Raw genomic sequence first — 57671 nt, forward strand, 5'->3', positions numbered from 1 at the left:
AGAATCACGTTCTATTTTTAAAAAAGAAGGAGATGTTTTATATTCTGGAAGTTATGTTTTAAGCGGAAATGCTTACTCCAAAGTTTTTTGTGTAGGACACGAAATGTATATTTCTAAATTAACACAAGAAGCGAAAAAATATAAAAAAATTAAAACACCTTTGATTCAAAATTTATCTTTATTAATTTGGTTTATTTTTTGTTTATTGATTCCAACATCTTTGATTTTATATTTTTTTCCTGCAAAAATTGATATTAAACAAGATTCTTTTGTTTTAGGATTATGTGGTTTTGTTTTAGGTACTCTTCCTGCCGGATTGTTTCTTTTAACTAGTACTACTTTATTTGTAAGTTTTATTAAATTAGCTAAAAAAAAAGCTTATATGAAAGAACTTTTTGGGATAGAAATGTTAGCTATAATAGATGTCCTTTGTTTAGACAAAACAGGAACTATTACAGATGGCACTATGAAAGTAAAAAATATTTTAAAATACAAAGATTATAATTTATTTCCCGAAGATTTGTTTTTTGATATTATTAATGTTTTCCCTCAAAATAATCCGACTCAAAAAGCTTTATATCAAGAATTTTGTTCTTTGTCAAGAAAAAATCAAAAAAAAGACATTTATAAAATTTCAAAAACTCAACCTTTTTCTAGTATTAATAAATATAGCGCGGTAGAGATAGATAAAATAGGGACTTTTGTGTTAGGAGCTCCTGAATTTATTTTAAAAAAACAATTTAGTGAAATTAAAAATGATTTCCAAAAAGAAACTAAATTAGGATATCGAGTTTTGCTTTTGGCTCAAACTGATACTTCATTAGATAATATTAATGATAATACTAATTATAAAATTATATCTTTGATTTCTTTAGAAGATCAAATTAAAGAAGATGCTTTTGATATTATTAATTATTTTATTCAAAATGGTATTAGTGTCAAAATTATTTCAGGAGATAATTCCGAGACAATATCTTATATCGCTAAGAGACTGAATATTATTAAATCCTCAAAACAATCAATTAATTTAATGAATTTAGAATCAAATGAATTAGATGATGCTTCTTTGAAATATAATGTATTCGGAAGATCTACTCCGAAACAAAAACAAATAATTATTCAAAATTTAAAAAAACAAAATCATAAAGTAGCGATGATAGGCGACGGTGTTAATGATATTTTAGCCTTTAAAGAAGCGGATGTATCGATTGCTATGGCTTCAGGGAATGAAGCTTCCAAAAATACTGCTAATTTAATTTTGCTTGATTCTCAATTTCATTCTTTACCTCAAGTAGTTACTGAAGGAAGAAGAGTTATTAATAATTTACAAAAAATTTCTATTTTGTTTTTAACTAAAACAATTGTATCTTTTTTGTTAGCGTTTGTCGTTATATTGTGTAACTTTTATTATTGGTCTACTAACTCTACAACAATAATTCCATTTCCTTTAAAACCATTACAATTTAATTTAGTTGATACTTTTTTTATTGGCATTCCGTCTTTCTTTTTAGCTTTAGAAATGAATAATAAAAAAGTAAATAAATCTTTTTTTAGGATTATTTTTCACAAAGCTTTTCCTTATTCTTTATTAATAGCTTTGTTTTATTTTTCGTTAATATGTTTCACTTCCTTGAAACTAGATCAAATTTCGTTTTTATTAAGTATATTTATTGCTTGCGTCTTTTTTAATTTGTTAATATATAATTGCATCCCTTTTAATAAATGGAAAAAAATATTAATTTTTATAGTTTTTTCTGGTTTTATTTTGAGCTTTTTATTTCTTAAATTTCGTTTACAATGTTTATAATTAATTTTATTTTTTTATCTAAAGAAAGATTTATGAAAAATGATAGTTTACGGAAAAAATGTAATTAAAGAAGTTATTAAAAATAAAAGGTTAATTCATGAATTATATGTAAATTATAAAATTAAAGATAAATCTTTTTTAGATTTTTTAAATCAAAATAATATTGAATATAAATTTGTAGATAAACATCAATTAAATGAAAAAGCAAATAGTTTCGAACATCAAGGTGTTGTAGCAAAAGTTGCAAATTATGAATATCAGAATTTATTTTCTTTTTTAGATTCTGACTCTTTTAAGTCTAATCAATTTAAAAGATTTTTGATTTTAGATGAAATTCACGATCCACATAATTTTGGTGCTATTTTAAGAACTATTGAAACGTTACAATTTGATGGCGTTATTATATCTCAAAAAAATCAGGTTCTTTTGAGTGGCGCTGTAGCTAAAGCATCTAGTGGAGCTTTAGAATATGTTAATATTTTTTTAGTAGATAATTTATTTAAAACTATTATTTATTTGCAAAGTAAAGATATTGTTGTTATCGGTACTGATTCAAAAACTGATTTAAATTTAAATAAAGTAAATACAAATTGTTCTCTTGCTATTGTTTTAGGAAACGAAGGGAAAGGAATACGACCTTTATTAAAACAAAAATGTAATTTTTTAATGAAGATACCTATGAAAGGACGCATTAATTCTCTTAATGTAAGTATAGCTGCCGCTTTGATAATGTATGCATTACAAAATAAAAATTAATTTGGTAATTTTATAAATAATTTATATGTTAAAATAGTTAAAGTGATTATATTTATTTTATTATCATTTTTTTAAGGAAGATTGATTAATTTAGAGGTAATGAAAAAAAATATTTTAATTTGTAATTGTTGTTTAAGTCGTAATTATCATGTTACTGTAGCTAATCGTAGTAATCGTTTGATTTTAAAAAAATATTGTCCCCAATGCAAAAAACATGTTTTGCATGAAGAATCAAAGTAATTGATTAAGAAAAGGAAATTTTTATTATGGTATCAAAAAAAAATAAAACAGAAGAATTAATTGTTAATCCTTTATACGATATTCTTAAAAAAGAATATGGTTTTAAGAATGTTTTTTTTCTCATTTGTTCTGTTATTTCTATGGGTTTGTTAAAAACTTTATTTAAAATAAACGAGTGTGGCGAAAAAATATTTTACTCTTTTTTCACTTTATCTTTTTTTGTGTTTTTAATTAGTATTTATCCTTTTATTAAAAAAAGTATAAAAGATATTAATTTGATTGTTTGGCCTTTGTTTCATGAAATTATATTTAAAATAATAAATGTTGTTTGTTTTAGTTTGGTTTTGATAGGTATGTTTCGGTTTTTTAATTGGTTATATTCATGTATTGATCCCGTCGAAACATTAAAATCTCTAAAATAATAGAATAGATGTTTAAAAATGAAAAAAAAAGAACAAATAAATGATAAAGAAGATATTTTAGAAACTGAAACAAAATCAAAAAATGAAGAAGCTAAATGGTATATTGTCCAAACTTATTCAGGTTATGAGAATTCTGTGAGAGAAGATTTATTAAAACTGGCTAATAGTGGATTGCCCATTTCTAAATTTATTTTTGAGGTTATTTGCCCTAAAGAAAAATATTTTAAAATAAAATCTGACGGAACTAAACAAGAAAAAGAAAGAAAGATGTTTTCTGGTTATGTTTTTGTTAAAATGATTATAACTGAACACACATGGTTTGTAGTTCGTAATCTACCACAAGTAACTAATTTTTTAGGTTCTATAAAGGGTAATAATGCTAAACCGGTCCCTTTGAATGATTCCGAAATAAAACCTATTTTAATTAAGATAGGGCTTATAAAAAAACCGAGTTATGAACATTTAATTAATAAAAAAGTAGAAATTACTGGTGGTTCTTTTGTGGGGAAAATAGGTACAGTATCTTTTATAGATAGTAGCAAAAATATAATGGTAGTAGAAGTTGATTTGTTCGGGAGAAACACTCCTATCGAAATTTCTCTTTCTTCTTTCAAAGAAATTACGTAATAATATAATTATGTGAAGTTATACTATTGTTTTTTGTTATAAATTATGTTATAATTTTGGGAACTTGTTTTTCTTTATAAAATTTTTATATATAGCTTTATTTTTATAAAATTTATAAATTTTATAAATTAACGATTTTAATAAACTAATATTAATAAATGAGGTTTTATTACTATAATGGCAAAAACAGTTGTTAAAACTATTAAGTTACAAATTAATGCGGGGAAAGCTAATCCTGCTCCGCCAGTAGGTCCAGTTTTAGGACAGGCGCAAGTCAATATACCTTTATTTTGTTCTAAGTTTAACGAAGTTACTAAGGATAAGATAGGTTTTAAAATTCCTGTTGTTATTTATGTTTATGATGACAGAACTTTTGATTTCATTACTAAAACTCCGCCTGCTAGTGATCTTTTAAAAAAAGCTGCTAATATTGAAAAAGGATCATCTAATTCTAAAAAAAATAAAGTAGCTACTTTAACGAATAAACAAATAGAAGAAATTGCTAAAAACAAATCTTCTAACTTAAATTCTTATGATTTAGAACAGTCTTGCAAAATAATAAAAGGTACTGCGTCTAGTATGGGTATTGATATAGTTGAGTGATTTTTAATATTTTTTAGAAAGAATTTATGTTTTATAATAAAGTGTTTTGATTATGAAAAGAAGTAAAAAATATTTAAATATTAGTAAGTTGATAGATTGTAGTAAATTATATTCTATCGATGAGGCTATAAAATTAATAAAAAAAACTAAAGTTACTAAATTCGATTCTACTGTAGAATGCAATTTATCTTTACAGTTGGATTCTAAAAAAGCAGATCAAAATTTACGTGGAGCTTTGGTTTTACCTCACGGAAGTGGTAAAAAACTAAAAATCGCTGTATTAGCAAAAGGCGCTAAAGTTAAAGAAGCTGAAGAAGCAGGCGCTGATTATGTTGGTGATCAAGATTTAGTTGAACGTATTTCTAAAAATTGGTTAGGCTTCGATGTTTTGATAGCTACACCAGATATGATGCCTTCGATTTCTAAATTAGGAATTATTTTAGGACCTCGTCGTTTAATGCCTAATTTAAAATTAGGAACTGTAACAGATAATGTTTTTAAAATAGTTCAAGAAATTAAAAAAGGTAGAATAGAATATAGATTAGATAAAAATGGCAATTTACATACCATTTTAGGAAAAATTTCTTTTAAAGAAGAAGATTTATTAGATAATTTTAAATTTTTATATGAACATTTAATATCTATTAAACCTAAGACAGCGAAAAGTAATTTTATCAAATCAATAACTATTTCCACAACAATGGCGCCGGGTATTAAAGTTGATTTCGCTTCTGTTTAAAAATATAAATTTAAAAATATAAAGAATTTATTTTTAAATTTAGTATTTTTAAAAATTAAGAATAAAAAATAATAAGGATTATTATTGTTATGACAAATCTGGCTATTATTGAACAAAAAAGAACTGATGTAGATTTATTAATTCAAAATATTAAAAAATCGGACATAATTATTTTGTTTGAGTATCAAGGAATAAAAGTAAGTGATTTAACTGAATTACGTGTTGAATTACAAAAACAGAATAGTATGATTAGAGTATATTCTAATAATATATTAAAAAGAGCTTTTAAATCAGCTGATTATAATGAATTATCGGATTTATCTAAATATTCTAAAGCTTTATTGTTGAGTTCGGGTGATTCTATGGAACCCATCAAAATTTTATTCAATTTTGTTCAAAAAAATAAATTTTTAAAAATTGTTAAAGGTATTATTGATAATAAAATATATTCTTGTAATGTTATTAATGATATAGCAGTTTTACCTTCTAAAGAGCATGTATTAGCTATGTTATCATCAGGAATGATGTTCGCTTTAAGAGAATTAACAATTAGTTTAAATATGTTATTAAATAAATAATTTGTTTAATTTTTTAAAATTTAAATATGATAAAGGAGTTTGGCGCAATGGCTAAATTAACTAAAGAAGTTTTTATAGAAGCTTTAAAAAGCATGACTTTATTAGAAATTAAAGAATTAGTAGATGGTATAAAAGAAGAGTTCGGAGTTGATCCTTCTAATTTAGTATCTTCTAATTCAAATGTTTCGGATTCCCAAGGAGAAAAAGTAGAAAAAACTAAAGCTACAGTTATTCTTAAAACTTTCGGAGATGCTGGCAAGAAAATTGCGATTATTAAAGAAATTCGTGAAATAACTGGTTTAGGAATACTTGACGCTAAAAAATTAGCGGAAACACCTAATGCTGTTATTAAAAAAGATCTTGAAAAAGCAGAAGCTGAAGAAATAAAGAATAAATTAGAAAAATTAGGCGCTACGGTTGAATTGGAATAATTTTTTTAAACTGAGCTATTTTTTTAATTGAAAACCTAAGATATAATTTTTCTTAGGTTTTTATTTTCTTATATTTGATTTATTTTTTAGATTTTTGTTTTTAAAAAAAAGAATAGTTTATTATATGGGTTGGAGCTTAAAAAAATGAAGAGATATTGTAATATCAAATACGGTACTAAAGCAGAACGTCGTAATTATTCTAAAATGAATTATGATTTTGAATTACCTAATTTAATAAAAACACAAATGGATTCTTTTGATTTATTTTTAAAAAAAGGAATTCAAGAGGCTTTAAATGATATTTCTCCTATACAAAGTTATAACGGTAATTTAAAATTGTATTTTGATGATTTTTATTTAAATGAACCTAAATTAGACATTAAAGAAGCTAAAAAAAGAGATTTTAGTTATTTTTCTGAATTATTTGTTAATGTGAGATTAGAAAACGTTTCTACTGGAGAAATTAAAAAAAGTCGAGTTTTAATGACAGAATTACCTTTAATGACTCCTTCGGGAACTTTTATAATTAACGGAACAGAAAGAGTAATTATATCTCAAATTATACGTTCATCAGGTACCTATTTTACTGAAAAATTTGATTCTAAATTAAATAAAGTTCGTTATGAAGCCCAAATTATTCCTACAAGGGGGGCTTGGATTGAATACGAACAAAGCAATAAAGACATTCTTTATGCTAAATTAGATCATTCAAAAAAAATTCCTTTAATTAAATTTATTAATGTTTTAGGTTTTAATAGCAAAGAAGAAATAATATCTGTTTTTGGGGAAAACCCTCTTTTAGAATTAAGTTTTAATAAAAATGATGAGTTAAACACAAATGATGCTATTATAGAATTATATTCTAAATTAAATCAAGGCGAAAAAGTTTCTGTTAAATCTGCTCGTGAATTTATTAGCAAAAGATTATTTGATCGTAAAAAATATGATTTATCTTTTGTAGGTAGATATAAACTTAATAAAAAATTAGATGTTTTGAATAGAATTGAAAAAACTTTTTTAGCATATGATTTGAAAGATATTGATACTGGAGAAGTTTTGCTTCCTAAAGGGACTTTATTAACAAAAGATATTATTGAGGAATTAAAAACTAAAAGACATCATTTTAGAAAACAATTAATTAATTCTAAGATGAATTTAGAAAATGAAGTCGATGAAGAAGAAAATATTTTTACTTATAAAAAAGACGATTCTAAGGACGACATTTATATAAAAGACAATATTTTTCATATTTTGACAGGAGAGATTTTAGTTGAAGAAGATACTTTATTAAATGATGAAGTAAAAGAAATTTTACAACAAAATAGAGATAATTTAGAAGAATCTGTTATAGATTTTTTTCTAGAAAATAATAATTTTTATGAAAATGAAAAAGAAACTCAAAGCAAAAATATTTTAAATGAAGTTTTAGTTATTTATTTTTTAGATGATAACGATAATAAACGTTTTATTAAAGTAATAGGTAATAATCAAGATGAAAAAGGAAAAAATATTTTTTTATCTGATATTATCGCTAGTATTAGTTATTATTTGAATTTATATCAAAATATAGGTAAAAAAGACGATATTGACTACTTAGGTAATAGAAGATTAAGATTAGTAGGAGAATTATTACAAAATCAATTTCGTATTGGTTTGTCTAGATCTGAAAAAAATATTAAGGATAGGATGTCAACTAGTAAATTCGAAACAACAACAACTAGCGGATTAGTTAATTTTTCTTCTTTAGCGATAGTTATTAAAAGGTTTTTCGGAAGTTCACGTTTATCTCATTTCATGGACCAAATTAATCCTTTAGCTGAATTAACTCAAAAAAGAAAAATTTCTGCTTTAGAAACCGGTGGCATTGATCGTGATCGCGCAGGTGTCGAAGTAAGAGATGTGCATAATTCTTATTATGGAAGATTATGTCCTATAGAAACACCAGAGGGCCCTTCTATTGGCTTGATTTCTTCTTTATCTACTTATGCTCAAGTAGATCAATATGGTTTTATTAAAACTCCTTTTTTTAAAGTGATTCATACCGATGGTTCACATAGAGTATCTAAAGATTTTAAATATTTAACTTCTATTCAGGAAGAAGAACAAATTATTGCTTCAGCAGATACTATTTTAAATGAAGACAATACTTTTCAAAAAAATAAAATTATCGCTAGAAAAAATGGAGAAACAGGTCTTTATGATGTTTCAAAAGTTAATTATATAGATGTTTCGCCTAAACAAATAGTTTCTGTAGCAACTTCTACTATTCCTTTTTTAGAACATAATGATGCTTCTAGAGCTTTAATGGGAACAAATATGCAACGCCAAGCTTTACCTTTATTGATTACAGATTCTCCTATTGTAGGTACAGGAATCGAGCATAGAGTAGTAAAAGATTCTGGTTGTTTGGTTTTATCTGAAAAAGACGGGTTTGTTTCTTATGTTGATTCTCAAAAAATTATCATTAAGTCTGATGATGAAACAGAAAAAGTTTATAAATTAACTTCTTTTGCTAAATCAAATCAAAATACTTTGATTTTGCATAAACCTATTGTTAAAAAAAATGAATTTGTTAATAAAGGTGATATTATAGCTGATGGTCCGGCCACTGATAAAGGTGAATTAGCTTTAGGAAAAAATATAACCGTAGCTTTTATGACTTGGGATGGTTATAATTATGAAGATGCTATTATTATGTCAGAAGATTTAGTTCGTAATGACGTTTATACTTCTGTTCATATTACTAAATACGAAATTTATGCAAGAGAATTAAAAAAAGGCGCGGGTAAAGAAGAGATTACTCGTGAAGTTCCTAATGTAAGTGCTGAAGCTATTAAAAATTTAGATCACAGAGGAATTATTATTCCAGGGTCAGAAGTTAAAGAAGGCGATATTTTAGTGGGGAAAATAATTCCGCAAGGAACTTTTGAACCTTTACCTCATGAAAAATTAATTCACACTATTATAGGAGAAAAAGCACGTGATTATAAAGATGCTTCTTTGAGAGTTCCTTTTGGAAAAGCAGGAGTTGTTCAAAGTGTCGAATATTTATCTGTTTCTGATGGCGATGTTTTATCCACACCAGGTGTAAATCAAAGTGTTAGAGTTTATATTGCTCAAAAAAGAAAAATTAAAGAAGGCGATAAAATAGCAGGGCGACACGGTAATAAAGGTGTAATTTCTCGTATTTTACCCAAAGAAGATTTGCCTTATATGGCTGATGGTACAACTATTGATATTATGTTGAATCCTTTAGGTGTTCCTAGTAGGATGAATATCGGACAAATTTTAGAAATGCATTTAGGTTTAGCTGCTAAAAAATTAGGTATTAAAGTAGCTACTCCAGTTTTTGATGGCGCCGATAATGAAGATTTGAAAGATATTATGAAAGAAGCTAATTTATCTTTAGATGGCAAAATGACTTTATATGATGGTAGAACTGGCGAACCCTATGATAACCCTATTTCTGTAGGTACATTATATATGATTAAATTATCACATATGGTAGATGATAAGTTACATGCTAGAAATGTAGGTCCTTATACTTTAATAACAAATCAAGCTACTCGTGGTCAAGGAAGTAGCGGTCCAGGCGGACAAAGAATTGGGGAAATGGAAGTATGGAGTTTATATGGTTACGGTGCAGCTTATACTTTAAGAGAGTTTTTAACTGTCAAAAGTGATGATATAATAGGACGTAATAAAACTTATAATGCTATAGTTAATGGGTTGCCTTTACCTAAACCTTCTATTCCTGAAAGTTTTAGAGTATTTTCTAAAGAATTACAATCTTTAGGTTTACATGTGGAACTTATCGAAGCTAATACTCATGAGAATAAAGTTAATCATTCTTTAGTTAATCAAAACAAGGAGTAAAATCTATCAACTAATTATGGAAATAAATGATAAAATTGAAAATTGTAATGTTTCTGAATCAACCGTAGAATCATTAAAATTAATCGGAATTAATTTTTTGGAAGATTTTAATTCTTATACTTTATCAGATTTACAATCTTTATTAAATGAAGATTGTTTTTTTGACATTATTCCTGTTTTAAAAAAAAATTTTTTACCTGAAAATTTAGAAAATTTAAATTTAATAAATGATATTATTGTGATTTTATATAATAATAAAATTAAGACATGTCGTGATCTTTTGACAGCTGATCTTAATTTTATATATCGTTTATTTGAAAAAGAAAACCCTTCTTATTTCGAAGATATTAAAAAATTGTTTTCTTTATATAAATATAATTTTGAAACAAAAATTAATGTTGAAAATAAAAAATCTGATGAACCAGTTTCTTTTAAAAAAAAATATGGAAGTCGTGAATATGATTATTTTAAAATCCGTTTAGCTTCTCCTGATGAAATTAGAAAATGGTCTTATGGTGAAATCGTTAATTATGAAACTATTAATTATCGTACTGCTAAACCGGAACTGGGAGGACTTTTTTGTCCAAAAATTTTCGGCCCTTATAAAGATTTTCAATGCGCTTGTTTAAAAAAAAAATTATCAAAAACTTTTAACATTTGTCCTAAATGTGGTGTCGAAATAACAGAACAAAAAGTACGTCGTGAAAGAATGGGACATATAGAGTTAGCTGCTTGTGTTGTACACACCTGGTATTTAAATAGTTCTCCGAGTAGATTAGCTATTATTTTAGGAATGAAAGCTAAAGAATTATTAGAGATAGTTTACTATGTTTCTTATATTGTTATGTCTCCTGGGAATACAAATTTAGAAAAAGGACAGCTTATATCAGAAGTTCAATACGGCCATTATTTAGAAAACGGCAGCAACTTTGTCGCTTTAACAGGAGCAACAGCTGTTAAAGAAATGTTGAAGGAACTAGATTTAAACGCTAAAATAGAAGAATTAAAGATTCTTTTAAAACATATTTCGAAACAAAAAAGAGATAATATTATTAAGAGATTAGAGATTCTTATATCTTTACAACAATCCGATAATAAACCTGAATGGATGGTTTTAGATGTTTTACCAATTCTTCCTGCCGATTTAAGACCTATTGTTCCTTTAGATGCAGGACGTTTTGCGACTACTGATATAAATGATTTATATAGAAGGATTTTAAATCGTAATAATCGTTTAAAAAAACAAATTAAACAAAGAGCTCCTAGATTAATTATTAAAAATGAAAAAAGAATGTTACAAGAAGCTGTAGATGTTTTATTTGATAATGTTAAAGTTAATAAAAAAAATAATTCTAATATGGAAAAAAATAAAACATTAAAATCTTTATCAGAAATGTTAAGGGGGAAACAAGGACGTTTTCGCCAAAATCTTTTAGGAAAAAGGGTTGATTATTCAGGAAGATCAGTTATTATTGTTGGTCCAGAATTAAAAATTCATCAATGTGGACTGCCAAGAACAATGGCTGTTATTTTATTCAAACCTTTTATTCTGAATAAATTGCAAGAAGTTAAAGGAATTGATAGAAGAAGTGCAACAGCTTTATACGAAAAAATGAATGAATATGTTTTTGAAGTTTTAGAAGAAGTTGTTAAAGAACATCCTGTTTTATTAAATAGAGCGCCTACTTTGCATCGTTTAGGGATTCAAGCTTTCGAACCGAAATTAATTGATGGTAAAGCTATTAAATTGCATCCTTTAGTAACACCAGCTTTTAATGCTGATTTTGATGGCGATCAAATGGCTGTTTATTTGCCTCTTTCTTTAGAAGCACAAGCGGAAGCTCGCTTGTTGATGTTAGTTTCTAATAATATTTTAGATCCTAAAAATGGTAATCCAGTTTTATCTCCTTCACAAGATATGGTTTTAGGTAATTATTATTTAACCATTGAAGAAAAAAAAGATCGTGTTATAAATGGTTTTGAATCAGAAAAAAGAACAAAAGAACACAAACATAAACATCGTAACGAAGGCAAAATTTTCTTTGATTTAAAAGAAGCAGAATTAGCGTTTTATAATAAAGAAATTCATTTGCATACAAAAATTTTAGTTCAAACAAAAAATATTAATTCTTATTTTACTTCTGAGCAAAAAGAAAAATATTTAATAACTACTTTAGGAAAATTAATTTTTAATAGTATTTTACCTTCTGATTTTAATTATATTCAAGAACCAACTCTTTTTAATTTGGAAGTTAAAACTCCAGAATGTTATTTTATTTCCAAAGGTATAAATCCTAAAAATATTTTAGCTGAATCATTATATATCGAACCTTTCAAAAAAAGATTTGTATCTCTGATTATAGATTGTGTTTTCAAAAAAAGCAATATTACCGAAACATCTAAAATGTTAGATAATATTAAAGATTTAGGATTTAAATATTCTACTATTTCCGGAATTACCATTTCTCATAATGATATTAATGTTTATTCTCAAAAAGAAAAATTATTAGATGTAACTGAAAATAAAATAACAGAAATAGAAAAATTTTATGATAATGGTTTTTTAACAATTTCAGAAAAGAAAAATTTAGTTATTCAAGAATGGAAAGTCGTCCGTGATAAAATACAAGAAGGATTAATGAAAGAATTTGATAAAGACAATAATTTATTCATGATAAGCGATAGTGGTGCTCGTGGAAATACTTCAAATTTTTCTCAATTATCGGGAATGAGAGGATTAATGAATAGTCCTAAAGGAGAAATTTTAGAAATTCCTGTTAAAACTTCTTTTAAAGAAGGATTGACAGTTTCTGAATTTTTCATTTCTACACATGGCGCTCGTAAAGTTTCTACCGATACCGCTTTAAAAACAGCAGAATCAGGATATTTAACACGTAGATTAGTGGACGTAGCTCAAGATAATATCATCACTATAGAAGATTGTGGTAGCGATAAAGGTTTATTTATTAAATCGATCAAAAGAAATGATAAAGAAATTATTTCTTTAGGACAACGTATTTTTAGTCGTTTTGCTGCTGAAGATATTTTAGATGTTAAAACAGGCCGTACTATAATTAAAAAGAATGAAATGATTGATAAAGAAATTGTCGCTAAAATTAACTCTTTAGGTATAGAACAAGTTAAAATTAGAAGTGTTTTAACATGTAATGCAGAATATGGTATTTGTGCTAAATGTTACGGTTTAAATTTAGCTAATAATAAAAATGTTGAAATAGGAGAAGCTGTTGGAGTAATAGCAGCTCAGTCTATTGGCGAACCTGGTACGCAATTAACAATGAGAACTTTTCATACAGGCGGAGTTTTAGCGGTTTCTGATATCACTCAAGGTTTACCAAGGATTCAAGAATTATTTGAAGTCAGAAAACCTAAAGGAAAAGCTGTTATCAATGAATATGATGGCGTTGTAAAAGACATTAAAAATATAAATTCTTATTCACCGCAAATTATTATTATGCCTGATTACGATAAAGACATAACATATGTTTATGATGTTTTTTCTAATTCAGAAATTTTAATCCAAAAAGGCATGCGTGTTTATGCTGGTCAAAAGTTAACAACAGGATCTATTGATTTAAAAGAATTATTAAGAATTACTAGCGTAGAAGAAACGCAAAAATATATTTTAGAAGAAGTTCAAAAAGTATATCAATCTCAAAGTGTTACCATTAGTGATAAACATATAGAAATTATTATATATCAAATGTTTAAACAAATTTTAGTTATTTATGAAGGAGATACTGATTTTTTACCAGGAACCGAAGTTTCTATTAAACAATTTAAAAAAGTTAACTTACAAATGTTGAGACAAAATAAATCTTTAGCTGTAGGTCGACCTGTTTTATTAGGAATTACAAGATCTTCTTTAAAAAGCGGTTCTTTCCTTTCAGCCGCTTCTTTTCAAGAAACAACTAAGATTTTAATTGACGCCGCTATTAAAGGTCAATCAGATTATTTATATGGTTTAAAAGAAAATGTTATTGTAGGAGGATTAATTCCTGCAGGCACAGGAATTTTAGATCATCATAATTTTAATTATCCTTGTGAAAAGATAAAAAATGATACGGAGTTATAATTATATTGTTTTTTGTTTTAAAAAAAGTTATAATTATAATATGACAAATTTCGTTTATAATTATTAAAAACTTAATATTAATAAAAATATATTATTTTGAAAAGGAGATTTTATATTAAGATGCCTACTATTGCTCAGTTAATTAAAAAAAGAAGGATTGATAAAACTTATAAAAGTAAATCACCATCTTTAAGATATAGTTTTAATAGTTTAAAGAAAAAAATTAAAAAATATAATTCTCCTCAAAAATCAGGCGTTTGTATTAAAGTTTCGACTATGACACCAAAAAAACCTAATTCTGCTTCAAGAAAATTTGCTAGACTTAGATTAAGTAATGGCACTGAGGTCAATGCTTATATTCCAGGAATAGATCATTCTTTGCAAGAACATAGTGTTGTTTTAGTTCGCGGCGGAAGAGTTAAAGATTTACCTGGAGTACGTTATCATATAGTTAGAGGAGCTTTAGATGCCACTGGCGTCGCTAATAGAAAACAAGGGCGTTCTAAATATGGTTCTAAAAGAGTTGTTAATAAAAAGTAAAAAAAATATAATTAATAAAAATTTTAAAAAGGTAAGGTTTTTTTAAATGTCACGTAAAAAACGTATTTATAGAAAAAATTTATCACCGGATCCTGTTTATAATTCTAAGTTAGTAACTAAAATTATAAATACTATTATGAAAGACGGTAAAAAAGAAGTCGCTAAATCTATTTTATACGGCGCTTTTGATAGAGTCAAAGAAATAACTAAAAGAGATCCGATAGATGTTTTTAATGAAGCTTTGGGTAATATTATGCCTATTTTAGAAGTGCGTACACGTACTATAGGAAGTCAAAATTATCAAGTTCCTTCAGAAGTTCGTCCTGAAAGACGTCAATCTTTAGGTTTAAGATGGTTGATTCAATATTCTCAAAAAAGAAATGAAAAAACTATGAAAGAGAAATTAGCAAAAGAAATTATTGATGCTTCTTCAAAAACAGGAATAACAGTTAAAAAACGAGAAGATACTCATCGTATGGCCGAAGCTAATAAAGCTTTTGCGCATCATCGTTGGTAAGATATACGACAATATTAAGGAGTAATTTTTATGGGACGCCAATTCAAAATTGATAAAATACGTAATATAGGCATTATGGCGCATATTGATGCCGGAAAAACAACTACAACAGAAAGAATTTTATTTCATACTGGTAAAATACATAAAATAGGCGAAACTCATGAAGGCGCTTCACAAATGGATTGGATGGAACAAGAGCAAGAAAGAGGAATTACAATTACTTCCGCAGCTACAACTATTTTTTGGAAAGATAATAAAATTCAAATTATTGATACTCCTGGCCATGTAGATTTTACAGTTGAAGTTTCACGTTCTTTAAGAGTTTTAGATGGAGCAGTAGTTGTTATAGATGCTCAAGCAGGAGTCGAACCACAAACAGAAACTGTTTGGCGACAAGCAACAGAATACAAAGTCCCTAGAATTGTTTTTGTCAATAAGATGGACAAGGTAGGAGCAGATTTTGAATACGCTATTGGTACTTTAAAACAAAGATTAGGTGTCAAAGTAGCCGCTATTCAATGGCCTATCGGAAAAGAAAGTAATTTTATTGGTATTATTGATTTATTGGAAATGACTGCTTTTAAATATAATAATAATTCTTTTTCAGAAGATGGCGAATTTATAGATATACCTCAAGATTTATTAGAAATAGCTACTCAAAAAAGACAAGAATTAATAGAATTATTATCTGAATTTGATGATGATTTAATGGAACTTTTTTTTCAAAATAAAGAAATTAGCGCCGATGTTTTAAAGAAAGTTATTAGAAAAGCTACTTTAACTGTTAATTTTTTTCCTGTTTTATGTGGTTCTGCTTTTAAAAATAAAGGAGTTTTGAAAATCTTAGATGCTATGATTGATTATCTTCCTTCTCCTATCGATGTCCCAGCCATAATAGGTTTAGATGTTAATGATAATGAAGTAATTCGTAAAGCTTCTGATGACGAACCCTTTACTGCTTTAGCTTTTAAAATTATGACTGATCCATTTGTAGGACGTTTGACTTTTTTAAGAATTTATTCTGGTGTTTTAAAAACTGGAATTTATGTTAAAAATGCATCAAAAAATTTTAAAGAGCGTATAGGACGTTTATTACAAATGCATGCCAACAAAAGAGAAGAAATTCAGGAAGCTACGGCTGGAGATATCGTAGCTGTTATAGGTTTAAAAAATACTACTACTGGAAATACTTTAACTTCAGAAAATGATTTTGTTATTTTAGAATCTATGAATTTTCCTGAACCAGTTATAGAAATTGCTTTAGAACCTAAAACTAAAAATGATCAAGATAAAATTTCTATTGCTTTAAGTAAATTAGCGGAAGAAGATCCTACTTTTAAGGTTTATATTAACCATGAAACAGGGCAAACTATTATTGCTGGAATGGGCGAGTTACATCTTGATATTATTATGGATCGTTTAAAACGAGAATTCAAAATACAAGCTAATGTAGCTAAACCACAAGTAGCTTATAGAGAAACTTTAACTCAAGTTACAGAGACAGAAGGAAAATTTATACGTCAATCTGGAGGACGAGGTCAATACGGTCATGTTTGTATTCGTTTTGAGCCTAACGAAGGTAAGGGATTTGAATTTGTAAATAAAATTGTTGGTGGTTCTGTTCCTCGTGAATATATTCCTGCTGTAAAAAAAGGGTTAGAAGAATCTTTAAGTAATGGTATTATTGCTGGATTTCCTTTTATAGATGTAAAAGCGATTTTATTTGATGGTTCTTATCATGATGTCGATTCATCAGAAATTGCTTTTAAAATTGCAGCTTCTATCGCTTTAAAAGAAACAAAAAAAAATGGTGGTTTAGTTCTTTTAGAACCTATTATGGATGTAGAAGTGATAACTCCTGATAATTATGTAGGGAATGTTATTGGCGATTTAACATCTAGAAGAGGAAAATTAGAAAATCAAGAAAATCGCGGAAATGCAGTTGTTATTAGAGCTTTCGTCCCTTTATCTGAAATGTTTGGATATGTGACTAATTTACGTTCTAATACACAAGGCAGAGCGAGTTTTGTTATGCAGTTCGCTAGATATGCTAAAACGCCAAATAATATTACTGAAAATATTATTAAAGAGCGTAATTAATATATAATATTTATGTAAAAGATAAAAAAATAAAAAAAAAGGAGGCCTTTTAAAATGGCTGAAATATTTTCAAGAGACAAGGTGCATGTAAACGTAGGAACTATTGGTCATGTAGATCATGGTAAAACTACTTTAACTTCTGCAATAACTAATTATTTATCAGGTCAAGGATTAGCGCAAAAACACAATTACGAACAAATAGATAAATCACCTGAAGAAAAAGAACGTGGTATTACAATTAACGCTTCGCACATAGAATATCAAACGGATAAAAGACATTATGCTCACATAGATTGTCCTGGGCATGCAGATTATATTAAGAACATGATCACAGGAGCTGCGCAAATGGATGCAGGTATTTTAGTAGTTTCTGCTGTAGATGGAGTAATGCCTCAAACAAAAGAGCATATTTTACTTGCTAAACAAGTAGGAGTTCCTAAATTAGTAGTTTTTTTAAACAAATGTGATTTAGTAGAAGATAAAGATATTTTTGAATTAATAGAATTAGAAATTAGAGATGTTTTAAGTTCTAATGGTTTTGATGGTGATAACATACCTATTATTCAAGGTTCTGCTTTACGTGTTGAAGGTATAAAAGAATTACTTGACACTTTGGACACATATGTTGAGGACCCAATACGTGATTTAGACAAATCTTTCTTAATGCCTATCGAAGGCGTTATTAACGTAAAAGGAAGAGGAACTGTTGCTACAGGACGTGTTGAAAGAGGACAAATAAAACTTTCTGAAGAAGTTGAAATTGTAGGTATTAAAGAAACTAAAAAATCTACAGTAACTGGTTTGCAAATGTTTCATAAAAATTTAGATAAAGAAGGCGCTTTTGCCGGCGATAATATTGGTATTTTGTTACGTGGTGTCAATTACAAAGATATTCAACGTGGTCAAGTTATATCAAAACCAGGTTCTGTAAAACCTTATTCTAAATTTGTAGCTAAAATTTATATTCTTACAGCTAAAGAAGGCGGAAGAAGTACTTTCTTCGGAGATAATTATCGTCCACAATTTTATGTAAGAACTGCTAGTGTGACTGGTGTAATTGAATTAAAAGACGGTCTTAAAATAGTAAATCCAGGTGATTTAGTAGAACTTATTGTTACTTTAATTCATCCAGTAGCTATTGAGGAAGGAACAAGTTTTTCTGTACGTGAAGGTGGAAGAACTATCGGAGCTGGAACTGTTATTAAAATCATAGAATAATTATATAAATTGTATATATTTAAATTTATAATTAATTTATTTAATTTTGATAGAAAACTCATTGTATTTTATTACAGTGAGTTTTTTTATTATCTGTATAAAAAAATGCCGAAATTAATCAAAAATAGAAACAAAATTTTATTTATTTTTATCAAAGTAGAGAAGACTTTTATTTTTATATTTTTATAAAATTTATAAATATGAAAAAAATAAAGATTATAAATTGTCACGCTCAATATAAACGTAATAATGCAAATTACCACCAAAAATCAAACTTAAAAACTAAAATTTGAGTTTGATTTTTTTTATTGTCAAAATTCGGATACAAAGGATAAGAAAAACAAAAAATAAATGATAAATGTAAACTCTAAAAATTTATATCGAAGGAATGTTTTAAATTATTAAAAACATTTTTAGTTTTCGAAATTCGATTACATAAACAAATCAATAATAATTTTAATTCGGAAAAGAATACATTTTATCTCAGTTATAATTCTATTTATGAATGTTACGAATTTTTAGAAGAAATGAACTAATATAAAAAAGATTTACCTTTTTAAATTGAATTTATAGACAAATTAGAAAGTAAATATAATTATAGGTTGGCAGCTCTATTTGATAATTTAAAAAAACTAGTATTTCTTTAATACTAATTTTATTTTTATATTTATTAATTAAAGTAATTAAATAATTTTTTGTAAAATTAAATTGGTTAATAATTTATTTTTGTAATTCATTTAAATTGATATTTTGAAATCTTTTTTTGTGAATTGCCATCAACTATTATATATTAATTTATCGTTTTTTATGCTAAAATTAAAAGCTTTTTCTATTTCATTTTTACCTTTTATTTTTATAATAAATTTATTTTATATTAAAGATTGTATTTTAACTATTTGTTCGAAAATAAAAGCTGGAACAACCTTCTTTTATTGATTGTCTAATAATTTATTTCATGTTTTTTAAAATTTTAATTTTACCTTTATAAGGTAAATTATTTAAATAATTTAAATTTTTATTAATCTATTTAAATTCGTAAGGAATAGTCATCAGTGAATAGTTCAACTTCATGATAACTAGTCATTTCTAAATTTTCTAAATTTTCGTTTTTTGTGCCCTCATAATCATAAAAAAACTTTATTAATCAATCGATTTGTTTTTGAATAAAAGTTAATAAATTTTATGTTTTTACCATTAATTTTGTAAAAAATATTTTTAATTATTTTTCTAGTAAGCGAATTATAATTAATAGTATAATTTTTTGTTTGGCTATCTAATTTAAAAGCAATTAGTTTAATGAAATTTTCAGTAAATTTTCCATAGGTAACAAAATATTGTGTTGTTAAAACACGGTTAAATCGGAATGTCTTTTGTGTTATATACGTTCCAGTATATTTATCATAATCAAAAATAAATTTAATTTTTGCTCTATCGTTCCAAAATTGAAATTGTTGATGTAATTTTTTTATTTCGTTCTAAATAATAATTGATATAATCTATTGTTTTATTTGTTCTTTTAAATATTTTTTTAAAATCATTTGTAATTAATGTGTTAATAATTTTTTTTCTCCTTTATTTTTTTAATTTATTTATTTTACAAATTGTATTAATTAAAACTTGTTAAATTAAATTCATTTCTTTATTTTATTTATTTTTTGTAAATATGTGATTTCGTCTTTATTTATTGTTTTTATTTTTTTTATTATGTTAAATCGCTTTCAAAATTTTAACCTCTTTTTTTCTTGTTTGGATTTTTTCCTATATAAAAAGAAAAAAGCCAAACTATTTATTTTTCAATAAATAATTTGGCTTTCCGAATTAGTAATTTTAAAAAAGTATTAAATTATCAAGCAGTAAAAAGTAGTAAAAAGCATTGAAAATAAGAAAAATGAAAAAAATATGAAAATTCAAGAAAATAAAAATAAATTAATTATTGTCGTAATGGTTTTAATTATTCTTTTATCAATCGTTTTGTACTTTTTTTATAATTATCGAATTCCATCTAATTTAAAAATAGATGAAACAAAAAAAATAACTAAAAAAATAATTTTCAAATTAAAAGAAACATCATTAAAAGAAAATAAAATTAAAGAATTAAAAACAAAAAGGACTGCTTTTTTACAAAATTATTTATTAATGAATTCTGAACTTGATCAGATGTTTGACGAATTACGGAAATTACATTCAAAACATTATGTATATGGAACTCTTGATTTAGCAGGTCTTTGTGAAAAAACTGAATGCGCAAATCAAAATAAAAAAATGAATGAATTAAGAGATAAATTTCATTACGCCAGAGAACAAATAGAAGCTATCGACAAACAAATCAAAGAACTAGAAAACCAAATATAATAAAATTTTAATTATTAAAGAATCAAATTAGTTTTTGATTCTTTTTTATTATAAATAATTTAAGTTAATTAAAATAAACTTAATTTTAAATTAACTTTATTTTAATTAACTTAAAAATAAAATAGAAATCAAAGAATAAAAAAATATGAAAATTAAAAATAAAAAATTTTATATTTTATTAATTTTATTTATAATTATTATTATTTTTATAATTTTTTTAGTGTTAAATTTTTAAATTACTTCAAAGCGATCAAGAAATTCACTAATATTACTTAAGAACTATTTAACGACTTAAACAATGATGTCAGCCAATTATGGAAAAATATGAGACTTTTAAAAGTACTAAAAGAAAATTAAAAATATATTTTTGTCAACTTAATTCCTTCTTTCTTTTGTGTTAAAAAGTTAAAAATAAGTTTCATCAAAAACTTAAAACTTACATTTTTTTAATTTAATTAATTTATTATATTATATAATGGTCAGAAAGGCAGGATTTAAACCCATGACCTCTTGGTTCCAAACTACAAACACCATACTAAAATTTAGCTACTTTCTAATTATGATAAAATAGTTTAAAAAAACAAAAATTAAATAATAAAAATATTTAATCCTTCATATATATTCTCGAAATGATAATTTTACAATGTAAAGTTATATTAAAAAAAGAAAAGTTCATAAAAATATTTAAGAATTTAAATTGAATTTTTAATTTCTTTTTTGATTAATTAATAAATTTTAAATTTATATTATTTTGTGTAATTTATTTCAAAAAAGAATGGAATATTAATTCCGCTTTTCTTTTTAAATAAAAAATAATTTTAATTTTTATATAAAAAAATTTTAAATCAAAAAATATCTAAAATTATAAAATAAGATAATTATATCTTTATAAAGATATATATTAACAAAAATAAAAATAAAATAATTAAACCTAAAATAATTAAATATTTATCTTTAGGATCGGGATAAGAATAAATTTCGTTCCAAGCATCGCTAATTTGTTTTTTATATGTTTCATCGTATTTATATATCTTATCTTTATCATTTATTTCTAATTCTAAACGATGATCGTTTTTTGTTATTCCAACATAAGGAGAATCGTAATTAATAAAATCATTATTTTTTTGTATATTTTCAGTTTTTAATAAAAAATTAATAAAATCGTAAGCCCCTTCTTTTTTACTTTCTTTAGGCAAAACTAATCCATCAAACCAAATATTAGTTCCTTCATTAGTAAATGGATAATATTCTAAATTGTTATTTTGTTTCATTAAATATCTTGCGTCGCCTGAATAAGCTACAGCAATATCATAATATTCATTGTTTTCTATTTTCATTCTATCTAATAATTGATCAGTGATAAAAGATAGGTTAATATTTTTTCTTTTTAAGTCTATTAACCATTTTTTAGCTTTTTCGATATCTTGTTTTGAATTTTTATTAATATCTTTATCATCTTCGTTTATAGCTTTTAATCCTATAAACATTCCTTCAAAAGCATTATTGTATAAAGCGATTTTATATTCAGGATTTATTATGAAATCTTTCCATTTTTTAGGTAATTCTGATTTTTTATTTTCTTTTTCAGGAAATTTATTTTTTTTATATAAAAGTCCCAAATTTCCATAAAAATATGGAATAGTAAATGTGAATATTTGTTCATCTATTTTTTTTTTAAAAGTGTTAGAGAAATTGTTATCAAATTCTGGTAATTTTAAAAATTTATTATCAATTTTTTCTAAATGATTATCTTTTAATTGTTCGATAGCGTATTCGCTTAAAATAGCGATATCATATTTATTACCAGCTTTAATTTTGTTAACTGCTAATTCATTAGATGAAAAAAAACTTTGTTTTATAATAAATTTATCTGATTGTTCATTATATTCTTTTATAATACTAGGTTCAATATATTCTCCCCAATTGAATAATAAAATAACCTTTTTATTATTTAGATTTTTATTTTTCATTTTTAAATAATAAAATAAACATAAAAATAAAATAGAAACAACAATGATAATAGAAAATATTTTTTTTTTCATTTATGATTATGATCTTTTCCTAATTTTTATTAATTCAATTGTTATTTTACATAAAACAACTAAAATTAAAATAGAAGATAAAGCGTTAATAGTAGGATTAATCGTTCCTTTTAAACTATAAATATAAGCAGATATATTTTGATAATCGGAACCACCGGCAAAATAAGAAATAATAAAATCATCAAAAGATAATGCAAATGCAATACCAGCGCTAGTCAACATAACATCTTTTAATTGAGGCAAAATTATTTTAATAAGAGTCTGAAAAGATGTCGCTCCTAAATCATAAGCGGCTTCAATTAAATCTAATTCTAAAACGCAACATTTACTATATACGGAAATTAAAACATAAGGGACGCTAAAGGAAATATGAGCCAATAACATTCTCCAAAAACTACTTTTTAAACCAATAAAACTAAATAAAACAAATAAAGCTAAGGCATTAATAATTTCAGGTATAATAATGGAAAATTGATTCATATTTAATATAAATTGGCGCCATTTTTTTTTATAATTCATTAAAGAAATAGCCGCTAAAGTTCCTAAAATAGTAGAAATTATAGTGGATAAAATAGCAATTTGAAAAGTGATAAATATAGAAGATTTAATAGTTGAATCTTCTAAAATTTTATGATACCATTTAAAACCGAATTTATTAAAATGAACCAAGGAAGAAATTCTTCCTTCGTTTTCATTAAAAGAAAAAATAATTAAAGAAATTATAGGTAAATAAATAAAAAGAAGAATCAAAAATAAATATATCAAATATAATTTTTTTTTATTTATTTTAAACATTAGATTTATTTTTTTTTTCAAATTGATTCTTCTTATAAAAAGTTAAAATATAAAGCATTAAAAACGTCAAATTCATAGCAATAGCGCAAGCGCTTTTAAGATCGCCAATCAAAAAAGTTTTATTTTCAATTAATTCGCTAATAACAGTAATAGTTGTTGGGCCTAAATATTTAGGAACAACAAGATTAGTTGAAATTTGTAAAGAAACTAAAATAACTCCTGTAGTTAATCCTGGAAGAGATAAAGGAAAAATGATTTTTTTAAAAATTTGTTTTTCATTTGCTCCTAAATCTTTAGCTGAATTAATTAAATTATGATCTATTTTAGAAATACTAAGAAAAATAGGTAAAAACATATAAGGCAGGAATAAATAAACAAATCCAATTAACATTGCTGAATTAGTTTCTAATAAATTTATACCGAAAATTTTTCTTATTAAAAAAAAAATTTGCATCAAAGATTGGGTTTTTAAAATCATATTAATCCATATTGTACCATTAATTAATAAAATTAAGATGGATTGGATTGGTGTACTACATTTAGAAACTATATAAGCGAGAGGATAAGTTATTAGAAGGATAAAAAAAGTCGATATAATCGCTATTAATATAGATCGAAATAAAACATAAATAAAAACTTTTGTAGTATAAAAATCTTTATAATATTTCCAAGTAAAAGAAATGTTAAAAAGACTATTTTTATTACTTTCTTGAATAGAATCTAAAAAAATAATAAAAATAGGAATTAAAATAAATAAAATAAGAATTATAAAATAAGGTAAAGATAAAAATTTATAAAATTTATTTTCTTTTTTATTTTGTATGCGAGAAAGCATTTTAATTATAATACCTCCATAATATGTAAGTCTTCAGGATTAAAAAAAATACTTATTTGAGTATTGACTTCTACAAAATCAGTTGTATGTACAATGTAATTACGATATTTAGTTTTTATATTTACTTCCCAATGAACTCCTTTGAACGAAATATAATTAACAATTCCGTCAAATAATCCTTTTTCTGGTTCAAAAATATCAATATCTTCAGGACGGATAACAATATCTACTTTTTGATTTTTTATAAAACCGGAATCTACACATTTTAAATTTTTATCATCAAAAAAAACTAAAAAATCTTCTTTCATAATTCCTGAAATTAAATTAGATTCACCTATAAATTTGGCTATAAATTTGTTAGCAGGTTCGTTATAAATATCTTGTGGCGTCCCTATTTGTTGAATTACTCCTTGGTTAATAATAACTATTTTATCGCTCATAGTTAAAGCTTCTTCTTGGTTATGAGTAACAAAAATAAAAGTAATTCCTGAATTTCTTTGTATTTCTTTTAATTCATATTGCATTTCTTGTCTTAATTTTAAATCTAATGCTGCTAAAGGTTCATCTAATAATAAAACTTTAGGTTTATTAATTAAAGCTCGGGCTATAGCCACTCTTTGTTGTTGGCCTCCTGATAATTGATTAATATCTCTATTTTCTAATCCTATTAAACCTACTAATTTTAAATAATGTAAAACTTTTTCTTTTATAAATAATTCTTTTTGTTTTGGTGATAAAAGTTTGTTTTTTAATTTAGAAAATTCTTTATAAAAATTTGTTTCTATAATTGTTTTTTTTATTTTAAGATCTTTTTTGAATTTTTCGAATGAAGGATTTTGTTTTTTCCAAAAGAACTCGAAAAAAGAAAAAAAAGATTTTTTATTTTGTTTAGAAATATTAGAATTTGTTTGTTCGGTTTTAATTTTATATTCTTGTTTTATTTTTTCTATTTGTTCTTTTTTTTGTATTTTTAAATTTTTTATTTTTTGTTCATATTTTTCATTTAAATTTTTAATTCTTAATCCGAAAGCGATATTTTCGAAAACATTCAAATGCGGAAATAAAGCGTATTTTTGAAAAACTGTATTAATTAATCTTTTATGAGGAGCAACATTTATAATACTTTCGTTATTAAATAAAATATCTCCGTTGCTCATATCTTCGAAACCGCCAATAATTTTTAAAATAGTAGTTTTTCCACAACCCGAAGGCCCTAATAAAGTTACAAATTCGTTTTCTTTAATTTCTAAATTAATATCATTTAAAATAATTTGATTATTGATTACTTTTGTGATATTTTTTAATTCTATTAAGTTTGTCATTTCGTCCTTTCTTACAAACAAACTAAATATTTTAAATAATTTATTTGTTATCGCTAGATAAAATAGCTAAAAAGGCTTTTTGAGGCAACGTTACTTTTCCTAATGATTTCATTTTTTTCTTACCTTTTTTTTGTTTAGCTAATAATTTTTTTTTTCGAGTAACATCTCCACCGTAACATTTATCAATAACATTCTTACGCATAGATTTAATATTTTCTCTTGTTATTATTTTTTTTCCTATAGCGGCTTGAATAACTATTTCAAACATTTGTTTAGGAATTAAATCTTTTAATTTTTGACAAATTTTTTTGGATCTTTGATATGCAAAACTTTCGTGACTAATAAAAGATAAAGAATCAACTATTTCTGAATTTAATAAAATATCTACTTTTTTTAATTTACTAGGATAATATTCATCTAATTGATAATCGAAAGAGGCATAACCTTGAGTAGAAGATTTTAGTTTATCAAAATAATTATAAATAGCCTCTGAAAGAGGTAATAAATATTTCAACATTACTCTATCACGATCTAAGTATTGAATATCTTGTAATTGCCCTCTTTTATTTTGAGAAATTTCCATTACTGTTCCGATATACATTTTAGGACAAGTTAAAAAAGCTTTGATATAAGGTTCTTCGATGCGTTCGATAGATTGATTATAAGGCCATTTAGCTAAATTATCGACAATAATTTTTTTATTATTGACTTGATAAATATGCAAAACTACAGAGGGCGCTGTAATAATAACTTCGATTCCAAATTCTCTAACAATTCTTTCTTTAGTAATTTCCATATGTAAAAGTCCTAAAAAACCAATTCTAAAACCGACACCTAACATCTTTGAACTTTCTTTTTCGTAACTTAAAGAAGAATCGTTTAATCTTAATTTTTGTAAAGCTTCTGTTAAATGTCCGAATTTCTTTAAATCAGCAGGAAATAGGCCACAAAAAACAACTGGATTAATACGACGATAACCAGGTAAAGCAGGCACTTGTTGATTATGACTTAAAGTAATTGTATCTCCTACACGAACATCGTCAATATTTTTTATAAAAGCAGTTAAATAACCAACATCTCCGGCTGCTAAAAAATCTTTTTTGATTGGTTGTGGTCGGAACACACCTACTTCCATTACTTCATAATTAGTTTGGCTTGAAATAAAACGGATTTTATCTCCTTTTTTAATAATCCCATTAACAACACGAATAGAAGGGATAACTCCTTTATAAGAGTTAAAAATAGAATCAAAAATTAAAGCTTGTAATGGTTTTCGAGCATCTCCTTGAGGGTGTGGAATATATTTTACAATATTATTTAAAATTTCTGGAACACCCGCACCCGTTTTACCACTCGCGACAACCATTTTGTCAACATCTAAATTTAATTTATCTTTAATTTCTTTTTTTGTTTTTTCGATATCCGCCGCTGGTAAATCGACTTTATTTAAAACAGGAATAATCGTTAAATTATTTTCTAAAGCTAAATAAACATTGGTCAAAGTTTGAGCTTGTATCCCTTGTGTAGCGTCGATTACCAAAAGGACTCCTTCACAAGCGGCTAAAGAGCGTGATACTTCATAATTAAAATCAATATGCCCAGGTGTATCAATTAAATTCATAATATATTCTTCGTTATTTTCGTTTTTATAATGAATTTCTGCTGTATTTAATTTGATAGTAATCCCTTTTTCTCTTTCTAGATCCATAGAATCTAAAATTTGAGATTTCATATTTCTTTTTTGAATCGTATTCGTAATTTCTAAAATTCTATCAGCCAAAGTAGATTTACCATGATCTATATGCGCAATGATAGAAAAATTCCGAATTTTTTTCTTTTTTTGATTTATTTGTTCTAAATTCATACTCAAACCTATTAATGATAATTTTTTTAGAAAATATAATTATAAATAAAAAATTAATTTTTATTTTTTTTCTTTTCACTTATTTCTTTTATAAAAGATAAATAATTATGATAACGAATAGAAGAAATTAAACCTTCTTGATAAGCTTCTTTAATTTTACATTTTTTTTCATTAATATGTAAACAACTATAATTAAAAAAACATTGATCCGCAAAAATTAAAAAATCATCATAAAAATTTTTAACTTCTTCGATTTTAAAATCTAATAAATCTAATTTTGAAAATCCTGGGGTATCAGCGATATAACCTTCATGAAAAAAAAACAACTTAGAGTTTTTAGTAGTATGTTTTCCTCTATTTAAATATTCGGAAATTTCTTGAGTTTTAAGATTTAGAGAAGTTAAAGCGTTGATTAAGGTAGATTTTCCTACACCTGTTTGACCTGCTAAAATAGTTATTTCATTAGTGAAAAGATTATATAAAGGATCTAAACCAAATCTATTTTTGCTATCTATATAATAAATAGGAAAAAATTTTTTATAATAAGATATTTTATCTCGGAATAAAATTAATTCCGGTTCAGAAATTAAATCTATTTTAGTAAAAATTAAAATAATTTTTAATTTAAATTTTTTTAAAATTAATAAAAATTTATCTAATAATTTAAAATGAAATTTAGGCTTTACTAAAGAAAAAACTAAAAAAACTTGAGTGATATTGCTTATATTAGGTCTATTTAAAGAATTCGAACGTGGCAAAATACTATCAATAAAAAATTGATTATCTTTCGTTTCGTATAAAACTAAATCACCAATTTTTATTTTAGAATATTCTAAATCATTATTTGTTTCTTTTTTAAAATTATAATATTTTATTTTTCCTCTTACTTGAGCATTAATTTGTTGTTTTGTTTCTAAATCTATAAGTAAATATTCTTTTATTAAAAATTCAATTACGATACCTTTACGCAAATAAATACAACTCCATATTAATATATTTATTAATTATCTTAATTTAATTTCATAAATTTTTTGCATTTTATCTTCTATTTTTTTCATAATTTCGTTAACAACTCCTTTAGATAAACTTTTATTTTTATCATTAAAAGTTAAACGAAAAGATAAAGAATATTCGTCTGTATTTAATTTTGGATCTTCATAAAGATCTAATAATTCACATTTAATTAAAATATCTGATATTTCTTGTTTTAAGGTTTTAAAAATTTCTTCAAAAGAATATCTTTTAGAAATAAAAAAACTTAAATCTCTAATAATAGAAGGTAATTTACTTATTTCATTGAAAACAATATTTTTGGAATTTTCTAAAAAATCATTTTCTAAAACAATTTCTAAAAGAAAACTTTCTTTTAAATTATATAATTTTTGTATAGAAGGATGTATTTCTCCGATAAAACCAATTTTTTTATTTTGATATAAAATATTAGCTTGTTTACCAGGGTGGAAACTTGAATATAAATTAGTTTGCTGCAAATCAAATTTAATTCCTAATAATAAACTTATTTTATCTAAAATTCCTTTTAAAACAAAAAAAGAACTTACTATACTAGGTTTAATCCAACCTAAAGAATTGAAATTACCGCTTAAACCTATTGATAAATGTAATTTTTCTTCTTGATTATTATAAACTTTTGCTATTTCAAAAAAAAGGTTATCATAATTATTATGTTTCTGATTATAACTTAAAACTTCGATCATACTACCGCTCAAATGTTGTCTTAAAATAATATTTTCATGAGAAATAGGTTTTGCAACTTGTATATAATCTTGTTGATCAGAAAATAATTTTAAAATTTTTAAATTTACTAAACTATAAGTAATTATTTCATACAAACCTAAATTTATCAATAAATCTTTTAATTTATATAATGTTTCTTGTTTCTTATTTCTTAAAGAAATTTTATTTTTTTTTAATGATAATGATTTTAATTTATTAATTCCATATATTCTGATTATATCAGAACACACATCCTCAGGAATCACAACATCATGCCTTCTAAAAGGAGGTTTTAATTTAAAAATATCATTTTTAATTATTTCTACTTCATAATCTAATTTTTTTAAACAAATTTCTATCTCTTCAGAAGAAAAAACAGAACCTATTTTTTCTTCGATAAATTTTAAAGATAATAAAATTTCTGGTTTTTTATTATTTTTGATTTTTTGGGATATAATATTCGAAATTTGACATTCTTCGTTTAATGATTTTAAAAGAAAATTAAATCTATTTAAAGCTTCTTTTACTAAAGATGAATTGATTCCTCTTGTCCAACGTATTTTTTTTTCATTTTCTAAATTTATTTTTTTAGAATTTTTCAAAATATAAGAAGGGGCTAAATAAGATGTAGTTATAATAATTTCGTTAGTATCTTTATTAATATTATTTGAATAAGAATTGACAATTCCTAGAATAGATAAAATATTTTGACCTCTAGCTACAACTACATCTTCTTTACTTAAAAAAAATTTTTTTTCTAAATCAATTTGAATAAATTCCGTTTCCGAAGCATTTCTTATTTCTATTTTTTTTTCTTTGAAATTAGAAACGTCAAAAACTTCTAAAGGAACGCCGTACTCTAATAAAACTAAATTTGTAATATCTACGATATTATTAACAGGAATTATATTATGAGTGAATAAAAGACTTCTCAACCACAAAGGAGATTTTTTAACTTTTATATTTTTAATATAAAGCAAATTATATTCCCAACAATTTTTATTTATAATTTGTATTTGAAAAGGATTTTCTTCTTTTTTTATTTTTTTTGTTAAAGAAATAGGATAATCGAATCTATTAATATTTTTTAAACTTTTTAAATCTTCAGCGAAACCTATATAAGATAAAAGATCTCCTCTATCTGAAGTAATGTTTAATTTTAACAAAAATCCTTTTAGGTTTAAATATTCTAAGGCATTTTCACCAACAGGAGCATCATTTTCTAAAATTAAAATTCCTTTTTTTTCTTCTTCACTTAAAATATTAGGATCTAATCCTAATTCTTGCGCAGAACAAATCATTCCGCGGGATTTATGTCCGAAAATATCTTTTTCTTTGATGCGAAGTTTGATTGATTTTAAATAAGCATCAATTAAAGCAACTACTACTTTTGTACCTTTTACAAGATTTGAAGCTCCGCAAATAATTGTTAAATGATTATCTTTAACATCTACAGTTACTAAATGAAGTTTTTCCGAATTAGAAACTTTTTGGAATTCAATAATTTTTCCTATAATCAAAAAATCATTAGGTTCTAATATTTCGCATTTATCTATTTCAGTAATATAATTATTAATTAAAAATTGCAATTCTTCTAAACTATAATCATCGAAAGAAAGATATTTTTTTAAAATTTTTTCATGAATTATCATTATTTTTTTTATATCCTTTAAAATTAAATAGTTTAATTTATTTTATGACAAAGTTTAAACAAATTGATTTAAAAAACGAATATCGTTATTGTAAAAATGTCTAATATTTTTTATATTTTTTTTTAACATTGTGATTCTTTCGATTCCCATACCAAAGGCCAAACCAGTATATTTTTTATTATCAAAACCTACATTATCTAATACTTGGGGATGAATTAATCCAGCTCCTAATATTTCTAAGTAAACTGTCTTTTTGTTTGCTCCTTCTATTACTAAATCTACTTCAAAACTTGGTTTAGTAAAAGGAAAATAAGAAGGTCGAATTCTTATTTTTTGTTCTTCTCCGAAAATATGTTTAATAAAAGATGTAATAATTTCTACTAAATCTATTAAACTAACTTTTGAACCGACATAAAAACCATCTAATTGAGTAAATTGATGACTATGAGTATCATCGTCCTTATCTCTTCTATATACTTTTCCAGAAGCAATAATTTTTAAAGATTTATTGCGTGCTTTTAACATAGTTTTGATTTGAATAGGGGAAGTATGAGTTCTTAACAAATTTTCTGGATTATTTTTTAAATAAAAAGAATCTTGCATATCTCTTGAAGGATGATTTTTATTCATATTTAACATTTCGAAATTGTATAAATCAGTTTCTATTTCTGTTCCTTCATGAATAGAGTATCCTAAACTTAAGAAAAAATTTTCTATTTCTTTAATCATTTGATTTAAAGGATGCATACACCCTTGTGGAAAATGAAAAGAAGGTAAAGTGACATCTATTTTTTCTTTTGTTAACTTGTCATTTAAAATTTGATTTTCTAAAAAACATTTTTTTTCTTTAAATAAATTAATGTTTTTTTGTTTAGAAATAAAAATAACTTTTTTTAATTCTTTTTGAATTTCTGGTTTGTAATTATTAATTTTTTTTAAAATATCTAAAAAGAAACCTTTTTTTCCTAGATATTTTGTTTCTAATTCTAATAATTTTTTTATTTCGTTAATGTTTTGCAATTCTTTAATTATTTTATTTTCTGTTTCAGTCAATATTTTTTTTAATTCGAAAATGTCTTGATACATAAAATTTATTTCTCCTTTTTATTTATTAATAAAAAAAACTCTAGGAATTGTTTTGTAAAGAAAAAAATATTTTTTTGATAAAAATATAAATTTAAATATATAAATATACTATATATAATAATAACAAAATAAAAAAAATATTTTTCGTTTTTTCATTAAAATTTATTTAGAAAATATTTTTCTTTATTAATATTTAAATTTTCTTATAAAAATAATTTCATATTTATTTTATAATGTCTGAAATGTAATATTTTTTATTATATTTACCTCTGGTTTGTAAATCCAATTTGAAAAGGTATAGTGTCGTCTTTTGATTGTTTCATTTCTTTTAAGAGATATACAGTAATCATAAAGAGAATGATAACTAAATATAAAAGGTATTTTGATAAAGATTAAACATTGTTGTTATTTTCTTAGATTTCTCCATTCAAAAAAACATTTTAAATTAAAAATAGGAGTCAAATTTATGCTTGGGGTAAATAGATGATAAATAATCATAAAATTTCTGAATTAAACTAAATTATTTTTACAATTTAATAAATTATTTCAAACAAAAAAAGATTAACTTTCGTTTAAAAAGTTAATCTTTTTTTGTTTTATCTATTTTTTTATCTATCTAATAAGTAATATTTGTTTTTTTTTTTTTTTCTATATAATAAAATTAATTTAATTTTAATTTTTTTAAAAAAAATTAAAAGAAGGAAAAAGGAATTAAGTAATGGTATGGCAACTATTTTATAATAAAAACAAAAAAATAATTATTTTAGCATTCATAATATTATTAATATTAATAAGTGCAGGTATTTTATTTGGGCTTATTCTAAAAACCAATTCAGAAAAAAAAGATAATTCGAGTGAAACTTTAGAAAATATAAATCCTGTTATAATTGATAATTCATATACAAAAGCAATCCCTCACAATCAAGAAATAAGCGATTTAAAATATTTTACTACTCTCTCACCATTACAAAAAGAAATGCTTTGGTTAATGAAAGAAAATTTTATTACATTAACGACTGATTGGGATAAATCTATACAAGAAAAAAAAGCAAAATATAAAAATGATTTTCGTCAAGTTTTTCAAGACAACCAATTAAAACCTGTTTTAAAACCTTCGTATTCATTAGGGTTATTAGGAGAATTACCGAAAGACGAAAATGGGAAAATGCATGAAATCCGAGGATATGATAATTTTTATAAATTAAATGATAAATTATCTAAAAAATGGCATTTCACATTAAAACATAATTTAAAATTTGCCGATGGTAAAGATATTAATAATCAAGTAGTAATTTATTGTTTAAAAAAACAACAAGAAATAATGCGCTTATTATTAAGAGATGAAGATTGCAATAATTTAAAAGAAAATATAAAATTATTCCTTGATACAATTTTTATTCAGGATAACAATCCACTTGTGTTTACTTTATCTTATGAAAACCCAAAAACATTAAAATCTGTTATTACTTTATTAAACAATTGTATTTTATTTCCGAAATACAACTTTGAATCTGCTCAAGACAAGAACAACGTCGAACAAAATAATTATGGTACTAAAGATTATCCTTTTGTATCATATGGCCCTTACCAATTAAAAACAGAACAGGGTTATAATTCAGGACAAAATTAGATATTTATAAAAAATAATTATTTTCATAATAAAGAACAATTTCCTTTGGATAACGTTGTATTCAAAAAATTATCTGATGATCAAGAACAATATAATAAAGAAAAAGATAATTTGTTTAATGAAGGTAAAATAAACGAAATCAGGGTAAACATATCAGATATAAACAATAATATTCTAAAAAAAGAGAATTTATTAACTATGTATACTTCTGATCAATACTTTATTTTTTTCCAAAAAACTAATCCGGAAGAAGAAGAAAATGAGAATATAAAAAAACAAAAAGAGAAAAGTAATTTTTTCTTAAATGATCCAAGATTACGTAAAGCTTTATTTTTAAGTTTAAATCGTGATTTATTAGGTAAAAATGATTATTTCGGTTTGATACCAAGTTTTTCATTTGTTTCCGATGTAACTTTATTTACAGATTACGATTTTTTTAATCAACAAGATTTTCATCAACAAAATTTAGATAATTTAATAGAGATCGAACCAAATAAGAAACTCACAATGGATAATAATACAAAATTTTATCAACCAGAAAAAGCAAAAGAATTACTAAATGCAGTTAATCAAGATTTTGAACAAAAATTTTCTCAAAACGATCAACCTTTGATTATTAAAATCTTCACAGGTTATAATGATTCAGAAATAAAAGAAAAAAAATTAACCCAATTCATGATAAATAGTTGGAAAAATGTTTTTAACAAAGATAATATAAATTTCTTAGAAATCAATGATGGAGAATTTAATATATCTATCGATTTCGGTCCCTTCCAATTTATTAAAAACCCTAATAATATATTTACTTATATATTAGACGAGATTAAACTTCCAGACGGAAACAGTCGTGATTTTATTTTAACCAAACAAAAAAACAGAAATCATAATAATGATATTATTATTCAAATAGACCCAAATTATAATAATGATATTATTTTGATTGAACAAAAATTAAATATAAATGAATTAAAAGAAATATTAGACAAATTACAAAAAAAAATAGATCAACCTGATAATAATCAAAGATCTGTTGATTTATTAATATATTCAAATATTTTAAAACAATTAGAACAAAAAACTTTTGAAGAACTATTGTATTTACCTCTGGTTAAAGGAACAAAATATAAAATATATAGAAATTTAGAAAATGATTTTGTAAATTCATTTCTTTTGTGGAGATTAAATGATGATTGTTAACATATTTAAAAAAATAATTTTAAAAATTAAACAAAAAATATTTTTGTTAATGTTATATTTCTTATTAGGTTCCTTATTATTCATTATTTTATATAATTATTATAAAAATTATTATAATTTGCCGAAAGTAGAAAATGATTTTCACATATTAAATTATGATATCCATAAAAATAAAATAAAAAATATATTTTATCAACTTAAATATGATTTATTAAAAGGTGATTATTTATATATTAAAGTAACTCATAAAGATACAGCAGAATCTTATTATTGCAAAACTAACGCTGTATTTTATGATGCATTTTCCGTTTTAATAAGTAAAAAAATTCAAGAAAATCAATTAGCATTAAAAGATATAAATTCACCTCTTGATTCTGATATTTCGAAAACAATTTTATGTATATTTCAGTTTATTGGCGGATTATCTAACATTGTTTTTATGTTTTATATTTTTAATGCTATTAAAAATAGTTCAGGCCAACTCAACTCTAACCCTCTTATATCTTCGAAACAAAAATCTAGATTTACATTCAAAGATGTTGCTGGCAATGAAGAAGAAAAAGAAGAAATGAAAGAATTAATTGATTTCTTAAAAAAACCTAAAAAGTATGCTGCTGTAGGAGCTAAAATACCTAAAGGTATTTTATTAGAAGGCCCTCCTGGAACAGGTAAAACTTTATTAGCGAAAGCTTTAGCTGGAGAAGCAGGAGTTCCTTTTTATGCGGTTTCAGGTTCTGAATTTGTTGAAAAATATGTCGGTGTCGGTGCTTCTCGTGTCAGAGAATTATTTAAAGAAGCTAAGTATAACGCTCCTTGCATTCTTTTTATTGATGAAATAGATGTTTTAGGTGGTAAAAGAGGTGGTTTTTCAGGAGGATCTCAAGAAACAGATCAAACTCTTAACCAATTATTAACTGAAATGGATGGTTTTACTTCAACACAAGGAATCATTATCATCGGAGCTACTAATAGAGCGGATATGTTAGATTCAGCTTTATTAAGACCAGGAAGATTCGATCGCAAATTTATAGTTGGTCTACCTGATGTTAAAGCTAGAGAAGCTATTTTAAAAGTTCATGTTCGTAATAAAAATATTTCTCCTGATATTAATTTTAATCAATTAGCGAAACAAACTCCAGGTATGAGTGGAGCTCAATTAGAAGCTGTTTTAAATGAAGCTTCTATTTTAACAGTCAGAAATCAAAAAGAAATGATTACAATGGAAGAACTAGAAGAAGCGATTGATAGAGTACTTATGGGTCCAGCTAAAAAATCCATTAAATATACTGAAGAAGAAAGAAAAATGGTCGCTTACCATGAAGCTGGACACGCAGTCATTGGTTTAAAATTAGAACATGCTCAAAAAGTTCAAAAAATAACTATCATTCCAAGAGGTTCAGCAGGCGGTTATAACTTAATGTTACCTGAAAAAGAAACCTTCTTTTCTTCTAAAAAAAGAATGTTAGCAAATATCGTTTCTTATTTAGGAGGTAGAGTAGCTGAAGAATTAGTTTTTGATGATGTTTCCAATGGAGCTTATGATGACTTTAAACAAGCAACTAAAATAGCTCGTTTAATGGTTACTAAATATGGAATGAGTGATTTAGGAATTACTCAAGATTCAGAATTCTCTGATAAAAAAACGATTGATACAGAAATTAAAAAAATAATAGATCAATGTTATAAAGAATGTCAAAAAGTGATTAAAGAAAATAAATCTTTATTAGATAAAATAGTTGATTTATTATTAGAAAAAGAAACTATTAATAAAGAAGAGATAGAAAAATTAACAATTGTTTAAATATTTAATTAATAATAAAAAAAAAGAAACTTTTTAAAAGTTTCTTTTTTTTTATTATTAATTAGAAAAAATATATAATTTTTTACAAATAATTTTTTAAAAAATTAAATAATTATTATATAATTTAAAAATAAAATTTGAAAGAAAAATGTCTACCTTTGTTCCTTAATTGATTATATATCACGATATTTAGGCCTCTTTATTGTATTTATTTATGTTTGATTTTATATTTTTCATCTTTTTTAGCTCCTTTAATTTTTAATTTATTTATTTAAATAAAAAACCTTCGAAAGAGTCTTTGATGGATTCATTTTGTATTATTTTATTTTCATGGTTGTACTTGCTAAAAGTTTTTAAAGCACCGTCAATTTTGTATAAAATATATTCTTCTAGATGACCAGAATACTTGTGAAAACGAGAAATTGATTTTGCTCTATAAGAATCTTCATGAAATGATTTCCAATATTCTTTGTCATTCGTTTCTTTTTGTTGTTTTTGTTCATATTCTTGTCGATCTTTTTCTTGTTGTTTAGAAAAATCTTGTCGGTATTTTGTTTGTTGTTTAAAAAGAATATAGATTTCCCTATAAAAAAATTATTGGTATTAGAATTGGTGTTAAAATTGTAATTGTATCTCTAAATTATTGAATAATTATTTTTAATTAATTTTTTTTATTTAAACGAATTATTTCACATTCCGGATGAATGCCATTAATAAAAGTAAATATATAAATATTTTTTGCCCCATTAACATATTTTGATAAAAATTCTTCGAATTTTTCGAGAGAATCTATTTGTTGATTTGTAGGGAGTAATCTAATTCCGCCATCAAAATAAACAGCTCCCATTTTGTGTAATTTAGTTAAAGTAACTGATGGTAACTGTTTAACTAAACGAGAATCAGGAGTAGAGTTATAACAACCTAATTTAATTTCTTTTGGTTTTTCAGTGATGTCTGGTTCTTTGTTTAATAACCAATCATTAATAAAATCTTTTTTGCCTAAATCATTCAATATATGCGTAAACGGAACCGATTTTTTTGTTTTAATAATGGAATCATTTGCTGGAGTTTTTTTATTAATATCCCAAAAAACAAAAGCTTCTTCAATAGCGAATTCGTATTTTAAGAGATCATCGAGAGTATATTTATTATCATAGTTTTGATATGTTGTTCCCAAAGGATTATTATCTCTTTTTTTTAAATAAACACCTAATAAATCGTTTGGTGGGTCTTTAAAAATACTACTTAAACAAAACTGCCCAGCATCAGAAGTACTTGGATTATAACTTGGATTTTGGTTTGGTCTTGGATAAATGTTCTTATCAGGATAACCCAAATATTTCATTATTTTAGAAATATCATCTTTTGAATTAAGATAAATATCGGTTCTTTTCATCTTAGGTTGATCAGCTAACTCTTTTTGAATTCGACCATCTAATAATTTAATAGGTGTTTCAATTTCATAACGAAAATAAGAAACAGCAAAAACAGAATATAAAAGATAAGCAAAAATAAAACATAAAAGAATAGTAAATAAAAAGATAATAATAATTTTAAATATAGGTTTAGTTAATTTGAACATATTTTATTAACACCTCCTACTCCTTTATGTTTTTGCTATTTCATTGTTGTTATTTAAGTTGGTTTGTTGTAATATCTGCTTTTCCTTCTGGGAAAGAATTACCATTTGTATCAACTAATTCGTATGTAATCTTTAAATCTAATTTAGGGTCGTTTTGTGAATTTGGGATAATTTGATTTTGTTCGAGTGCTATTTGTATTTCCATTTCTGTTTTATTTGCTTCCCATTTAACTTTATCTTTATTATATTCAGTATTATTAATTTTTATTGAAAGATTGAAATATTTTTCAGGTTCTGTAAAAGTATTATGAGTAACACAAGAATTAGTTATTTTTAAATATACATCTTTGTTATCAAAAGCGCTAATGTTTTTTAATTCAGCTTTGTGTGTAACTTCCATTTTATGAACATATTTGTTTGTGTTAAAATTAGGAATAAGAGTTGGTAAAAGAATTTTGGCAATGTCAGTTCTTTTTGTTTCTTTAACTTCAAAAACAGCAATTCCATCTTTTCCCGGTAATTTCGTTGGTATTGACATTTCTTTCTTGAAATAACCAGTTGCAGCCAAAATAAAAACAATAGAACAACATAAAATGGTAAAAAGTGATAAAATAGTAAAAATTTTATTTTTAATTTGAATTTTCATAATTATTTTCCTTCTTAGGATATTTTTTTGAAATGTATATTTTCTTTTTCTTTATGATCTTTATAAACAAAAGTAATAAATTAAAAAAAGAATTAAATAATATTGTTTTCTTTTAATTGAAATTAATTTTATTTTTTTAAATTTTTTTTAATAAATTATGTAATTTGTTTATCTTTAACAATGTTTACATCTTTAGAATTGTCATTAACAAAAGCTTTTGTCATAACAACCATTAGTTCTCAAGCTTTAAATTTTAATTTTTCAGATACTTCATTATAAAGAGGATTTTAAAAAAACTACATTTAGTTTGTGTTTTTGAAAATCTTTGATTGTATATTTAAAATAATTTCCTTATATTAACAGTTGTATGTCGCCACATATCATTGATAAATCTTTTGTTTTAAATTTTTTCATCTATACCACGGATTTAAAAAAATATCCGTATTTTGAATATTAATTAATAAACAGTTGTTGTTTTTGGATGCCATATTGACAAAATATATTGAACAACATGAATCATATTTATCTTAAAATTCACTAATTTTATCTTTGATTTTTTTATCTTTAACTTTAAAAAAATAAAAAAACAAAGGAGCGAAAATAAGAATAAAAATATGTAAATGTGCATCTGCATCCTTAAAAATATAAAATTTTAAAGCTTTCCAAAAATTGAAAGATTCTTCTTTTTTTGTCAAATTATGATACATTTCCATAAAAATATATATTCTAAAAAGAAAATAAAAAATTAAAATAGAATAATATGAAAAAATAATTATTTTTTGTGTTTTGGAAAATATTTTTTTATTTTCTTGAGATAATTTATCAAAATTAATCAATTTTTTACTTTCCTCCTTACTAACTATTAATTAATATCATTTACAAATTATAAACAAAAAAAAAAAAAAACAATTTTAACATTCAGTTGTTTTATAAAGTATCCGATTAATTTTTATAATAAAAAAATAATCTTTTTTTATAAAAAAATATCTTTACTTATAATAATTAAAATTATTATAAGTAAAGATGAAAAAATATTTGAAATCATTATGTTTATAGATAATTATCTTATTTTATAATTTTAGATATTTTTTTTATTTAAAATTTTTTTATATAAAAAAATTTTTTTTATTTAAAAAAAGAATAGAATAAATTTTTAAATAAATTATAAAAAATAATATAAATTTAAAAATTATTGATTTAGTAAAAAAAATTTTACTGTTATGTTTTGGATAAAATTTTATAGTCATAAATTCAAACATGTTTAAGATTATTACAGTTGGTTAGGCGAAAGTGTTCTTAAAGTTTAGATACTTTTTATTTTTTTTAAAATACTTTATACAAGAAAAAAATTATTTTAGTTTTTTAATAATAAAAAAAAGACTCACTAATAGGTCAGTCTTAAAGATTGTTTAAAAAAATAAAAGTTTTTAAGGTTTTCAAATATCTTAATATTGCGGATTTTGTGGCGGATAAGGGGGATATTGTTGTTTGCGAAAAAAAATTTTTTCATCTTTTTTACCTCCAAAAGAAATTAAACCAGAAAGTAAAATTACAACTATATAACTTAGATATATTTTTTTGGAGTGTTTTTGTTCCCAATCATCATCTACTTCTTCTGGATCTAGTAGATTTATTCGGACTTCTTTTTCGCCATATAAAATTACTTTTTTCGCTAATTTCCATTTGTCTGTTTTTGAATATCCAAATTCTGGATTATTGCTTAATTTGATAAAATGAATTATTCTACCATTTAACGGCCATAAAAACAATATCCAAAAAATAAAAGATATAATTCTTGTGAAACTAAATTTTATAGAAAAATTTCTCATTTTATCAAAACACCTTTTTTTATTAATTAATATTATTTATAATTATAAACAAAAAAAATTTTTTTGTTTAATAAAAAAATTTCTCATAAAAATTTAATCAAGAAATATTTTCATTTATTCTCAAACGATACGCAGTTTTAATATCTTTGATGTTGATGCGATCTCTAGGCGGTGTTTCTTTTGTTCTTTCTAAAATAAAAGTATTAACTGACTCATCTAATATACTAGTTAAAATACGATTGGCTTTTTGGTAATCTGGTAATTTTTCTAATGCTTGATTAACATCGTTTAATAAATATTCTTTTGCTTCTTCGCTGTATGGATTGTTTCTTTTTTTAATCATGGATTCTAAGAATTGTTTACGTTCATCTAAGTTTCCTGGTTTTACTTCAATTTTGTAAGTAAAACGAGATTTAATAGCTTCGTCGATTTTTTCAATATGGTTGGTGGCTCCGATGATAAAAATAGGTTTTTTCGGGTCGTTGTCAATACTTGACATTTGGACTTTAAATTCATTAATGATATTAACAGTTTCGGAAGTATTTCTAGATTGATCATTGACTAAACTTTTAAAAACTTCTTCGCATTCGTCAATGAAAATGATTGCTCCTCCGGATTTTTGAGCTTCTTGTCTCGCGGTAATAAATAAATCACGAACTAACTGTGGCGCTTCACCAACTATTCCTTTTGAAAATTGAGATGCGGTTGTGTTAAAGAATGGTAAATTCGCTTCTTTGGCTAATGCTTGTGCGAAAGTAGTTTTACCAGTTCCGGGAACTCCGTATAATAAAATACCAGTGGGAATTTTAAATTCACCGACATTTGAAATTTCTTTGACGTTCTTCAACAAAGTTAAAAAACGATCTGCGGCAGCTCGTTCGTCTTTAAATCCAATTAATTTATCAAATGATGGCATTTTAGTTAAGTCCGTTTTTAGAAAATCTTCCTTATTAACATTTTTACTAGTATCTTGTGCAAAAATGATTTTGTATGCTTGTTTTAAATCTTCGGAATTAATTTCTTGTCTTTTATTACCATCAGTTCCTCTGTTTTGAGCGAAGATATTAGCCGTAGTTTTTAAAAGGTTTTCTAAAGTACGATTGGCTTTTAAAAATTCTTTCTTCTTAGGTAAGGTTTCTAAAGATTCGTTGATTTCTTCGAATAAATATTTTTTCGCTTCTTCGCTGTATGGGTTTTTTCTTTTGTCAATCATAAATTCTAAGAATTGTTCACGTTCTGTTTTATTACCTGGTTTTACTTCAATGTTGTAAGGGAAACGAGATTTAATAGCTTCGTCGATTTTTTCAATATGGTTGGTGGCTCCGATGATAAAAATAGGTTTTTCAAGATTATTATTAATAGATGTCATTTCGGTTTTAAATTGGTTAACCACGTTGGCCACTTCCGATTCAGCCCTTAAGTCTCCTAAATTAGTAAAGATGGTTTCACATTCATCTAAGAAAATGATGGCGCCTTTATTTTGTGCAGCTATTTTTCTTGCTGATTCAAATAAATCTCTAACCATTTGAGGTGCCATACCTTTATATGCTTGAGAGAATGAGGAACTACTTACTTCAAAGAAAGGTAAATCAGTTTCTTTGGCTAAGGCACGAGCTAAGGTGGTTTTTCCTGTTCCAGGACAACCATACATTAAAATACCAAGTGGCGCTTCCACTTCACCAATTCCTTTGTAGTTATCTTTATTTTTAAAATAATCTATAAATCCTTCTGTTGCTTTTAATTCATCTTTAAAACCAATTAGTTGCTTAAAAGATAAAAATTTTTGAGAATCAGATGGTTTAAATAATAATTCTTTTTCTTTTGTTGATTTTGATTCTTTGGAATCAGGTCCTGATTTGTTATTTTTTATTTCTTCTTTGAATGCATTTTCTAATTTATTTTGAATTTGTTGCATTTGTTGCATTTGTTGCATTTGTTCTAATTGTGTTTGTTTATCGATTTGATATCTTAATCTTTCGTCATTTAGTTGTATTTTTCGGTTTAATTCTTCATTTTGTTTATCAATTATTTTCAGCAACTCTTGTTTATCAAGTGATTCTTGATCAATAGGTTTCGGATTTGAATAAAAATGATGCAAACAAACACCAGCGCCCATAGATAATATAATGCATATAAAAACGATAATAACAAACATCGATTTTTGTTTTAATATCACTGAATCATCATATAATTTTCCCATAGTTGTTTTAACTCTTTCTTTTGTATTTATTTGTTTTGTTATTTCTTTGTATTTAATATAGACTATAAAAAAATTTTATTATTGAATAAAATGGATTATACGTAATTTCAATGTATAAATATTTCTATTGTGATTATAAAACAAAAAAAAAAAAAAAACAATTTTAACATTCAGTTTTTTTTATAAGGTATCCAATTAATTTTTATAATAATAAAATAATCTTTTTTTATAAAAAAAATATCTTTGCTTATAATAATTTTTTATTATTATAAGCAAAGATAATGTTTAAAATAAATTAGATATTTAATATTAATTTTGTTTTAATACTTTATTAAATAAGATAATTTATCGTTTTTTTGTTGTCTTTTACTTAATATAAATTAATATAATAAAATTTTTATTATTCAGTAAATATCATAAAAATATAATTATCTTATTTTATTATTTTAGATATTTTTTTATTTAAAATTAATTGATTTAGTATAAAAAAATTCAATTTTATACTGTTTCGTTTTTGATAAAATTTTATAGTCATAAATTCAACCGTGTTTAAGATTATTACAGTTGATTAGTTTTTTTAAGAAGCATTTGAAAACTTTAAACACTTTTGTTTTTTTTAATAATAAAAAAAGACTAACTAATAGTTAGTCTTTAATTTACAATCGACTAAAAAACAAGAAATTATATTCCTGAACATGAGCCATTTACTGAAAAAAAATTAAAGAAACTCATTATACTGAAAAACCAATTAAATCAACTGTTTTCAAATACGACATAAAAACAATACACTTCATTAATGAAATACGATCAATCTAATGAAAAATTAATTAAAAAAACTGTATTCCAAGATAACCGAAAAACAAAAATTATTAGTTAAAAAGTATATATAAGTTGTTTTTATTTTTTTATGTTAAAATTATTATATAAAATAATAATAAAATAAAATTTATTATTTTAAAAGTTAAAAAGAATTCTTTTTAACTTAAATAAATTTAAGGGAAGGCGCAGGCAACCATAAATGCCAATAAATTTAAATAAAAAAACAATAAATTTAAAAAATTTATTATTTTTATCTATTTTATTTATTTTATCTATTTTAATGATTTTAAATGTTTCATTTATTAAAGCAAATCCACAATTATCTACTGTTTTAAGCGGAGATAAATTAAAATTAGGTGAAATTGCAAATAATACAAAAGAAGAAATTAAAAAAGCAGTTAAAGTAAAAGATACTTCATTAAACGATAAAACAATAAAAGTTGAAGTCATAGAAGCAACTAAAGCTAAAGTTACAGTTGATGGTTACGATGGAGACGTAGAAGTTACTTTTACTGTTAAAGCAGTAGAAAAAGCTAAATTAAGTACTGTTTTAACGACTAAAGAATTAGGTGAAATTAAAAATACAAAAGAAGCTGTTAAAGAAGCAGTTGAAGAAAAAAATACAGGATTAAAAGGCAAAAATCTTACAGTAACATTAACAGAAGGCAAAAACGAAGCTAAAATTACATCTACTGATTTCGATGGTGAAGAAACAGTTACTTTTACTCCAAAACCATTTTATAAAACAACATGGTTCTGGGTAACATTCTCAATTTTAACAATTGCATCAATAGGCGGAGTTTTTGTTTACAAAAACAATAAAGCATCTAAATAAAAAAGACTTTTAATTCTTTTTTTTAAATTTTTAATTTTGTAAAACATATTAAAATGACAAATGATAAAATTTATTATTAAAAAAATTTAAACCAAATTGTTTATAAAAAATAAACAGTTTGGTTTTTTTATTTAAAAAAATAAAATTAAATAAAAAAATACTATCAAAAAATAAATTTTAAATCTTAATTATAAATTAATTAATATAATAAAAATAAAAAAATTTTTATTATATTAATTAATTTATCAAAACAAAAATATTACAAATGATAAAATATTTATATATTTGTATTGAAATTTTCTTATTTTTAGCTTCTATTTACTATAGTTATAATAAAATACCTAGTTTTATTTTAATTTTTTTTAAAAAAAAGAAAAGAAAGATAAATGAAATTTAATTTATCTTAAAATAATACATTTCAAAAATATCTTTTCAAGATAAAAATAAATCTTTGGATTGAATTTAAATAATATGTTGTTATAAAAAAACTTTAAATAATTTTTATCTTAATATTTCATTTCTTTCTCAAAATGTTTTTAGAAAGAAATGAAATTATTTTAGTTTTTTAATAATAAAAAAAAGACTAACTAATAGTTAGTCTTAAAGATTTTTTAAAAAGTAAAAAGTGTTTAAAGTTTTGAAATATCTTAATATTGTGGTGGATAAAGGGGATATTGTTGTTTTTAAAAAACAATTTTTTTCATTTTTGTTGAGTGTTTTTGATTTCATTATAATTTGAGAGTTAATTGTTGGTTTAAATTATTCTTTTGGTTCATCTGGTTTTGTTTAATTTCTTGTAAATTTGTCTATTGTTTTAATGTTTCCGTTCTCGTCATAGTTTGTTTGAGACGTTGGACCATTTTCATCAAAAAATTTAGTTGACTTAACTTTATTATTCGAGACATCATCATAATGTTCCGTGTTTTTAAATATATACCCATTGTCATTGTATTCGGATATTGCTTGAATATTACCATTTGGATAGTGATTTGTTTGTTTTATTTTGTTTTCGTTTTCGTTATATTTAACACTATTCTTAATAATCCCTGTGTTGTCATTTACATACATACCATGTTGTTTTTCTTTTTTTATTATTATTAAATTCATCTGTATGAGTTAGTGTTCCATAGTTGAAAAATTGAATTTGTTGAATAGTTTCATCTGAATTATAGGTTGTTTTTGTCTTTAATCTAGGTATTAAAGGTCTGTGTACTAAATCGTTATATATACTAAGACCACAATAATATTCTTTGATTAACTCAGCTTGTTTGTTTATTACACTATCATCCGGTGGGTTTGGGTTTTTATTATTTTCAAATTCGTACATCAAACTAATTTTGTTGTTAGAGTATTTTGTTTTTTTAATTAACAAATTTTCGTTTTCGTCTCCGTTATATTCTTTAATTTCTTTAATTTTGCCATCGAAAATTCATGTTCTTTGATTTTTTTCCCTTCTTCATTAAATTCATGTATAGATGCGATTTCCCTGTTATCATAGTAATTCTTGTTTTTAATTCTTTTCCTTTCTTCATTAAATTCATCAATAGATTTAATTTCGCCATTTGGAAAGTATTCTGTTGTTTTGATTAAATAATTATTTTCATTGTACTCTTCAATCGATTTAACAGTCTTGTCATCTGGACCATAAGTTGTTTTTTTAGTTATTATTGGTTTTTCATTTATAAGTTTATCTTTTCTCCATTCAATATATTGATCTACACATTGTTGACGATAAGCTAAGACTTCTTCTTCTGTTTTACTAATACCTAACTTTCCGTTTAAAGCTTCATCTAAATCAGAAGGTAGTATAACTTCATGATCTGGGTTCGCATGATAATTTAATACATAACGATCGTATGCGCTTGTTAACATGTCAACCCATTGACGATTAGCTAAGAAAATTTTTTTCTGATTAAAAGCTTTTGTGACTAAATTTTCTAAATGATTAACAGCGTGATAACTTAATCTATATTTGTTTTGTATTGCGAACCATTGTAAAAAACCAGGAATTTCTTGTTTTTCAAAGCTATCAATTTTAATTTTCTGGCCGAAACGACTTACTAAAGCAGGATCTACTTTATTTAAAAAATTAGTAGCGCCAAATAATATAATTTTTTTCTTTGAACTGTTAATACCTTCTACACGTGATAATATATTTCCTATAATTGTGTTTTGTTCGGTAGCAACAGTAGAAGTTTCATTGTTACGAGCGGGCAACCCGTCAATTTCATCAATAAAAATAATGGTTTTGTCATGTCTTTCAGCTTCTCGCCAAACCGCTTCTACTGCTTCAGACCCTTCACCAATATATCTTTTAGAAAATTTAGAAGGTTCAAAAGCAATATAATGAGCGCCTGTTTCTCCACTTAGAGCTGTTAAAAGATGAGTTTTCCCTGTTCCAGGTGGCCCATGTAATAAAATCCCTTTTGGGGTCTTTGCGCTTTGACCTAAAATATATTTTTTTTCATCACCTTTTAAATGATTAATAATAGTTTCAAATTGCCTTTTTTCATTTTGCATACCATAGACATCTTTAAATGTTTTTTTCTTATCTGTTATTGGCTTATTATCAACAATTTCATTTAACCTTTGAATAAAAAAATGTTCTTGTTTTAATAAAAATAATTTATACGCCAATAATTTTTTTTCTTCTTCATTGTTTGTTGTTGGGTTTAACAATTTTGTAACGTGGTTTTGTTCCTGTTTATTGAATTTTACAGCCTCATTTAAAGCTTTTTTTTCTTTTTCAAGTTGTTCTGAAATATTCTGTTTTTCCAAATATTTCTTTTTTTGTTCTGGTGTTAATCTTACTACATCCGTTTTATTTATGTTTTCTTTCAGTTTCGTTATTGTTTCTTGTAACGGTTCAATTTGTTCTTGCGTTTTTTGTTCTATTTGTTCGTTTGAATTTTTATTTTCTTCTTCTATTTTATTTCTTTCATCAGGCGACATTGTTTTATTTTGTAGTTCTTTTTGATTTTCTGCATGAGCTTTTTGTAAATCAGTTAGTTCCTTTATATACTTTATTAAAAGATCATTTTGATTATTAAATTCTTCTTTTTTATTTTTTTCATCAGGCGATATTGTTTTGTTTTGTAGTTCTTTTTGATTGTTTGCTAGGTCTGTTTGTAAATCAGTTAGTTTATTTATATACTCTGTTAGATAATCTTTTGAAAAATCATTTTGGTTACTAACCTTTTCTGTTTTGTTTGTTGTTGTTGTTTGTTCTTTTGTTTCTAATTTTTTTAGCCTTTGTTCTATCAAAGATAAAACTTCTTGATTTCCTGTATTATTAACAACAGGTTTTTTGATTAAACCATAATAAAGACAAAGTCCTGTAATTAAACCCAATAACAAAGCTACCCAAATAAAATAAATTTTTTTAACGAGAGACATAACGACCTCTTTTCTTTTTTTTATTATTCATTAATATTTGTATTGTTTTCATTTTCGTTTACATTTTGTTGTTGTGTTTCGTTTGTATCATCAGGTTTTTTTAATTGTTTGCATTATGTGTCATAACTGTATTATCTTTTTGTGGCGGATCCTGAAGAATTTTTGAAAGTAATGCAAAAGCAGGAGCAAAAATTAGCGCAAAAGATGCCACCTACACCACAACAAAAACCTAATATAATTAACCCTATAATAAACGCAATTATACTTAAACATTCTTCTCACTTTTTGGCAATTTTACATGTATTGGCGAAAACATCATAAAAGCAATTTAATATAGACTATAAAAAAAATTTTATTATTGAATAAAATGGATTATACGTAATTTCAATGTATATATATTTCTATTGTGATTATAAAACAAAAAAAAAAAAAAATTTAACATTCAGTTTTTTTATAAGGTATCCAATTAATTTTTATAATGATAGAATAATTTTTTTTATAAAAAAATATCTTTGCTTATAATAAGTAAAAATTATTATAAGCAAAGATAATGTTTAAAATAAATTAGATATTTAATATTGATTTTGTTTTAATACTTTATTAAATAAGATAATTTATCGTTTTTTTGTTCGAATTTAATTAATATAAAATAATATAATAAAAATTTTTATTATTTTTATTATTCAGTAAATATCATGAAAATATAATTATCTTATTTTATTATTTTAGATATTTTTTTTATTTAAAATTAATTGATTTAGTATAAAAAAATTTAATTTTATACTGTTTTGTTTTTGATAAAAATTTATAGTCATAAATTCAACCATGTTTAAGATTATGACAGTTGGTGAGGTGGAAGTGTTCTAAAAGTTTAGACACTTTTTGTTTGTTTTAATAAAAAAAAAGATTAACTAATAGTTAGTCTTAAAGATTTTTTAAAAAATAAAAAGTGTTTAAAGTTTTGAAATATCTTAATATTGGGGATTTTGTGGTGGATAAGGATTTTGTGGTGGATAAGGGGGATATTGAAAAGCATTTTTATCTGTTTTACCCCCGAAACAAATTAAACCAGAAAGCAGAATTACAACTATATAACTTAGACATATTTTTTTTGAGTGTTTCACTTCCCATTTAGAACTTGCTTTTAACGCTAATGACGCTAATTTCGTGTCTTCTAATATTCCAATATCGTTATTTGATAATGCGTAATCTTGGAATTCTTTAACATTATTTAATCTTATATAATGAATTATTAAGACATCTAGTATCCACAAAAACAGTGTTAAAAAAATAAAAGATATAATTCTTTTAAAACTAAATTTTATATCAAAATTTCTCATTTTATAAAAACATTCTTTTTTGTATTTATTACTACTAATTATTAATTAATATCATTTAAAAATTATAAACAAAAAAAAAAAAAAACAATTTTAATATTCAGTTTTTTTTATAAGATATCAAATTAATTTTTATAATGATTAGAATAATCTTTTTATAAATAATTATCTTTACTTATATTTTCGTAAATACCTAAGAACAGATTTTCTTTTAATAATAATTTTTGTTTTCATATTAAACCTATCATCATATTTGTTTTCCATTTTGTCTGTAAATTCAATTTCAAAAGATAAATTTTTTTATATTTGTTATATGTTAAACATATAACAAAAAGAATAATATTCCAAATTAAAAAATAAATTATTGGATTCGTTTTTTATTATTCATATTCTTAAGTCCTTGTAAAATTTGCTTTTATTATGTTAAATGATGAATTATTATCTATTTTTATATATAAAAAATGAAGTATTTTTTGAATTATATAATTTTTAAGATAAATTATCAATTTTCTTGATTCTAGCAAATACACAAATAATTAAAAAGATTTTTTTATTGAATAACTCTTTAAAAATAGAAATCATTAATCTATTATCCTAAAATCCTAATCATTCGGTTATTTATTTTTGGGAGTAAATAAAAATTTAATAAATTTTTTTAAACCAGAAACAATTTTAAAAAAATCATCTACAATACAGAAAATCAAAGGCAAATAACCTATTAACATGATAAAAAGAAAAATATAGGTCGTGTTAGAAAAGAAAACTTTATATCTATTTAATAAAAAAAAATTATTTTTTCTCCTCATATTCGCCAGATAAAATCAATATTCCAGGAATTAAAAAATAAATCAAACAAATGCAACCGACAATTTTTCTAGTGGAATTGCTAGCTTTTCCTTTGAATATTTTAGTCAAACAAATTATCAATGGGATGGTAAGTATCATGAAAGGGATGGTAAGTATCATGAAAATCATTAATATAGAAGGTATAATTGCCAATACACAACCCACCTTAATCATTGCATCCACGTTTTTTTGTTCCAAAGGTGGTAGATATTGTGGATTTTGTCCATATGGTGGATTATTTGGTTTTTGTCCATATGGTGGATATTGCGGATTTTGTTGATTTTGTGGTGGATATTGTGGATTTTGTCCATATGGTGGATTATTTGGTTGTTGTCCATATGGTGGATTATTTGGTTGTTGTCCATATGGTGGATTATATTTTTTATCTTTCATTTTATTATTATTTTTTTTATTTTTCATAATATTATTCTATCCTCTATATAATTTTTTAATTTTTTTAATTTATAAAGTTTACCATTAAACATGAATAAATTATACGCTTTTTGAGTTTTTTGTCTATTACGTATGATACCCCATCCAAACCATGCGAGCAAATTTTCAAGCATACTACTTTTCATGATAGCTCTATAATAAACGATCACAAGTAGAATTATTAAATTAAATCAAAAATACAATAGCTAACGTTGAATTAAATGCTGACGAACTTATTTAAAAAGTACCACTTTTTAAATAAGTTGGTTTTTTTGCATTTGTTTTTTTACTTTTTTTTAATTTTCTATTTTGTAATCTCGCGACTAATAACTCTTTTTTTAAATCTTTTGTCATTGTTATTTCGTTAATTTTTTTTATTTATTAATTAAAAATTTAAAAAAATTTTTAAATTAAGTTTTAATATTAATAAAAATACTTTTAATTATTAACTTTAATTTTGATCCCTTTTTTTTCTTTATTTATTATTACTAATTATTAATTAATATCATTTACAAATTATAAACAAAAAAAAAAAAAAAACAATTTTAACATTCAGTTCTTTTATAAAGTATCCAATTAATTTTTATAATAATAAAATAATCTTTTTTTTATAAAAAAATATCTTTAATTATAATAATTAAAAATTATTATAATTAAAGATAAAAAATTAAAAGGCTTATGAATAAGTCAAATATTATTTTTTTTAGAAAGTGTATCATACCAAAATAAAAAATTTATCAAATTTGGATAAATTATTTAAGATCATTTAATTAAATTCAGAAAAGAAATAACTTTACTTATAATAATTTTTTATTACTATAAATAAAGATAAAAAATTAAAAGGCTTATGAATAAGTCAAATATTATTTTTTTTAGAAAGTGTATCATACCAAAATAAAAAATTTATCAAATTTTGATAAATTATTTAAGATCATTTAATTAAATTCAGAAAAAAATATCTTTAATTATAATAATTTTTTATTACTATAATTAAAGATAAAAAGAAATAAAACAAAGAAAGTAGAAATTAAACAATGAAAAGAGCGGCCATAAAAACTGAACAGTCATCATTAATTTTCATTATGATAATTTTTTTATTATCAATAAAAAAAATCAAAATAAGGTCTAAAAGCGGTTTAATATCAAATATGTTTGTATATATAGGATATTTATTAAATATTAGTTCGCTTTTGTTTGATATCAATCAAAAACATAAAATTTTTACTGTTTTTAAGTTTAAATATTAAAAAAATATTTTTTTTAATTATAAAAAATAAAATGGTTTACATAATATACATTATAGGAAGCAATTGATTAACAAAAAAGACCTAAAAATAGTATTTTTTATTTTAATTTTTTTTATAAAATAAAAATTTTATTTTTTTCGATATTTACCGAATAATAAAAATATAAAAATTTTTATTATATCGATTTATATTAGGTAAAATTTAACAAAAAAATGACATTTATGTAATAGTAAAGTGTTAAAAAGAAATTAATATTAAAATGATTTCAAATATTATTTTTTTATCTTTACTTATAATAATTTTTTATTATTATAAGTAAAGATAATTATTATAAAAAATTTATTAAATCAATTTATATTAATTAAAAGCGAACCAAAAAAATGATATTTGAATGATATTCTATATATACAAACGTAATTGATAACGCGTATTGAACCGCTTTTAGACCTTATTTTAATTTTTTTACTGATAATAAAACAATTATCATAATGAAAATTAATGATGACTATTTCATTTAGAAATCCATTTAGCTTTTATAGTCATATACCTTCCATTAATCAATATCTTCTTTTTTTACCTTATTTATTTTTATCTTTATTTATAGTAATAAAAAATTATTATAAGTAAAGTTATTTCTTTTCTGGAGTCTAATTAAATGATCTTAAATAAGTTATCCAAATGTGATAAAGGTATGATACACTTTCTAAAAAAATAATATTTGACTTATTCATAAGTCTTTTTAATTTTTCATCTTTAATCATAATAATTAAAAATTATTATAATTAAAGTTATTTATTTATAAAAAAGATTATTTTATCATTATAAAAATTGATTCGAACCCATTTTTTTCGACTATTAAAAATTAAATAAACGGATTTATTTATTTTTTTAATTAATACATAATTTGTTTTTAATTAAGTTTATTTAAATTTTAATAGTCTATTTTTTAGTGGGTAACCATATCAGAAACATTTGTCTTTTTAATCTATTTTCAATAAATTTTCCGATAAATAACAAAAATATAATAAAGATTAAAATTAATATTTATTTGTCTTCATATTATAAATATGCTAAAATGTTATATAATAATTGGTTATTGTTATGTTTAAGATCAAAAAGTTTGAGATGAGTGTCAAAAAAAAATCATAATTTAAGATAAATTTTTTTAATTTAAATATTAAAAAAATAATTTTATCACATATTTTTTTTAAGAAAAAAATATCATTAAATGATTTAGCAAAGAGAATTTAAAAAAATGAGAAAATCTTAATAGAAAAAGAGAAAAATATATAAAGTGAAAAATATTATAAAATTGTTGGTTAAAACAGAAGTTCCGAATATAAAAGAAAATATTAAAACAAATATTATTAAACATTTAAAAATACATCAAGAAGATTGTTATTATTATTTTAAAAAAATGATTAAAGCTGATAACAAAATTTTTTATGCAGAAATCAAAATGTCAAATCGAGATATTAAAATATTTTTTTCAATCAATAAGGACAGACAAAAAAGTATTATCGGGTTTAAATTTTGTATAGAACTCGACAACTTAAAGTTAAAATTTTTAAATGATGAATATCAATTTGAAGAAGAAATATATGTAAATATTTATAAAGATAACAATAATAAAACCTGTAAAAAAGATCAAGAACAAGAGATTAATTATAATAGAAATATTATTATTACTTTTATAAAATCAGTAAGATCAATATTAGACAATCAAACAGAAAATACTTCAATAAGCGCTTTATCAACAATGCTTTCTTGGCCAGAACTTTGTTATAATATTCAAAACATAGATGCAAAGAATAAAAGTGAAGAACATTATAAAGAATTTTTGAAAGATATAGAAAAAAAATATCTAAATAAAGACATTAAAAATATTAAAAAAGAAGAAGATAGTTTTTTTTCAAAAAACTTGTTATATCAATTAAGATGTGATTTATATCACGGCAATCAAAATATTTCTCATTATAATTTACTTTATAATGTTCAAAATGACAATGATTCGAAAGAAAATATAAAATTACCTTTCGAAATAAGTAATGAATTAAAGGAAATAACACAAAAAGTTACAAACAAACGATCTTATTTTAATTATTATAAACGGATTAAATATTGTTTAGAACAAATTCATAATTTTGAATTAAAAGATAATGAAAAAGATAAAGATATAGTTGAATTAAAAAATAATATAGAACAATTGACATTATTACAATGTAAAGAAAAAAAGTTTCTTGATGCACAACAAACATTACTAGATAATCAAAAAAACTTAAATGAATTTTTAAACAATAACGACAAGCAAAACAAATCAACATATTTTCTCTATTTGGTAAAAGCTTTTATCGACATTTCAAAAGAGCAATTAAACTATATTAAAGAAAATATTTCAAAATGCACAGAATGTCAAGAATATTTTAAAAAATATCTTCAAACATATTATGAAACCTTTAAAAATGACGCCTTAAAGGATTTAAAAAATAAAGGTTTTGGTTTTATATGTAGATATAATTATATAATAGAAAAATTTCTTTTTTTAGTAATACAACATCCTTCTCAGAAGTGCCAATTTCAGAAAAAGATAAATGAAAATATAAATACAACAAATAAACAAAAAAATAAACAAACAATTGTAGAAAATATTTGTAAAGATATAAAAGAACAAATCAATAATAAATTTTTTATTTCTTGGAAGAATGATATGATTATATATAAACTTATGAAAGAAATTTTTCAAAAAAAATATAAAGAAGTAGAAAAAGAGCAAAAAGAAAAAATTAAAAAGTGTGAGAAAATTTTTGTTGAAGATATAGATAATTATAAGAACATATGTTCTGAAATACGGAATATAATATCAAATAGCAAAAAAACGTATCAAAAACAAATGCCTTATTATAATATTCTTCTAAATATAGATTTTGATATTAAAAATTCAAAAAAAATTGAAGAAATTAAAAAAATTAAAAATGAAATTCTCAAAATATATAGAAATCATGAATGTAAATATGAAAATTGTTTATATATGGATGAAAAAAATACGAAAAAGAAGAGGGAAGATATCAATATTAATTTTCTTGTAGAATCTTATTTTGATGAAAAATGTTCTGAAAAACATAAAAAATTAATAAAGAAAGTCTTAAACAAATCCAAAACTATGACCACTAATTTAATCTTAAAAAAAATAGAAACAATAGAAAATAATAATGATGTATCACAAATCGATTCTAAATTATTGGAGATAGAATTATTGAAAAAATTAAGTGATTTGGAAAAAGGTGCAGAAAAAAATCTTAAGTCGAACAAATCTAAAAAAATATATTCTTTTTTACAATTATTTACTAACAAAAATGATAAGGGAGAAATGGTGTTAAACTTACCAATAATAAATATTAATATAAGAAATTTATTTTATTTTTTTTATAATTTTTTATTCCCGAAAACGAGTAAAAACGAATCGCCTTGGTTTGAAAAAAATCATGAAAATATTTTATTATATGATTTACAAATTAAAAAAGATTAATCAAAATGATTTATTTTTAAAAACTCCTATTTTTTTATATATCACCATTTTTCAAGAGATAATAAAAATTTTTGTTCATTTTGGATTTTTTCGTAAATATCTAAAAATATTTTTTGATTTAAGAATAATTTTTTTGTTTTCATATTAAACCTATAATCATATTTATTTTCCATTTTGTCTGTAAATTCAATTTCAAAAAAGGTAAATTTTCTATTGTTGTTATCTTGTTTATGTAATCTAATTTTGAAAATTATAAATGTTTTTAAGATTTTAAAACATTCTTTTAATATATAAATTTTTGTGTTGTAATTTATCAATTTATTTTTTGTTTTTTCGCTCCTTTGTTTCCGAGTTTTGACAATAAAAAAAATCAAACTCAATTTTTAGTTTGATTTTAGGTATTAATTTTGATTATTACGTTTTTTCGAGTTAAAGAAAAAAAATAAAAAACTCTTCATTTTTTTCTTATCCTATATGTTTTTTTACAAAAAATATAGGATTTTTCTTTATATGAAATATTTTCTTTTAGTTATTTTTTTCAATTTAAATTAATAAATTATTTAAATAATATTGTTTTTGAAGTTGATAGTTTTGTAATAAATTCTTTTCTAAATTTTGTTTTTCATCTAATAAAGATAAGAAAGCAGTTATTTTTTGTTGTTGTTGTAAACTAGGATATTTTATTATTAAATTTTTTATTTTTTCAACTGGAATTTGTACTTGTCCTGTAGTACCGACAGCCATATCATGTAATTTCTTAAATCCTATATATTCAGAATTCATAAAATATAATAAATAACGAGAATTTATAATTGTTTTATTAGCGCGAATAATACAACCACATGAATTAATAATCGTTGAATATTTGAAAATGGAATGTCGGAAAAACCCAATACGACCAGCAGTACCCTTACCTTGTTTATTTAAAATAAGATCTTCTTCTTGTAATAATTTATCGTAAGATATTTTGATATCTTCAGTTGAATAATATCTTATTTTAAGATTAAATTCGTCTAATCCTCTTATTTGGCCAGATTTAAGACATTCAAATTTTATTTGATTAATTTTTTTAAAATTATTCGTATCACAAGAATAAAATTTATTTTTTGGATTTGTACCAAAAATAATAAACGCAATTTCTTTTAAATAAGATTGTTCTTCCCATTCTTTTTCAAACTCTGGAAATCTTAATTGTCTTTCCATTAATTGATTTAAATAATATTTTTGGCGTAATTCTATATCCTTAATAATTTCACTTTGTATTTTAATTCTTTCATCTAATAAAATTAAGAAAGAAGCTATTTTGTTTTGTTCTGAAAGAGAAGGGATATAAAATTTTAATTTTAAAAATTTTTGCATATCCGTGACAACTCTGCCACTCGAAGTTCCTTTTTTAATTATTAATTTAAATATTTCATTATTTTTTCGTGAACGAATAGCAAAAAATAAAAATAAAACAGAAATAAAAGAATAATTAATTAAATAAACTTTATAAGAAGGGGAAACTAATACTTTTCCTAAATCAAGGTTAATACAAATGGTGCCTCTATCCAAATTTTGTGGGCAAACAACTAAATTATTAGAACCTACAATTTTATAACCAATATCATTTTTACTAGCTATTTTTTTCAAAAAACGTTCTTCTTGTAATATTAAACCTTTTTTAGCGGATACACTGGCTATTTTATATTGATTTAAAACAGTACTTTTTTCTTTTCTTTCTTTAAGAAATTTATTTAATGATTGTTCTTCCCATTCTTTTTCAAACTCTCGAAATCTCAAAGGGGGACACTTAAGGAATTGTTTATCAGGCATATTTTATTTTTCTCTTAATTCTTTTAAATAATTATTTATTTCTTTTTCTATTGCTTTTTTTTGATTTTCTAAGGTAATAATATTTTTCTCTATTTCGACGATATCAATATTTTCTTCTTTTGTTTCGGAGGTAATATAATGATTAATAGACAAATCATAATTATTCTGTTTGATTTCTTCTATAGAAGCGACATAAGAAAGGCTATTTATTTTTTTTCGATCTAAATAAAGTTTTAAAATATTTTGAATATTATTTTCGCTTAAAGTATTTTGTTTTCCAGGACTATATTCTTGTGAAGCATCA

At 23.4% G+C, this 57671-nt stretch carries 42 protein-coding genes, 1 tRNA gene and 1 pseudogene (2 of these 44 running past the window's edge); 21 read left to right on the forward strand and 23 right to left on the reverse strand.

The features are described from left to right. The 15 genes from CWO85_RS02375 to tuf all read left to right on the forward strand — a co-directional run. Positions 1 to 1807 carry the 3' portion of an HAD-IC family P-type ATPase gene (locus CWO85_RS02375; protein WP_161554984.1) on the forward strand. It extends 491 nt beyond the left edge of the window, so 1807 of the gene's 2298 nt are visible here — the last part of the coding sequence; its start codon lies beyond the left edge, outside the window; it ends in the stop codon at positions 1805 to 1807. A gap of 39 nt (positions 1808 to 1846) precedes the next feature. Beyond that, positions 1847 to 2563 carry a 23S rRNA (guanosine(2251)-2'-O)-methyltransferase RlmB gene (gene rlmB, locus CWO85_RS02380; protein WP_121464048.1) on the forward strand — a complete coding sequence of 239 codons (717 nt, stop codon included), beginning with the start codon at positions 1847 to 1849 and terminating at the stop codon, positions 2561 to 2563. Positions 2564 to 2662: 99 nt separating this feature from the next. Beyond that, on the forward strand, positions 2663 to 2803 hold the full coding sequence (rpmG, locus tag CWO85_RS02385; protein ID WP_121464049.1) for a 50S ribosomal protein L33: 141 nt from the start codon (positions 2663 to 2665) through the stop codon (positions 2801 to 2803). A gap of 26 nt (positions 2804 to 2829) precedes the next feature. Further along, positions 2830 to 3225, forward strand: coding sequence for a hypothetical protein (locus CWO85_RS02390; protein ID WP_121464050.1), 396 nt, complete (start codon positions 2830 to 2832; stop codon positions 3223 to 3225). An 18-nt stretch (positions 3226 to 3243) separates the two neighbouring features. Further along, positions 3244 to 3852 (forward strand): transcription termination/antitermination protein NusG, encoded by a 609-nt coding sequence (gene nusG, locus CWO85_RS02395; protein WP_121464051.1) that lies wholly within the window; start codon positions 3244 to 3246, stop codon positions 3850 to 3852. A gap of 177 nt (positions 3853 to 4029) precedes the next feature. Next, entirely contained in the window at positions 4030 to 4455 is a 426-nt protein-coding gene (rplK, locus tag CWO85_RS02400; protein WP_121464052.1) for a 50S ribosomal protein L11, read from the forward strand. 52 nt (positions 4456 to 4507) lie between these two features. Continuing rightward, positions 4508 to 5194, forward strand: a complete 687-nt coding sequence (rplA, locus tag CWO85_RS02405; RefSeq protein ID WP_121464053.1) for a 50S ribosomal protein L1 — start codon at positions 4508 to 4510, stop codon at positions 5192 to 5194. An 89-nt stretch (positions 5195 to 5283) separates the two neighbouring features. Further along, positions 5284 to 5772, forward strand: coding sequence for a 50S ribosomal protein L10 (gene rplJ, locus CWO85_RS02410; protein ID WP_121464054.1), 489 nt, complete (start codon positions 5284 to 5286; stop codon positions 5770 to 5772). Positions 5773 to 5819: 47 nt separating this feature from the next. Beyond that, positions 5820 to 6203 (forward strand): 50S ribosomal protein L7/L12, encoded by a 384-nt coding sequence (gene rplL / locus CWO85_RS02415; protein ID WP_121464055.1) that lies wholly within the window; start codon positions 5820 to 5822, stop codon positions 6201 to 6203. Between the two features lie 144 nt (positions 6204 to 6347). Next, the gene (gene rpoB / locus CWO85_RS02420; protein WP_121464056.1) at positions 6348 to 10079 is read left to right on the forward strand and encodes a DNA-directed RNA polymerase subunit beta; all 3732 of its coding nucleotides are present in this window, start codon (positions 6348 to 6350) and stop codon (positions 10077 to 10079) included. Positions 10080 to 10095: 16 nt separating this feature from the next. Next, the gene (gene rpoC / locus CWO85_RS02425; protein ID WP_201736608.1) at positions 10096 to 14172 is read left to right on the forward strand and encodes a DNA-directed RNA polymerase subunit beta'; all 4077 of its coding nucleotides are present in this window, start codon (positions 10096 to 10098) and stop codon (positions 14170 to 14172) included. Positions 14173 to 14292: 120 nt separating this feature from the next. After that, a complete protein-coding gene (rpsL, locus tag CWO85_RS02430; protein ID WP_121464058.1) occupies positions 14293 to 14712 on the forward strand; it encodes a 30S ribosomal protein S12 in 420 nt (139 codons plus the stop codon). A gap of 46 nt (positions 14713 to 14758) precedes the next feature. Beyond that, a complete protein-coding gene (gene rpsG, locus CWO85_RS02435) occupies positions 14759 to 15229 on the forward strand; it encodes a 30S ribosomal protein S7 (protein WP_121464059.1) in 471 nt (156 codons plus the stop codon). A 30-nt stretch (positions 15230 to 15259) separates the two neighbouring features. Further along, a complete protein-coding gene (gene fusA / locus CWO85_RS02440; RefSeq protein ID WP_121464060.1) occupies positions 15260 to 17329 on the forward strand; it encodes an elongation factor G in 2070 nt (689 codons plus the stop codon). A 54-nt stretch (positions 17330 to 17383) separates the two neighbouring features. Continuing rightward, positions 17384 to 18547 carry an elongation factor Tu gene (gene tuf, locus CWO85_RS02445; RefSeq protein WP_121464061.1) on the forward strand — a complete coding sequence of 388 codons (1164 nt, stop codon included), beginning with the start codon at positions 17384 to 17386 and terminating at the stop codon, positions 18545 to 18547. A 1124-nt stretch (positions 18548 to 19671) separates the two neighbouring features. Here the strand turns inward: tuf and CWO85_RS03870 are convergent. Beyond that, positions 19672 to 20016, reverse strand: a complete 345-nt coding sequence (locus tag CWO85_RS03870; protein ID WP_420885402.1) for a DUF2963 domain-containing protein — start codon at positions 20014 to 20016, stop codon at positions 19672 to 19674. Between the two features lie 430 nt (positions 20017 to 20446). Here CWO85_RS03870 and CWO85_RS02450 point away from each other — a divergent pair, with 430 nt between their 5' ends. Beyond that, positions 20447 to 20899, forward strand: a complete 453-nt coding sequence (locus CWO85_RS02450; RefSeq protein WP_121464062.1) for a hypothetical protein — start codon at positions 20447 to 20449, stop codon at positions 20897 to 20899. A 476-nt stretch (positions 20900 to 21375) separates the two neighbouring features. On the opposite strand, the gene CWO85_RS02455 is transcribed toward CWO85_RS02450, so the two are convergent. From CWO85_RS02455 to pheS, 9 genes are all read right to left on the reverse strand, one after another. Further along, positions 21376 to 21455: transfer RNA gene (locus tag CWO85_RS02455), tRNA-Pro, on the reverse strand. Between the two features lie 322 nt (positions 21456 to 21777). Further along, entirely contained in the window at positions 21778 to 22941 is a 1164-nt protein-coding gene (locus CWO85_RS02460) for an extracellular solute-binding protein (RefSeq protein ID WP_121464063.1), read from the reverse strand. A gap of 6 nt (positions 22942 to 22947) precedes the next feature. Further along, complete coding sequence (locus tag CWO85_RS02465) at positions 22948 to 23736, reverse strand: ABC transporter permease (RefSeq protein WP_121464258.1); 789 nt, start codon at positions 23734 to 23736, stop codon at positions 22948 to 22950. Next, entirely contained in the window at positions 23729 to 24571 is an 843-nt protein-coding gene (locus CWO85_RS02470) for an ABC transporter permease (protein WP_121464064.1), read from the reverse strand. Before CWO85_RS02470 ends, CWO85_RS02465 begins: the two co-directional genes overlap by 8 nt. A 5-nt stretch (positions 24572 to 24576) precedes the next feature. Then, a complete protein-coding gene (locus CWO85_RS02475; protein WP_121464065.1) occupies positions 24577 to 25893 on the reverse strand; it encodes an ABC transporter ATP-binding protein in 1317 nt (438 codons plus the stop codon). 40 nt (positions 25894 to 25933) lie between these two features. Beyond that, positions 25934 to 27757, reverse strand: coding sequence for a translation elongation factor 4 (gene lepA / locus CWO85_RS02480; RefSeq protein ID WP_121464066.1), 1824 nt, complete (start codon positions 27755 to 27757; stop codon positions 25934 to 25936). A 53-nt stretch (positions 27758 to 27810) separates the two neighbouring features. Next, the gene (gene rsgA, locus CWO85_RS02485) at positions 27811 to 28728 is read right to left on the reverse strand and encodes a ribosome small subunit-dependent GTPase A (RefSeq protein WP_121464067.1); all 918 of its coding nucleotides are present in this window, start codon (positions 28726 to 28728) and stop codon (positions 27811 to 27813) included. Positions 28729 to 28761: 33 nt separating this feature from the next. Next, positions 28762 to 31143: a phenylalanine--tRNA ligase subunit beta gene (pheT, locus tag CWO85_RS02490; RefSeq protein WP_121464068.1), complete on the reverse strand. Its 2382-nt coding sequence runs from the start codon at positions 31141 to 31143 to the stop codon at positions 28762 to 28764. Between the two features lie 54 nt (positions 31144 to 31197). Beyond that, on the reverse strand, positions 31198 to 32229 hold the full coding sequence (pheS, locus tag CWO85_RS02495; protein WP_121464069.1) for a phenylalanine--tRNA ligase subunit alpha: 1032 nt from the start codon (positions 32227 to 32229) through the stop codon (positions 31198 to 31200). 718 nt (positions 32230 to 32947) lie between these two features. Between pheS and CWO85_RS02500 the strand changes: the two genes are divergently transcribed. The 3 genes from CWO85_RS02500 to ftsH are packed head-to-tail and all read left to right on the forward strand — an operon-like array spanning position 32948 to position 36857. Then, positions 32948 to 33859 carry a periplasmic substrate-binding domain-containing protein gene (locus CWO85_RS02500; protein WP_121464070.1) on the forward strand — a complete coding sequence of 304 codons (912 nt, stop codon included), beginning with the start codon at positions 32948 to 32950 and terminating at the stop codon, positions 33857 to 33859. A gap of 45 nt (positions 33860 to 33904) precedes the next feature. Beyond that, a complete protein-coding gene (locus CWO85_RS02505; protein ID WP_161554985.1) occupies positions 33905 to 35056 on the forward strand; it encodes a periplasmic substrate-binding domain-containing protein in 1152 nt (383 codons plus the stop codon). Further along, positions 35043 to 36857, forward strand: coding sequence for an ATP-dependent zinc metalloprotease FtsH (ftsH, locus tag CWO85_RS02510; RefSeq protein ID WP_420885399.1), 1815 nt, complete (start codon positions 35043 to 35045; stop codon positions 36855 to 36857). Before CWO85_RS02505 ends, ftsH begins: the two co-directional genes overlap by 14 nt. 661 nt (positions 36858 to 37518) lie before the next feature. Here ftsH and CWO85_RS02515 read toward each other — a convergent pair. The 6 genes and pseudogenes from CWO85_RS02515 to CWO85_RS03880 all read right to left on the reverse strand — a co-directional run. Beyond that, complete coding sequence (locus tag CWO85_RS02515) at positions 37519 to 38439, reverse strand: hypothetical protein (RefSeq protein ID WP_121464072.1); 921 nt, start codon at positions 38437 to 38439, stop codon at positions 37519 to 37521. A 49-nt stretch (positions 38440 to 38488) separates the two neighbouring features. Beyond that, the gene (locus CWO85_RS02520) at positions 38489 to 39085 is read right to left on the reverse strand and encodes a hypothetical protein (protein WP_121464073.1); all 597 of its coding nucleotides are present in this window, start codon (positions 39083 to 39085) and stop codon (positions 38489 to 38491) included. 527 nt (positions 39086 to 39612) lie between these two features. Further along, positions 39613 to 39921, reverse strand: a complete 309-nt coding sequence (locus CWO85_RS02525; RefSeq protein WP_121464074.1) for a hypothetical protein — start codon at positions 39919 to 39921, stop codon at positions 39613 to 39615. A gap of 609 nt (positions 39922 to 40530) precedes the next feature. Further along, positions 40531 to 40914: a hypothetical protein gene (locus tag CWO85_RS02530; RefSeq protein WP_121464075.1), complete on the reverse strand. Its 384-nt coding sequence runs from the start codon at positions 40912 to 40914 to the stop codon at positions 40531 to 40533. 97 nt (positions 40915 to 41011) lie between these two features. Continuing rightward, complete coding sequence (locus CWO85_RS03875) at positions 41012 to 41830, reverse strand: AAA family ATPase (RefSeq protein ID WP_420885403.1); 819 nt, start codon at positions 41828 to 41830, stop codon at positions 41012 to 41014. A gap of 45 nt (positions 41831 to 41875) precedes the next feature. Then, positions 41876 to 42847, reverse strand: a pseudogene (locus CWO85_RS03880) (AAA family ATPase); the annotation flags it as partial. A 1285-nt stretch (positions 42848 to 44132) separates the two neighbouring features. On the opposite strand from CWO85_RS03880, the gene CWO85_RS02540 reads away from it, so the two are divergent. Continuing rightward, complete coding sequence (locus CWO85_RS02540; protein WP_121464077.1) at positions 44133 to 44768, forward strand: hypothetical protein; 636 nt, start codon at positions 44133 to 44135, stop codon at positions 44766 to 44768. 786 nt (positions 44769 to 45554) lie between these two features. Here CWO85_RS02540 and CWO85_RS02545 read toward each other — a convergent pair. The 5 genes from CWO85_RS02545 to CWO85_RS02570 all read right to left on the reverse strand — a co-directional run bounded on the left by CWO85_RS02545 (position 45555) and on the right by CWO85_RS02570 (position 50767). Next, a complete protein-coding gene (locus CWO85_RS02545) occupies positions 45555 to 45875 on the reverse strand; it encodes a DUF2963 domain-containing protein (RefSeq protein WP_121464078.1) in 321 nt (106 codons plus the stop codon). After that, positions 45823 to 46095 (reverse strand): hypothetical protein, encoded by a 273-nt coding sequence (locus CWO85_RS02550; protein WP_152031104.1) that lies wholly within the window; start codon positions 46093 to 46095, stop codon positions 45823 to 45825. The genes CWO85_RS02545 and CWO85_RS02550 overlap by 53 nt, the downstream gene beginning before the upstream one ends. A gap of 38 nt (positions 46096 to 46133) precedes the next feature. Continuing rightward, entirely contained in the window at positions 46134 to 48164 is a 2031-nt protein-coding gene (locus CWO85_RS02555; RefSeq protein WP_121464080.1) for an AAA family ATPase, read from the reverse strand. A gap of 971 nt (positions 48165 to 49135) precedes the next feature. Beyond that, on the reverse strand, positions 49136 to 49504 hold the full coding sequence (locus CWO85_RS02560) for a hypothetical protein (RefSeq protein WP_121464081.1): 369 nt from the start codon (positions 49502 to 49504) through the stop codon (positions 49136 to 49138). 786 nt (positions 49505 to 50290) lie between these two features. Further along, complete coding sequence (locus CWO85_RS02570) at positions 50291 to 50767, reverse strand: hypothetical protein (protein WP_121464083.1); 477 nt, start codon at positions 50765 to 50767, stop codon at positions 50291 to 50293. A gap of 2553 nt (positions 50768 to 53320) precedes the next feature. Between CWO85_RS02570 and CWO85_RS02580 the strand changes: the two genes are divergently transcribed. After that, positions 53321 to 55552 carry a hypothetical protein gene (locus CWO85_RS02580; protein ID WP_121464085.1) on the forward strand — a complete coding sequence of 744 codons (2232 nt, stop codon included), beginning with the start codon at positions 53321 to 53323 and terminating at the stop codon, positions 55550 to 55552. A gap of 543 nt (positions 55553 to 56095) precedes the next feature. Here the strand turns inward: CWO85_RS02580 and CWO85_RS02590 are convergent. Beyond that, positions 56096 to 57367, reverse strand: a complete 1272-nt coding sequence (locus CWO85_RS02590; protein ID WP_121464087.1) for a restriction endonuclease subunit S — start codon at positions 57365 to 57367, stop codon at positions 56096 to 56098. 3 nt (positions 57368 to 57370) lie between these two features. Beyond that, positions 57371 to 57671, reverse strand: the 3' end of a protein-coding gene (locus CWO85_RS02595; RefSeq protein WP_121464088.1) for a type I restriction-modification system subunit M. It continues 1304 nt past the right edge of the window; the window shows 301 of its 1605 coding nt (coding positions 1305–1605); its start codon lies off the right edge, out of view; its stop codon occupies positions 57371 to 57373.

This window comes from Candidatus Phytoplasma ziziphi, from assembly GCF_003640545.1.
Classification (GTDB): Bacteria; Bacillota_I; Bacilli_A; order Acholeplasmatales; family Acholeplasmataceae; genus Phytoplasma; species Phytoplasma ziziphi.

What these genes read in the sequence shown, in the direction of transcription:
- rlmB (WP_121464048.1), top strand. Translation starts at nt 1,847, where the DNA reads ATGATAGTTTACGGAAAAAATGTAATTAAAGAAGTTATTAAAAATAAA.
- rpmG (WP_121464049.1), top strand. Translation starts at nt 2,663, where the DNA reads ATGAAAAAAAATATTTTAATTTGTAATTGTTGTTTAAGTCGTAATTAT.
- CWO85_RS02390 (WP_121464050.1), top strand. Translation starts at nt 2,830, where the DNA reads ATGGTATCAAAAAAAAATAAAACAGAAGAATTAATTGTTAATCCTTTA.
- nusG (WP_121464051.1), top strand. Translation starts at nt 3,244, where the DNA reads ATGAAAAAAAAAGAACAAATAAATGATAAAGAAGATATTTTAGAAACT.
- rplK (WP_121464052.1), top strand. Translation starts at nt 4,030, where the DNA reads ATGGCAAAAACAGTTGTTAAAACTATTAAGTTACAAATTAATGCGGGG.
- rplA (WP_121464053.1), top strand. Translation starts at nt 4,508, where the DNA reads ATGAAAAGAAGTAAAAAATATTTAAATATTAGTAAGTTGATAGATTGT.
- rplJ (WP_121464054.1), top strand. Translation starts at nt 5,284, where the DNA reads ATGACAAATCTGGCTATTATTGAACAAAAAAGAACTGATGTAGATTTA.
- rplL (WP_121464055.1), top strand. Translation starts at nt 5,820, where the DNA reads ATGGCTAAATTAACTAAAGAAGTTTTTATAGAAGCTTTAAAAAGCATG.
- rpoB (WP_121464056.1), top strand. Translation starts at nt 6,348, where the DNA reads ATGAAGAGATATTGTAATATCAAATACGGTACTAAAGCAGAACGTCGT.
- rpoC (WP_201736608.1), top strand. Translation starts at nt 10,096, where the DNA reads ATGGAAATAAATGATAAAATTGAAAATTGTAATGTTTCTGAATCAACC.
- rpsL (WP_121464058.1), top strand. Translation starts at nt 14,293, where the DNA reads ATGCCTACTATTGCTCAGTTAATTAAAAAAAGAAGGATTGATAAAACT.
- rpsG (WP_121464059.1), top strand. Translation starts at nt 14,759, where the DNA reads ATGTCACGTAAAAAACGTATTTATAGAAAAAATTTATCACCGGATCCT.
- fusA (WP_121464060.1), top strand. Translation starts at nt 15,260, where the DNA reads ATGGGACGCCAATTCAAAATTGATAAAATACGTAATATAGGCATTATG.
- tuf (WP_121464061.1), top strand. Translation starts at nt 17,384, where the DNA reads ATGGCTGAAATATTTTCAAGAGACAAGGTGCATGTAAACGTAGGAACT.
- CWO85_RS02450 (WP_121464062.1), top strand. Translation starts at nt 20,447, where the DNA reads ATGAAAATTCAAGAAAATAAAAATAAATTAATTATTGTCGTAATGGTT.
- CWO85_RS02460 (WP_121464063.1), bottom strand. Translation starts at nt 22,941, where the DNA reads ATGAAAAAAAAAATATTTTCTATTATCATTGTTGTTTCTATTTTATTT.
- CWO85_RS02465 (WP_121464258.1), bottom strand. Translation starts at nt 23,736, where the DNA reads ATGTTTAAAATAAATAAAAAAAAATTATATTTGATATATTTATTTTTG.
- CWO85_RS02470 (WP_121464064.1), bottom strand. Translation starts at nt 24,571, where the DNA reads ATGCTTTCTCGCATACAAAATAAAAAAGAAAATAAATTTTATAAATTT.
- CWO85_RS02475 (WP_121464065.1), bottom strand. Translation starts at nt 25,893, where the DNA reads ATGACAAACTTAATAGAATTAAAAAATATCACAAAAGTAATCAATAAT.
- lepA (WP_121464066.1), bottom strand. Translation starts at nt 27,757, where the DNA reads ATGAATTTAGAACAAATAAATCAAAAAAAGAAAAAAATTCGGAATTTT.
- pheT (WP_121464068.1), bottom strand. Translation starts at nt 31,143, where the DNA reads ATGATAATTCATGAAAAAATTTTAAAAAAATATCTTTCTTTCGATGAT.
- pheS (WP_121464069.1), bottom strand. Translation starts at nt 32,229, where the DNA reads ATGTATCAAGACATTTTCGAATTAAAAAAAATATTGACTGAAACAGAA.
- CWO85_RS02500 (WP_121464070.1), top strand. Translation starts at nt 32,948, where the DNA reads ATGGTATGGCAACTATTTTATAATAAAAACAAAAAAATAATTATTTTA.
- ftsH (WP_420885399.1), top strand. Translation starts at nt 35,043, where the DNA reads ATGATGATTGTTAACATATTTAAAAAAATAATTTTAAAAATTAAACAA.
- CWO85_RS02515 (WP_121464072.1), bottom strand. Translation starts at nt 38,439, where the DNA reads ATGTTCAAATTAACTAAACCTATATTTAAAATTATTATTATCTTTTTA.
- CWO85_RS02520 (WP_121464073.1), bottom strand. Translation starts at nt 39,085, where the DNA reads ATGAAAATTCAAATTAAAAATAAAATTTTTACTATTTTATCACTTTTT.
- CWO85_RS02530 (WP_121464075.1), bottom strand. Translation starts at nt 40,914, where the DNA reads ATGAGAAATTTTTCTATAAAATTTAGTTTCACAAGAATTATATCTTTT.
- CWO85_RS03875 (WP_420885403.1), bottom strand. Translation starts at nt 41,830, where the DNA reads ATGCCATCATTTGATAAATTAATTGGATTTAAAGACGAACGAGCTGCC.
- CWO85_RS02540 (WP_121464077.1), top strand. Translation starts at nt 44,133, where the DNA reads ATGCCAATAAATTTAAATAAAAAAACAATAAATTTAAAAAATTTATTA.
- CWO85_RS02545 (WP_121464078.1), bottom strand. Translation starts at nt 45,875, where the DNA reads ATGAATTTAATAATAATAAAAAAAGAAAAACAACATGGTATGTATGTA.
- CWO85_RS02550 (WP_152031104.1), bottom strand. Translation starts at nt 46,095, where the DNA reads ATGTACGAATTTGAAAATAATAAAAACCCAAACCCACCGGATGATAGT.
- CWO85_RS02555 (WP_121464080.1), bottom strand. Translation starts at nt 48,164, where the DNA reads ATGTCTCTCGTTAAAAAAATTTATTTTATTTGGGTAGCTTTGTTATTG.
- CWO85_RS02560 (WP_121464081.1), bottom strand. Translation starts at nt 49,504, where the DNA reads ATGAGAAATTTTGATATAAAATTTAGTTTTAAAAGAATTATATCTTTT.
- CWO85_RS02570 (WP_121464083.1), bottom strand. Translation starts at nt 50,767, where the DNA reads ATGAAAAATAAAAAAAATAATAATAAAATGAAAGATAAAAAATATAAT.
- CWO85_RS02590 (WP_121464087.1), bottom strand. Translation starts at nt 57,367, where the DNA reads ATGCCTGATAAACAATTCCTTAAGTGTCCCCCTTTGAGATTTCGAGAG.